69 protein-coding genes and 1 pseudogene (1 of these 70 only partly in view) are annotated in these 53,784 nt (G+C 43.8%); 25 read left to right on the top strand and 45 right to left on the bottom strand.

The window, feature by feature from the left end:
• The 6 genes from Q0218_RS05575 to Q0218_RS05550 form a co-directional block, all read right to left on the bottom strand.
• Positions 1-990: the 5' portion of a glucosyltransferase domain-containing protein gene (locus Q0218_RS05575; protein ID WP_297967269.1), read on the bottom strand. Its footprint begins 366 nt before the window's first position; 990 of the gene's 1,356 nt are visible here — the first part of the coding sequence; it begins with the start codon at positions 988-990; the stop codon falls past the left edge of the window.
• Between the two features lie 463 nt (positions 991-1,453).
• On the bottom strand, positions 1,454-2,065 hold the full coding sequence (locus Q0218_RS05570) for a TRIC cation channel family protein (RefSeq protein ID WP_297967267.1): 612 nt from the start codon (positions 2,063-2,065) through the stop codon (positions 1,454-1,456).
• 492 nt (positions 2,066-2,557) lie between these two features.
• Positions 2,558-3,727: a HAMP domain-containing sensor histidine kinase gene (locus Q0218_RS05565; RefSeq protein ID WP_297967264.1), complete on the bottom strand. Its 1,170-nt coding sequence runs from the start codon at positions 3,725-3,727 to the stop codon at positions 2,558-2,560.
• A gap of 186 nt (positions 3,728-3,913) precedes the next feature.
• The gene (locus Q0218_RS05560; protein WP_297967261.1) at positions 3,914-4,576 is read right to left on the bottom strand and encodes a response regulator transcription factor; all 663 of its coding nucleotides are present in this window, start codon (positions 4,574-4,576) and stop codon (positions 3,914-3,916) included.
• A gap of 250 nt (positions 4,577-4,826) precedes the next feature.
• Positions 4,827-5,321, bottom strand: a complete 495-nt coding sequence (locus Q0218_RS05555) for a DUF1104 domain-containing protein (RefSeq protein ID WP_297967259.1) — start codon at positions 5,319-5,321, stop codon at positions 4,827-4,829.
• Between the two features lie 54 nt (positions 5,322-5,375).
• On the bottom strand, positions 5,376-6,215 hold the full coding sequence (locus Q0218_RS05550) for a M23 family metallopeptidase (RefSeq protein WP_297967256.1): 840 nt from the start codon (positions 6,213-6,215) through the stop codon (positions 5,376-5,378).
• A gap of 94 nt (positions 6,216-6,309) precedes the next feature.
• Here Q0218_RS05550 and Q0218_RS05545 point away from each other — a divergent pair, with 94 nt between their 5' ends.
• Positions 6,310-6,984, top strand: coding sequence for a lipid-binding SYLF domain-containing protein (locus Q0218_RS05545; RefSeq protein ID WP_297967254.1), 675 nt, complete (start codon positions 6,310-6,312; stop codon positions 6,982-6,984).
• Between the two features lie 24 nt (positions 6,985-7,008).
• On the opposite strand, the gene Q0218_RS05540 is transcribed toward Q0218_RS05545, so the two are convergent.
• Positions 7,009-7,218 carry a hypothetical protein gene (locus Q0218_RS05540; protein ID WP_002945385.1) on the bottom strand — a complete coding sequence of 70 codons (210 nt, stop codon included), beginning with the start codon at positions 7,216-7,218 and terminating at the stop codon, positions 7,009-7,011.
• Between the two features lie 158 nt (positions 7,219-7,376).
• On the opposite strand from Q0218_RS05540, the gene Q0218_RS05535 reads away from it, so the two are divergent.
• The 10 genes from Q0218_RS05535 to modD all read left to right on the top strand — a co-directional run bounded on the left by Q0218_RS05535 (position 7,377) and on the right by modD (position 14,682).
• Positions 7,377-7,814 (top strand): transcriptional repressor, encoded by a 438-nt coding sequence (locus Q0218_RS05535; protein WP_297967251.1) that lies wholly within the window; start codon positions 7,377-7,379, stop codon positions 7,812-7,814.
• Between the two features lie 107 nt (positions 7,815-7,921).
• A complete protein-coding gene (locus Q0218_RS05530; protein WP_297940988.1) occupies positions 7,922-8,263 on the top strand; it encodes an HMA2 domain-containing protein in 342 nt (113 codons plus the stop codon).
• Positions 8,260-8,907, top strand: coding sequence for an aminotransferase (locus Q0218_RS05525; protein WP_297967249.1), 648 nt, complete (start codon positions 8,260-8,262; stop codon positions 8,905-8,907). Before Q0218_RS05530 ends, Q0218_RS05525 begins: the two co-directional genes overlap by 4 nt.
• A 22-nt stretch (positions 8,908-8,929) precedes the next feature.
• A complete protein-coding gene (locus Q0218_RS05520) occupies positions 8,930-9,379 on the top strand; it encodes a hypothetical protein (protein WP_297967246.1) in 450 nt (149 codons plus the stop codon).
• Positions 9,380-9,391: 12 nt separating this feature from the next.
• Positions 9,392-9,697, top strand: coding sequence for a Cys/Met metabolism pyridoxal-phosphate-dependent enzyme (locus Q0218_RS05515; protein WP_297967243.1), 306 nt, complete (start codon positions 9,392-9,394; stop codon positions 9,695-9,697).
• Entirely contained in the window at positions 9,694-10,038 is a 345-nt protein-coding gene (locus Q0218_RS05510) for a YtxH domain-containing protein (protein WP_297967240.1), read from the top strand. Before Q0218_RS05515 ends, Q0218_RS05510 begins: the two co-directional genes overlap by 4 nt.
• Positions 10,022-12,097, top strand: a complete 2,076-nt coding sequence (locus Q0218_RS05505; protein ID WP_297967237.1) for a heavy metal translocating P-type ATPase — start codon at positions 10,022-10,024, stop codon at positions 12,095-12,097. The genes Q0218_RS05510 and Q0218_RS05505 overlap by 17 nt, the downstream gene beginning before the upstream one ends.
• A gap of 41 nt (positions 12,098-12,138) precedes the next feature.
• Complete coding sequence (locus Q0218_RS05500) at positions 12,139-13,575, top strand: alanine/glycine:cation symporter family protein (RefSeq protein WP_297967297.1); 1,437 nt, start codon at positions 12,139-12,141, stop codon at positions 13,573-13,575.
• Entirely contained in the window at positions 13,572-13,853 is a 282-nt protein-coding gene (locus Q0218_RS05495; protein ID WP_297967234.1) for a helicase, read from the top strand. Before Q0218_RS05500 ends, Q0218_RS05495 begins: the two co-directional genes overlap by 4 nt.
• Positions 13,840-14,682, top strand: a complete 843-nt coding sequence (gene modD / locus Q0218_RS05490; RefSeq protein ID WP_297967231.1) for a ModD protein — start codon at positions 13,840-13,842, stop codon at positions 14,680-14,682. Before Q0218_RS05495 ends, modD begins: the two co-directional genes overlap by 14 nt.
• A 446-nt stretch (positions 14,683-15,128) precedes the next feature.
• On the opposite strand, the gene Q0218_RS05485 is transcribed toward modD, so the two are convergent.
• Positions 15,129-15,782, bottom strand: coding sequence for a S24 family peptidase (locus Q0218_RS05485; protein WP_297967228.1), 654 nt, complete (start codon positions 15,780-15,782; stop codon positions 15,129-15,131).
• A gap of 153 nt (positions 15,783-15,935) precedes the next feature.
• Here Q0218_RS05485 and Q0218_RS05480 point away from each other — a divergent pair, with 153 nt between their 5' ends.
• Entirely contained in the window at positions 15,936-16,202 is a 267-nt protein-coding gene (locus Q0218_RS05480; RefSeq protein WP_297967225.1) for a hypothetical protein, read from the top strand.
• 11 nt (positions 16,203-16,213) lie between these two features.
• Here Q0218_RS05480 and Q0218_RS05475 read toward each other — a convergent pair whose 3' ends face one another.
• The 6 genes from Q0218_RS05475 to Q0218_RS05450 all read right to left on the bottom strand — a co-directional run bounded on the left by Q0218_RS05475 (position 16,214) and on the right by Q0218_RS05450 (position 21,483).
• Complete coding sequence (locus Q0218_RS05475) at positions 16,214-16,978, bottom strand: DNA adenine methylase (RefSeq protein ID WP_297967222.1); 765 nt, start codon at positions 16,976-16,978, stop codon at positions 16,214-16,216.
• Positions 16,979-17,091: 113 nt separating this feature from the next.
• Positions 17,092-18,135: a phage tail protein gene (locus Q0218_RS05470; protein WP_297967219.1), complete on the bottom strand. Its 1,044-nt coding sequence runs from the start codon at positions 18,133-18,135 to the stop codon at positions 17,092-17,094.
• Positions 18,136-18,152: 17 nt separating this feature from the next.
• Positions 18,153-18,281, bottom strand: coding sequence for a hypothetical protein (locus tag Q0218_RS05465; protein ID WP_297967216.1), 129 nt, complete (start codon positions 18,279-18,281; stop codon positions 18,153-18,155).
• Positions 18,275-18,466 carry a tail protein X gene (locus Q0218_RS05460; RefSeq protein WP_297967213.1) on the bottom strand — a complete coding sequence of 64 codons (192 nt, stop codon included), beginning with the start codon at positions 18,464-18,466 and terminating at the stop codon, positions 18,275-18,277. The genes Q0218_RS05465 and Q0218_RS05460 overlap by 7 nt, the downstream gene beginning before the upstream one ends.
• Entirely contained in the window at positions 18,459-18,833 is a 375-nt protein-coding gene (locus Q0218_RS05455; RefSeq protein ID WP_297967210.1) for a phage tail protein, read from the bottom strand. Before Q0218_RS05455 ends, Q0218_RS05460 begins: the two co-directional genes overlap by 8 nt.
• A gap of 4 nt (positions 18,834-18,837) precedes the next feature.
• A complete protein-coding gene (locus Q0218_RS05450; protein ID WP_297967207.1) occupies positions 18,838-21,483 on the bottom strand; it encodes a phage tail tape measure protein in 2,646 nt (881 codons plus the stop codon).
• A 44-nt stretch (positions 21,484-21,527) separates the two neighbouring features.
• On the opposite strand from Q0218_RS05450, the gene Q0218_RS05445 reads away from it, so the two are divergent.
• Positions 21,528-21,689, top strand: coding sequence for a hypothetical protein (locus Q0218_RS05445; protein ID WP_297967205.1), 162 nt, complete (start codon positions 21,528-21,530; stop codon positions 21,687-21,689).
• Between the two features lie 144 nt (positions 21,690-21,833).
• On the opposite strand, the gene Q0218_RS05440 is transcribed toward Q0218_RS05445, so the two are convergent.
• From Q0218_RS05440 to Q0218_RS05380, 13 genes are all read right to left on the bottom strand, one after another.
• Entirely contained in the window at positions 21,834-22,094 is a 261-nt protein-coding gene (locus tag Q0218_RS05440; protein ID WP_297967204.1) for a phage tail assembly protein, read from the bottom strand.
• Positions 22,095-22,180: 86 nt separating this feature from the next.
• Positions 22,181-22,696 carry a phage major tail tube protein gene (locus tag Q0218_RS05435; protein ID WP_297967200.1) on the bottom strand — a complete coding sequence of 172 codons (516 nt, stop codon included), beginning with the start codon at positions 22,694-22,696 and terminating at the stop codon, positions 22,181-22,183.
• Positions 22,697-22,804: 108 nt separating this feature from the next.
• Positions 22,805-23,968 (bottom strand): phage tail protein, encoded by a 1,164-nt coding sequence (locus Q0218_RS05430; RefSeq protein ID WP_297967196.1) that lies wholly within the window; start codon positions 23,966-23,968, stop codon positions 22,805-22,807.
• 11 nt (positions 23,969-23,979) lie between these two features.
• Positions 23,980-24,393, bottom strand: coding sequence for a DUF5675 family protein (locus Q0218_RS05425; protein WP_297967193.1), 414 nt, complete (start codon positions 24,391-24,393; stop codon positions 23,980-23,982).
• 87 nt (positions 24,394-24,480) lie between these two features.
• On the bottom strand, positions 24,481-25,110 hold the full coding sequence (locus Q0218_RS05420) for a hypothetical protein (protein ID WP_297967190.1): 630 nt from the start codon (positions 25,108-25,110) through the stop codon (positions 24,481-24,483).
• On the bottom strand, positions 25,107-26,789 hold the full coding sequence (locus tag Q0218_RS05415) for a phage tail protein (RefSeq protein WP_297967188.1): 1,683 nt from the start codon (positions 26,787-26,789) through the stop codon (positions 25,107-25,109). The genes Q0218_RS05420 and Q0218_RS05415 overlap by 4 nt, the downstream gene beginning before the upstream one ends.
• Before the next feature lie 14 nt (positions 26,790-26,803).
• A complete protein-coding gene (locus Q0218_RS05410; protein ID WP_297967186.1) occupies positions 26,804-27,568 on the bottom strand; it encodes a phage tail protein I in 765 nt (254 codons plus the stop codon).
• Positions 27,565-28,650: a baseplate J/gp47 family protein gene (locus Q0218_RS05405; RefSeq protein WP_297967184.1), complete on the bottom strand. Its 1,086-nt coding sequence runs from the start codon at positions 28,648-28,650 to the stop codon at positions 27,565-27,567. Before Q0218_RS05405 ends, Q0218_RS05410 begins: the two co-directional genes overlap by 4 nt.
• On the bottom strand, positions 28,647-28,931 hold the full coding sequence (locus tag Q0218_RS05400; protein ID WP_297967181.1) for a GPW/gp25 family protein: 285 nt from the start codon (positions 28,929-28,931) through the stop codon (positions 28,647-28,649). Before Q0218_RS05400 ends, Q0218_RS05405 begins: the two co-directional genes overlap by 4 nt.
• A 9-nt stretch (positions 28,932-28,940) precedes the next feature.
• Positions 28,941-29,396: a phage baseplate assembly protein V gene (locus tag Q0218_RS05395; RefSeq protein ID WP_297967178.1), complete on the bottom strand. Its 456-nt coding sequence runs from the start codon at positions 29,394-29,396 to the stop codon at positions 28,941-28,943.
• The gene (locus tag Q0218_RS05390; protein WP_297967176.1) at positions 29,389-29,772 is read right to left on the bottom strand and encodes a hypothetical protein; all 384 of its coding nucleotides are present in this window, start codon (positions 29,770-29,772) and stop codon (positions 29,389-29,391) included. Before Q0218_RS05390 ends, Q0218_RS05395 begins: the two co-directional genes overlap by 8 nt.
• 230 nt (positions 29,773-30,002) lie before the next feature.
• Positions 30,003-30,365: a hypothetical protein gene (locus Q0218_RS05385; RefSeq protein WP_297967173.1), complete on the bottom strand. Its 363-nt coding sequence runs from the start codon at positions 30,363-30,365 to the stop codon at positions 30,003-30,005.
• Entirely contained in the window at positions 30,346-30,786 is a 441-nt protein-coding gene (locus Q0218_RS05380; protein WP_297967169.1) for a lysozyme, read from the bottom strand. Before Q0218_RS05380 ends, Q0218_RS05385 begins: the two co-directional genes overlap by 20 nt.
• Positions 30,787-30,935: 149 nt before the next feature.
• Between Q0218_RS05380 and Q0218_RS05375 the strand changes: the two genes are divergently transcribed.
• From Q0218_RS05375 to Q0218_RS05330, 10 genes are all read left to right on the top strand, one after another.
• Positions 30,936-31,388, top strand: coding sequence for a hypothetical protein (locus Q0218_RS05375; protein ID WP_297967166.1), 453 nt, complete (start codon positions 30,936-30,938; stop codon positions 31,386-31,388).
• Complete coding sequence (locus Q0218_RS05370; RefSeq protein ID WP_297967163.1) at positions 31,379-32,227, top strand: phage protease; 849 nt, start codon at positions 31,379-31,381, stop codon at positions 32,225-32,227. The genes Q0218_RS05375 and Q0218_RS05370 overlap by 10 nt, the downstream gene beginning before the upstream one ends.
• Before the next feature lies 1 nt (position 32,228).
• Entirely contained in the window at positions 32,229-32,555 is a 327-nt protein-coding gene (locus tag Q0218_RS05365) for a hypothetical protein (RefSeq protein WP_297967160.1), read from the top strand.
• Between the two features lie 10 nt (positions 32,556-32,565).
• Positions 32,566-33,534, top strand: coding sequence for a major capsid protein (locus tag Q0218_RS05360; protein WP_297967157.1), 969 nt, complete (start codon positions 32,566-32,568; stop codon positions 33,532-33,534).
• Positions 33,535-33,768: 234 nt separating this feature from the next.
• Positions 33,769-34,167 (top strand): phage protein Gp36 family protein, encoded by a 399-nt coding sequence (locus Q0218_RS05355; protein WP_122862019.1) that lies wholly within the window; start codon positions 33,769-33,771, stop codon positions 34,165-34,167.
• The gene (locus Q0218_RS05350; RefSeq protein WP_021088424.1) at positions 34,160-34,645 is read left to right on the top strand and encodes a DUF1804 family protein; all 486 of its coding nucleotides are present in this window, start codon (positions 34,160-34,162) and stop codon (positions 34,643-34,645) included. Before Q0218_RS05355 ends, Q0218_RS05350 begins: the two co-directional genes overlap by 8 nt.
• A 9-nt stretch (positions 34,646-34,654) precedes the next feature.
• Positions 34,655-36,298, top strand: a complete 1,644-nt coding sequence (terL, locus tag Q0218_RS05345; protein ID WP_297967149.1) for a phage terminase large subunit — start codon at positions 34,655-34,657, stop codon at positions 36,296-36,298.
• On the top strand, positions 36,295-37,737 hold the full coding sequence (locus Q0218_RS05340) for a DUF935 family protein (protein ID WP_297967146.1): 1,443 nt from the start codon (positions 36,295-36,297) through the stop codon (positions 37,735-37,737). Before terL ends, Q0218_RS05340 begins: the two co-directional genes overlap by 4 nt.
• Positions 37,727-38,965 (top strand): phage minor head protein, encoded by a 1,239-nt coding sequence (locus Q0218_RS05335; RefSeq protein WP_297967145.1) that lies wholly within the window; start codon positions 37,727-37,729, stop codon positions 38,963-38,965. Before Q0218_RS05340 ends, Q0218_RS05335 begins: the two co-directional genes overlap by 11 nt.
• A 123-nt stretch (positions 38,966-39,088) precedes the next feature.
• Complete coding sequence (locus tag Q0218_RS05330) at positions 39,089-39,574, top strand: phage virion morphogenesis protein (protein WP_297967143.1); 486 nt, start codon at positions 39,089-39,091, stop codon at positions 39,572-39,574.
• A gap of 43 nt (positions 39,575-39,617) precedes the next feature.
• On the opposite strand, the gene Q0218_RS05325 is transcribed toward Q0218_RS05330, so the two are convergent.
• The 13 genes from Q0218_RS05325 to Q0218_RS05265 form a co-directional block, all read right to left on the bottom strand.
• Positions 39,618-39,896, bottom strand: coding sequence for a hypothetical protein (locus Q0218_RS05325; RefSeq protein WP_297967141.1), 279 nt, complete (start codon positions 39,894-39,896; stop codon positions 39,618-39,620).
• A gap of 44 nt (positions 39,897-39,940) precedes the next feature.
• A complete protein-coding gene (locus Q0218_RS05320) occupies positions 39,941-40,195 on the bottom strand; it encodes a hypothetical protein (RefSeq protein WP_297967138.1) in 255 nt (84 codons plus the stop codon).
• A 15-nt stretch (positions 40,196-40,210) separates the two neighbouring features.
• Positions 40,211-40,504 (bottom strand): hypothetical protein, encoded by a 294-nt coding sequence (locus Q0218_RS05315; RefSeq protein WP_297967137.1) that lies wholly within the window; start codon positions 40,502-40,504, stop codon positions 40,211-40,213.
• A complete protein-coding gene (locus tag Q0218_RS05310; protein ID WP_297967135.1) occupies positions 40,501-40,986 on the bottom strand; it encodes a phage protein GemA/Gp16 family protein in 486 nt (161 codons plus the stop codon). Before Q0218_RS05310 ends, Q0218_RS05315 begins: the two co-directional genes overlap by 4 nt.
• A gap of 1 nt (position 40,987) precedes the next feature.
• Positions 40,988-41,950, bottom strand: coding sequence for an AAA family ATPase (locus Q0218_RS05305; RefSeq protein WP_297967132.1), 963 nt, complete (start codon positions 41,948-41,950; stop codon positions 40,988-40,990).
• Positions 41,947-42,402 (bottom strand): hypothetical protein, encoded by a 456-nt coding sequence (locus tag Q0218_RS05300; RefSeq protein ID WP_297967130.1) that lies wholly within the window; start codon positions 42,400-42,402, stop codon positions 41,947-41,949. Before Q0218_RS05300 ends, Q0218_RS05305 begins: the two co-directional genes overlap by 4 nt.
• On the bottom strand, positions 42,399-42,944 hold the full coding sequence (locus Q0218_RS05295) for a hypothetical protein (protein WP_297967127.1): 546 nt from the start codon (positions 42,942-42,944) through the stop codon (positions 42,399-42,401). Before Q0218_RS05295 ends, Q0218_RS05300 begins: the two co-directional genes overlap by 4 nt.
• A 186-nt stretch (positions 42,945-43,130) precedes the next feature.
• The gene (locus Q0218_RS05290) at positions 43,131-43,619 is read right to left on the bottom strand and encodes a host-nuclease inhibitor Gam family protein (RefSeq protein WP_297967125.1); all 489 of its coding nucleotides are present in this window, start codon (positions 43,617-43,619) and stop codon (positions 43,131-43,133) included.
• 117 nt (positions 43,620-43,736) lie between these two features.
• Positions 43,737-44,078 carry a hypothetical protein gene (locus Q0218_RS05285; RefSeq protein WP_297967122.1) on the bottom strand — a complete coding sequence of 114 codons (342 nt, stop codon included), beginning with the start codon at positions 44,076-44,078 and terminating at the stop codon, positions 43,737-43,739.
• A 63-nt stretch (positions 44,079-44,141) separates the two neighbouring features.
• Entirely contained in the window at positions 44,142-44,294 is a 153-nt protein-coding gene (locus Q0218_RS05280) for a hypothetical protein (RefSeq protein ID WP_297967119.1), read from the bottom strand.
• A gap of 140 nt (positions 44,295-44,434) precedes the next feature.
• Complete coding sequence (locus tag Q0218_RS05275; RefSeq protein WP_297967116.1) at positions 44,435-45,364, bottom strand: AAA family ATPase; 930 nt, start codon at positions 45,362-45,364, stop codon at positions 44,435-44,437.
• A 76-nt stretch (positions 45,365-45,440) separates the two neighbouring features.
• Complete coding sequence (locus tag Q0218_RS05270) at positions 45,441-47,489, bottom strand: DDE-type integrase/transposase/recombinase (RefSeq protein ID WP_297967113.1); 2,049 nt, start codon at positions 47,487-47,489, stop codon at positions 45,441-45,443.
• Positions 47,490-47,714 (bottom strand): hypothetical protein, encoded by a 225-nt coding sequence (locus Q0218_RS05265; RefSeq protein ID WP_297967111.1) that lies wholly within the window; start codon positions 47,712-47,714, stop codon positions 47,490-47,492.
• A 69-nt stretch (positions 47,715-47,783) separates the two neighbouring features.
• Between Q0218_RS05265 and Q0218_RS05260 the strand changes: the two genes are divergently transcribed.
• Positions 47,784-48,077 (top strand): hypothetical protein, encoded by a 294-nt coding sequence (locus Q0218_RS05260; RefSeq protein WP_021084062.1) that lies wholly within the window; start codon positions 47,784-47,786, stop codon positions 48,075-48,077.
• Between the two features lie 245 nt (positions 48,078-48,322).
• Positions 48,323-48,946, top strand: a complete 624-nt coding sequence (locus Q0218_RS05255; RefSeq protein ID WP_297967105.1) for a S24 family peptidase — start codon at positions 48,323-48,325, stop codon at positions 48,944-48,946.
• Between the two features lie 492 nt (positions 48,947-49,438).
• Here Q0218_RS05255 and Q0218_RS05250 read toward each other — a convergent pair whose 3' ends face one another.
• The 5 genes and pseudogenes from Q0218_RS05250 to Q0218_RS05230 form a co-directional block, all read right to left on the bottom strand.
• Positions 49,439-49,909, bottom strand: a complete 471-nt coding sequence (locus Q0218_RS05250) for a hypothetical protein (protein WP_297967103.1) — start codon at positions 49,907-49,909, stop codon at positions 49,439-49,441.
• A gap of 170 nt (positions 49,910-50,079) precedes the next feature.
• On the bottom strand, positions 50,080-50,448 hold the full coding sequence (locus Q0218_RS05245; protein WP_297967295.1) for a hypothetical protein: 369 nt from the start codon (positions 50,446-50,448) through the stop codon (positions 50,080-50,082).
• A 322-nt stretch (positions 50,449-50,770) separates the two neighbouring features.
• Positions 50,771-52,804, bottom strand: a complete 2,034-nt coding sequence (gene glyS, locus Q0218_RS05240) for a glycine--tRNA ligase subunit beta (RefSeq protein WP_297967100.1) — start codon at positions 52,802-52,804, stop codon at positions 50,771-50,773.
• A complete protein-coding gene (locus Q0218_RS05235) occupies positions 52,801-52,929 on the bottom strand; it encodes a hypothetical protein (protein WP_002948095.1) in 129 nt (42 codons plus the stop codon). Before Q0218_RS05235 ends, glyS begins: the two co-directional genes overlap by 4 nt.
• Positions 52,916-53,784 (bottom strand): annotated as a pseudogene (locus Q0218_RS05230) (hypothetical protein); the annotation flags it as partial. The pseudogene Q0218_RS05230 and the gene Q0218_RS05235, both read right to left, overlap by 14 nt.

Below are 53,784 nucleotides of genomic sequence, written 5' to 3'. Positions count from 1 at the left end.
ATAGGACTGGACTATTAGCGAATAGGTCAAAATACAAGCGACGAATTTGGGTAAAAAGGATAAAAATTTAACCTCTAATTTTAGAGAAAAAATAAAAATTATCGCTAAAAATACGCCAGCACCCATAAACATCCTAGAAAAAAACAACTGTTTAACTAAAATCAAATATGCGCCGTAAGATAAAAGCAAACCTAAGACGATAAAACAAATCGTAAAAATTGCCGCTAGTATTTTGTTTATCTTCGCGGTTTTAACGGCCGCCAAGAAGAACATAAAAACGCCGGCGATAAATATAGAAACAAACACGGTTTTTCTAAACGTAAATCTGTAATATTCGTAAACGCGTTCTAAATTTCCTTTTATGCCCTCATACGCTTGGCCTAAAGAGAAAATTTCGTTTGACGTGTAGTTATCTACCGTTTGCATAACGAAAAATCTATAAATCAAAAATGCGCAAACATAAGAAAAAATCAAAACTCCGATTAGTTTAAGCGTCTGAGAGGGCTTGCGTCCGGCTAAAATCCCATCCAAAACCGCAAACAAAGATAGCATCAAAAAAGCGGAATTTCCAGCCTGATAGGTCGTAAGCGTAAGTTGCATGCAAAGTATGGAAACAAAGATAAAAGCGAGTTTACGCCTCAAAAACAAAAAAGAAAATATCGGAGCAACTAGGGCTATCGTCATAAAGATACTGTCGAATTTATAGCTCATATTTTCTAAAAAATAGGGGCTTAGACCTAAAATAACGCTGGCGATTAAGCCTAGTTTGGAGTATTTTTTTAAAATAACCTTAACCAAAACCATGGAGCCGATAGATAAAAGCCCTATAGATAAAAGGTGCGTTAGAGGCGAAGCTAGAACATTTCTGTGCTCGCTAAGATATATAAATTTCGATAAATACTCGGACATATACCTACTAAAAAGGAAAAAATCAAACTGCCCTGTCACCGACCTGTAGTAATCATCAGAGTAGTTTATGTTATTTATCATCAAGGCAAAATATCCCAGGAAATAAACCATATAAATAAAAATGAAATATTTTAGAAAATCTTTCTGTTTAAAAAAATGTAAAAAAATAAATTTAATAAAAATGATATTTTTTAAAATTAGATTCATACTCTTTCCCCAAGATAGATTAAAAACAACCGTAAAAAGCCTTTTTGCGGTACTAAAATGAATTTGGATTATATTTTTTTATTCATTAAAGTATATTGAATGCATATTTCAAAAATCATCACTCTTGCAAGCTTTTGGTTCATAATAATGCAAAGGTTCGCAAAATTTAGCCTAAATTTGGCATCCTTTGGCAAAGCCGTTGCAACCGGCTAAATTCCGTAAAACCATAACATAAATTTAAACAAAAAGCATTTAGAAATCAAATTTTAAAATTTCAGCGCGATTTACGCCGCAAAACCAAAATCGATTTTAGCCTTAATACAAAATAAAGTAAATTTTACTTTTGGAGTCTAGGCAAATGCCAGCCAAGGTAATACGCCGCAAGCCTAAACGCGATACCAAACGCCAAAAGCCCCATCACCCAAAAAACGCTAGTAAGTCCGGCGTAATCCATCGCAAAATAAAGCAGCCCCACTACGATACTAACCGTCGCGTAAAGCCCGGTTTTTAGGCACCACGGCACTTCGTTAAACAGCACGTCGCGCATCATGCCTCCGCCCACGCCGTTGCAAAGCGCGAGCAGCACGACGCCAAAGACGTTGTAGCCAAACTGCAGCGCCACGATCGCTCCAACGATAGAAAAGCTCACCAGATCTACGGCGTCGGTGGTGACGAAGAGAAATTTTTTCTCGATATCGCTTCGCTTGTGAATGCGCAAAAACGCCGATAAAAAGAGCATCGCCATCACGATAATGCACGGAGCGTAGTGCGTAAACGAATACGGCGGGCGCGAGACGATGGCGTCACGCATAAATCCGCCTCCAAGCGCAGTCAGAAGCGCGGCGATAAAGATGCCCAGCCAGTCGCAGTCGCGCTTAACCGCAAAGATAAATCCGCTCGTGGCGGCCGAGGCGATGCCGATATATTCGGCTACCAGAAGTGCTGTCATTTAGTGCCTTAAGTTTTAAACGAGATTTTACATTTTTAAAATAAAAAAGCAGTTAAATTTAAACAAAACTACGGTGGCGGGCGCAAACGAGCGGCAAAAGTGCCAGCACGCACGGACGGAGCGATTTGACGAATACGGCAAAACAGCTGTCCTCATAGCTACGGCGCATCGGAAATTTGGGCGCGTCTACGCTGCGACGGCAGCGATAAATATAACGTCAACTTCCGCAAAATCAAGCCCGTCTCGTGTCAAAATCCAAAGCCGTTAAAATTTAAGCGAAATTTAACGCAAGAGAGCAAAACTAAGCGCATCTTACGCAAAGAGCAGGACGGCAGAAATTTGGCAAATGGGTAAATTTATACCCAGACGTCCGCGAGAGCATTTTGACTAAGATAAGATACTCGCGATTTTACCGTTCAATTTGCTTTGCACTCCCGCTCGTATATCAAGTTTAGCCGAATTTGATGGCAACCGCACCGCCGTTGAACGGGACTAAATTTGCGCGCTGCCGCCAAAACCGACGCGAAACTCCGTTAGCTCCTCGCCGCTTTTACACGAGATTTTAAACCCTAGCTCTTTACAAAAAGTTTTAACGATATGAAGCCCGATGCCAAAGCCGCCGTTTCGCTCGTCAAACCGCGTGTAAAGATCAAAAATCCGCGGCAAATTTTCTTTCGCGATACCTGCGCCGCTGTTTGAAATCGCGAGCGCTAAGGGAGTTAAATTTACGCTTACCGAGCCGTTTTCGTCGCAGTATTTTATGGCGTTACTTAGTAGATTGTCGATGATTTTTCGCGTTTTTTTATAGGATGAGCGTAGCTGCACCTCGGCGATTTGCGTGCTTAAATTTATATTTTTTTGCTCCAAATTTAGTCCAAAATACCCGATCCTCTCGCGCACCAACTCGCTCAGGCTAAAGCTCGTCGCCGCTACGTCCTCTTTGCCGCTAAGTTTTACCAGCGTGAGGTCCTCGTAAAGCGTCGAAATCGTTTTAGAGGCGGTTTTTATGTTATTTAGGTATTTTTTAGGATTGGTTTCAAACATCTCGATACTCATCAAAATAACGCTAAGAGGCGTGTTTATCTCGTGCGTCGTGTCCCTGATAAAGCCGTTTAAAAAGTCGATACGGCGGTAAAGCGGACGCAGCGAAAGACGGATGATAAAATAAGCTATGACTAAAATAGCAAGCAGTATCATAAACGAGAAAAATATTATCTTTAGTTTTAGCGTGAGAATCGCAAACTCGGGATCTGCGACCTTGACCGCGACGTAGTACTCCTCCTCGCCGAGGCGATTTTTGAGGTAAAACTGCACTACCGAGTTCGCCCCATCCTTGTATCTTTGCGGCATGCCCTCGCGCGGCTCAAAATCATCCTCGATCTCCTCGCCCGTTTTTAAATTTACGGCAAAAGCCTCGACGTCGTCGAAATCATCGTCGTCTATCTCGCCGTTTTTTTGTAGTTTATTTTGCAGGTGATGCTGCAAATCTCGCACGATAAATACGTCGCGATCGAGTATGAAATGCTTCTCGCGCTCGTAAAACATCTGCGCGAAAAAGACCAAAAATGCGGCACTCGTGATGAAATAAAGCAAAAATATAGGTAAAATTTGACGGTCCAAAAGTGCTGCAAAGGCTTTTTTAAGAGGTTTTAGCAAGGACATTTGCCGCCTTTTGGATTAAATTTAATGGTGCCTCGCGGACGTAAAATTTGAAGCTTAAAACTGCAAAAGATTCGCGTAAATTTGGATAAAATTTTAGACCGACAGCCTACTCTTTGCCGCGCGGTAGTTGCAAAATTAGCGCCATTTTCGGCCCAAAACCCAAACCGCCAAGCAACCGCGAAAAGCTTAAACATATTTATAACCTAGCTTTGAGGCGCTCACGATACGCTCTTTGCCTAAAATTTTACGCAGCTCCGCGATATAAACGCGCAGGCTAAGCTCGCTAGGACTCTCGTCGTAGTCCCAAATTTGAGAATAGATCTCGTCTCTGCTTAAAAATTTATCCTGATTTTTTAACAAAAGCGCGAGCAGCCTGGACTGCTTTTTAGGCATCGAGACAGCCTTGCCGTCACGAAATAGCAAGCCCTGATTCATATCAAAGCCCAAATTTTCGCCCAGATTTATCAGCTCGTTTTTATTGTGCACGAAGGTACGTTTTAGCAAATTTTGCACGCGCAGATGAAGCTCTTTTAGCTCAAACGGCTTTTTGATATAGTCGTCGCAGCCGCTAGTAAAACCGCTTTGCACGTCATCAAGCGTATTTAGCGAGGTTGTGAATATGCAAGGCGTGTTTTTGCCCGCGTTTCGCAGCTCCCGAAGTAGCGCAAAGCCGCTGCCGCCGATGATCTTGACGTCGAATATCCAAAGATCAAAGTTGCTTTCATAAGCCAAATTTAACGCATCGTCGTAGCTTTTTGCGCCCGCGGTCTCGTAACCCTGGGCCTCCAGATACGCGCGCATCATCTCAAGCAGCATATTTTCGTCCTCGACGATCAAAATTTTACTCATTTTTGCTCCGTTTTCGTTTGTTTTTGTCGTTTTACGGCGTTTTATCCGCTTGATTTTTGTTTCATCTATCGGCGTAGCTTTGTGCTAAATTTTTCGCCCAACGTCTCAAATTTACTTTAAATTTGCCAGCTTGCGCTCAAATTTAGCCACAAACAGATCCTGTGTAAATTTATCAAATTTCATCTAAATTTGAAGGTAAAATTTCATAAATTTATAAGTTCGAGCCTCCAAAAAGGAAGCTCGAATTTTATTATTTCATCGGCTGTTTTAGGCCTTTGTAGCCGCCGGTTTGATTACAATCTCCAGCATTTGCACAGTCCTGCGCCATCATACCTTTACCGCCATGCTTAAATCCACCCTTAAAATCGCGCTTAAATTTCTTGTGAAAATTATCGTCGTCATCGTGATCTTTTAGCTCGATATCAAGCCTTTTTGCTTCCGCCACGCTTAGCGCGCCAACCTTGTCATTGTAGCTTTTGCGAAAATCCTGCATGAAATTTTGCCTATCGGCGACGCTCATAGCATCCATTTTCTTTACCATCTCGGCTTTTAGCCCGCGTTTGGCCTCTTTGGCTTCAAATTTTAGCTTGCCCGCGCGCTTATCTATCTCAAAAGCCACCTCGCTAAGCGTCTTTGCGTCGGCGTTTGCGACCATTTTATAAAGCTCGTCGTTCGTGCTATTTTCAAGCGACGCGGCAAAAAGTCCGCCCGCAACCAGCATACTAATCAAAACTACTTTTTTCATTTTCTCTCCTTTAAAAAGATGAGCGAAGTTTAAAGAAAAGTCGTGAAAAAAATGTTAATTTAAAATTTCGTTGATTTTTTTGACGAAATTTAGCGGATTTACCTGCACGCCGCCCGCGATCACGCCAAAGTGTAGGTGTGGCCCGCTCACTCGCCCGCTAGCGCCGCTAAGTGCGATGATATCGCCTTTTTTGACGCTTTGTCCGACTTTGACGTTTAGCGCGCTTAGATGATAGTACTGCGTGTAAATACCCTCGCCATGGTCTATAACCACAGATCCACCAGCGTAGTAGCGATCTTTTGCGATGGCGACTACGCCGTCGTTTGCCGCGATCACCGACGTGCCGACCGCGGCCCTAAAATCCGTGCCGCCGTGGTAGCTTTTTAAAGTGCCATTAAATACGCGCGCAGTGCCGAACGGACTCGTAACCGCCGAGCTCATCGGCAGGATAAATTTGGAGTTAAATTTTAGCCCGACGTTGGCCGTGGCGTAGATTTTATTCGCCTCCTCGCGCTCCTCCTCGATGCGCTTTAGTACATCTTTTGGCGGCGTCACCTTGCTGCCCTCGACAGTTATTTTTTCTTTTTTGTATTCGCCCTCTACGATCTTAAAAATTATCGTCTCATCGCCACTTTTAAGCCCATTTATTAGCTTTATTTCGCCCTTTTGACGGTAGCTAGCGGCGACGATGGCAAATTTTAAATTTTCATCCCCGGGCACGCTAAGCCAGCGCTTTTTCTTGCCGTCAATGCTTAAATTTCCGGCAAATTTAGCCTCCACCTGCACTATCTCGACGTCGCCGTTTACGATCGTCTGAGTTTGGCTAGGCGCGCCGCCCTGCCCTTTTGCGCTCAAATTTAAACAAATCAAAACGGCTAAAATAATTTTTTTCATTTAACTCCTTTCTGCATAAGGTTAACGAACATTTTTTAAATTTAATAAAAAAATACTATAATAGCGGGTAAATTTTACAAAAAAGGAAACAAAAATGAAAAGATTTTTAAAGCTTGCAACTTGCGCACTGCTATTTACGCAGCTTGCTTATGCTGATTTTACGCAAAATCAAAAGGTTAGGACGTCGCTTGATATCCTAAACGACTTAGGCACTCAAAAACTGCTAAATACAAAGGATACGAGCGAAGTTAAGGGTATAATCATTATCCCTGAGATGGTAAGCGGAGGCCTGATAGCTACTACGCATTCAGGCGACGGTATCTTTATCGGTAGAAACGACGATAATGAATGGAGTAGCCCGATATTCGTTAGCTTTAAAGGCGGCGGCATCGGTTTGCAGGCGGGATATAAATCAACCGACCTAATTATTTTAATCAAATCAAGAAGATCGTACGCAGGACTACTAAACGGAAAAGGACAAATCGATCTAAGCGCCGATGCAGTGATACTCGGTGCAGGCGAAAAAGCGGGAGTTATGACTGATTTGCCCGAAATTTCGGCTTGGGCTACGGAAAGAGGCAAAAGCAGAGGGCTTTTTGTCGGAGTTAGCATAAATACCTCTTTGATAGTCGTCGATAAGCAAGCTACGTTTGATTATTACGATAGAATGTATGATATGGAAGATATTTATAACAACTCGCCTAAAGAGTCTAGGTACACAAAAAAGCTTCAAGAAATAGCGAATAAATTTTTTCAGTATAAAAAATAAGAAAAACTCGGTTTAGCCGTTTGGCTAAACCGTATAAAGAGAAACGAACCTTTTTTTGTTGATCGGCGAAAACTGAGTCATATATTCAAACGCTTCTTCATAATCGCCGTCGGTGTATTTCGCAACCTCTTCTATAAGCTCGAAAAGCTCCTCGTCGTCAAGCGATTCAAAATTGCCTCGATTTTCCAAAACCTCCAGCAAAACAGCCTCAAGCTCTAGCTCGTCGTACGTCATAGTCGCCCTTTTAAAAAATTTGCGGAATTATGCCAAAATAACCTTTATAATCGCTTAGCCAAAATCTTGATTTTTTGAGAATTAGTCTTAAATTTATCGCATTATCAGCTTATTTTACTATAATTAGAACCTATTTTTATAAGGCAAAGCGGCTATAAATGCACAATTTTGATAATTTTTATATGAAATTTTTAGAGTTTTTACGAGATTGCGGATATAAAAATTCCGCCGCTAAAGAGCAAATTTTAAAAATTTTATTTTCTAGCGACGAGCATCTTAGCGCAAGCCAGATAAAAACGAGGATCAAAAGCGAATTTAGACGAAATTTGAGCCTAACGGCGATATATCAGTTTTTAAATTTTTTACAAAAATTCGGTTTAGTTCTTGCTTTTGAAGAGGACGGAACGAATAAATTCGAGCTGAACTTAAGGTTGCACCACGATCATCTCGTCTGCACGAAGTGCGGCGCGGTGGAGAGTTTTTTCGATAAATACATAGAAGAAAAACAAGAACAAATTTGTAAAAACTCAGGCTTTAAACTCGAAGGTCATGCGATGATTTTATACGGTTTTTGCCCAAAATGCCAAAACAAATAGCCTATTTTGCGCCTTTTTATCAAAAATGATTTGATAACGATATGCAAAAAACTTTTAGTTAAATTTAAGCGTAGCAAAACGATAATACGCAAAAACAAAGGAGAAACATGAGTGCAGCGCCACATATACCATCAGAACTAGTCTTACGCATAGCTTCGTATTTCACGCCGATCCACCATGTCGCAGGCCGCTTAAGGGTTCGCGTCAGCAGCGATATCAAAAAGGAAGCAGACAGCTTGCCGTTAGAAAAAATAGATCAGACGATAAAGCAAATAGACGGCATAAAAAACGTCAAATTTAACAAACTAATCGGCTCGGCTACCATAGAGTACGACCACGAAATTTTCCCGAAAAAGATGTGGGACGATCTGCTAAAAGGCGAAAATTTACACGAGATCTCGGCTCTAATCAATAACCTAGCGCAAAAAGCTACCGGCGGCGCAAGATGAACGAAGAGCTAAAACAAGCCGCAAATGCGGTTTTTTTACTAGAGTCGCAGGGGGTAAAATTTTACGATAGCGTAAAAGAAAAAGATGAGATTTTCGCTCAAATTTTAGCCGTTAGGCAAAGCGGACTGGAGCTTTTAAAGCCTTATGCAGATCAGGCCGATCCGCAAGTTTTTTACGCTTTAGCGTGCGAGGATCTTGACGCTTGCTTTATAAAAGCCCTAAACTACGAGCTTGAGCTAAACGCATTTTATGAAAATTTGACCGACGGCCTTGGCGACGAAAACTTTAAAGACGTCTGCTTTAGGCTCTGGGCGACGTCAAATAACGAATACATCCCGGCTCTAAAAGCAAAGCTAGCTCAAATTTTAGCCGCGCAGTTTCAAGCTGCGGATAACGCAAGCCAAGAGGAGCAGGCGCAAACGGCTCAAAATCAAAGCGAAAATATCTTAAACGCTTTTGATTCAAGCAGCTTTAATCAAATCAGCCAAACGCTAGAGCGCATAAGCTCCGGGCAGGGCGGCAAAGACGACGTCATCGCGCTTTTAAATAACCCGAATTTTTCATTTTTCGGCGGACTGGCGCTGGGCGGACTAGCCAGCATGATGCTAAGTAAAAATTTAGACAAAAACAAAGATAAAGAATAAAATTTAACACAAAGGATAAAAAATGGCATTACCGTTTATCGCAGGCGCGATTTTGGGTGGTTTAGCCGTCGCGGCTTTCGGCAATAAAGAAAAGATCAAATCGGCTCTTGAAACCGGACTAGATAAGGGCAAAGAGTTTGCCCAAAACGCAAAAGACTATGCGCAAAAAAAAGCTAGCGAAGTAAAAGAGTATGCAGAGGAAAAATTTGCTAAAGCGTCCGAAGAGGTCAAAAGCGAAATAAAAAATCGCAAAAGGCGTACTAGCGAGGAAGTAGCGGCAGAAAAAACATCTACTATAAAACAAGGCAGAAAGAAACCGGGTCCAAAAGCTAAAAAACCGGTAGCAAAAGCCGAACAAGAACAAGTAAAACCTCAAGAACTAAAGCCAGAAGCCAACGTGACCGAGGAAACTAAAGCGATGGCAGACAGTATCGCAAACGCGCTTGAAGCAAATTTGGGCAGAAATCACTAAAAAAGGTAAAATATGGCGCTAACTTCAACCACTAGACTTCCGGCAGACCACTTAATAAGCGGCGCGCTAATCGGCGCGATGGCAGCCGGCGGCGTAGAAATACTAAACTATAAAAAAGGCAAGGTCAGCAAGACGCAGGCCGTAGCTAAAACGACTAAAATAGCTATCCAAGGCGGTATCGTCACGGCGTGCGCTATCAGCGCATCAAACAAACTAGTCTCGGCGCGCTATCTCGCGGCTGCGGCAACCGTTGCCGTCGGTATCGCCGGCGTAATCGCTACGGAAAAAATAATCAAAATTTTAGAGGAAGATAAATGAAAAACCCTTACATAAACGAAACGCAAACTATAAATCAACTAAACGAAGACGGTAGCACGACTACGACTACTACGACGGTAAAGACTACCGGTGCCCCAAGCGCGCTGGATAATAGTATAAATAATGCGCTAAAAGACTTTATCCCCGCAAATTTTAATGCCGCTGGCTTCATAAAAGGCGCGCTAATAGGCGGCGTCGCAGCCTACTTGCTAACCAATGAAAATGCCCAAAAGGCGATATTTTCCGCTATCGTAAAGGGGTCAAATTTGCTTCAAGCCGGATTTGAGGAGTTAAAAGAACGCTTTGAAGACGTAAAGGCTGAAATTGACTCCCAAAAATAACGTTCGCATCGCGCATCTAACCAAAAACCGCGCTAGGTTTATCTGCGAACGCATCGGCGAAAACTGCGACGAAAGCCATCTGGAGGCGCAAATTTCCGAATTTAAATACGTAAAAAGCGTCAGAGTAAATAAAAAAGCCAAGAGCATCGTGGTCGGCTTTGAGTCAAATTTAGACGAGATTAAAGATTTTATCGAGAATTTACCGATTAAAAATTTAAGCAAGCGTAAAGAAGTGCCGAGCAAGGCTGAAATTTACAAAGCCGCAGCCGCTTTAGCTCTCACTCCGCTGATCAGCAGCAATGGCGTAAAGGCCGCGGTTAGCCTCGTCGCCGCAGCTCCTTTGCTAAAAGAGGGCGCAAGCGAAGCCGTAAACGAGGGCGTAACCTCAAAGGCTCTTGAAGCCGCGGCTGTCGGCGTGAGCTTAGCTAGACGCGACTTTTTAGCCGCAAATAGCACGAATCTCATGCTAACGATCGGCGAATATATGGAAGAAAGCGCCGTACATCGCAGCGACGATCTTATCAAAGAACTAGCCCGTCCAAACATCGAAGAGGTCTGGATCGAGATAAATAATAGCGGCGAAAAATCTCTCAAAAAGATCTCGACCGCCGACGTCAAAGTAGGCGACATCGTGGTCGTCGGCGCAGGCGAGAGTATCGGTATAGACGGCTATATCGTAGAAGGCACCGCAAGCGTAAATCAAGTCTCGATGACGGGCGAAGCAGAACCGGTCAAAAAAGAGCGCGGCGACCGCGTGATGAGCGGAACGGTCGTAGAAGACGGACGCATAAAAATTTGGGCCGAGAGCATAGCTGCCGAGAGCGCGACTGCGAGGATAAAATCATACATCCAAAGCTCGCTAAACGAAAAATCCTCCGTCGGGCTAAAAGCCACGAGGCTAGCCGACAAGCTAGTGCCAGTTACGCTAAGCCTAGCCGGCGTTTCGTATCTGCTTAGCCGCGATATGACGCGCGTTGCTAGCGTCTTGCAGGCGGATTATTCCTGCGCGCTAAAGCTAGCTACGCCCGTCGCCTTTAAATCAAGCATCTCAAAAGCAGGCCGCAATGGCGTGCTGATAAAGGGCGCTAAATCTATCGAAGCGCTAGCGAGCGCCGATACTTTCGTCTTTGATAAAACGGGTACGCTAACGCACGGCAGCCTAAGCGTCGTGAAAGTTCACTCGTTTAAAAAAGAATTTAGCGAAGCGCAGCTACTAAATTTGACCGCAAGCGCAGAAGAGCACTACTTCCACCCCGTAGCCGAGGCTATCGTAAAGGCCGCGCGCGAGATAGGTTTTCATCACATTCATCACGACGAGGTCGAGTTTATCGTTGCTCACGGCGTGAAAACCTACGTAGGCGGCAAAGAGGTCGTGATCGGCTCGCGGCATTTTTTAGAGGACGACGAGCAAATTTCGTTTAGCAAGCACGAAGAGATCATAAAAAACGAGGTAAATAGCGGACTTACTCTACTATACGTAGGCTACGACAAAGAGCTTTTAGGCATAATCGCTATGCGCGACACTATGCGAGAAAACGCCGCGCAGACGCTAGCAAGACTGCGACAACTGGGCGTAAAAGAGCTCATCATGCTAACAGGCGACGTGCAGTCTAAAGCCGATCAGGTAGCAAGCGAACTAGGTATCGATAGAGTCTATGCAAACTGCCTGCCTACCGATAAAGCAGGCATCATCGAGCAGTTAAAAGCCGAGGGTAAAAAAGTAGCCTTTATCGGAGACGGCATCAACGACGCGCCAAGCCTCACCAAGGCTCACGTAGGCATCAGCATGCAAAAGGGCGCCGATATAGCAAAAGCTACCGCCGACATAAGCCTGCTAAAAGACGACATCAGCTCCGTCGCCGCCGCAAAAGACATCGCAAATAAAACCATGAGGCTGATAAATACGAATTTTAACGCCACCGTCGGCATAAACTCGCTAATCCTAGCGGGCGCGACGTTTGGGCTATTTAACCCTATCGCCACGGCCGTTTTACACAACGGTACGACGATCGGACTACTGGCAAATTCGATGAAAGGCGTCAAAATAGGCGCAAAATAAATTTAAAGGGATGACGGTTGATAGATAAAATTTTAAAATTTATGAACGACGAGATGTCGCTAGTCAACGACTTTTTATACGGCTATTTTTTGGTTATAGTGCTTGTTGTTGCAGGTATTTATTTTAGCTATATCACGAGATTCGTGCAGTTTAGGATGTTTTTTGAGGCCTGCAAGGTTTTAGTCGAGAAAAAAGACAAATACAACAAGCACCACCTCACGCCCTTTCAAGCGCTTATGATTTCCACCGCTTCGCGCGTGGGTATCGGAAATATCGCAGGCATCTCCGCCGCTATTGTCGCAGGCGGTCCAGGCGCGCTATTTTGGATGTGTTTGATGGCTTTTTTGGGTGCGGCTTCGGCATTTGCCGAGAGTACGCTAGCTCAAATTTACAAGACCAAAGACGTATTCGGATTTAAAGGCGGCCCGGCATACTACATCAAAAACGGCCTAGGGATTAAATGGCTAGCTACGCTTTTTGCCGTTATCCTCGTCATCACCTACGCATACGGATTTAACGGCCTACAAAGCTACACTATGACCTCCGCCTTTCAAATTTACTACGACCAAAGTGCGGGCGCTACGAGCTTTAGCGATAGCGGCTTGCCCGTGGGTATCGGCCTTATACTTACCGCATTTGCGGCGGTGATGTTTTTTAGCAAGAGCCACGTCATCGGCAAGGTTAGCTCCTATATCGTACCTTTTATGGCGCTTGCTTATATCTTGCTAGCATTTATCGCGATATGCTTAAATTTAGACAAGCTCCCGTCTGTCTTTGATATGATTATAAAAAGCGCGTTTGATTTTAAGGCGATATTTGGCGGATTTGCGGGTAGCGTGATAGTCTACGGTATCAAGCGCGGACTGTTTTCAAACGAAGCAGGCATGGGTTCTGCGCCAAACGCGGCGGCCGCTGCTCACACGAGCCACCCGGTTAAGCAAGGACTCGTGCAGGCGATGGCGGTTTTTATAGATATGACGATCTGCGTGGCTTCTGGTATGATAGTGCTTTTCTCGCAGGCTTATATCACAAAGCAAACCGGCGTTAGCGGCGAGCCGCTCACCGCTCTTCCTTTAGTGCAGGCCGCGATGCGCGAGTACTTCGGCGAGATAGGGCTGCACTTTACGACGCTTGCGGTGGTGCTTTTTGCTATCACGTCGCTGATCGGCAACTACTACTACGCGCAGGCAAATATCAAATACCTTACCAAAAATCACAAAATCGCCACGGCATTTAAGGTTACAGCAGTCGCGATGATATTCGTCGGGGCGCAGATGAATCTAACTATCGCGTGGAATATCGCCGACATTACGATGGCTGCGATGGCTACGATAAATATCGCTGCGATCTTTATGCTCTCAAAAGTCATGATAAAAGCCCTAAAAGACTACGAATCGCAAAGAAAAGCGGGTCTAAATCCGGAATTTGACCCCGAGAGTATCGGCATAAAAAATACCTCTTGCTGGAGCAAAAAATGAAAATAGGCGGGGAACTTTTAAATTTACAAACCCATAGAAAAGTCGCCAAGGTCGGCATGAGCGTCACTTTAGCGGCTGTTTGCGTTACGGCTTTGGGGATGCTCGGACGTAACAAAGGCGGCTTTAAAAAGTGGCACGTAGCCTCAGGCGTCGCGTTTATAGGTTTTTCGCTCTATCACGCGGGCCTCTACGATAACGGTTTTTTTAGAAACATGATCGTAAACGCAAATAAGAAAAACGCCGAAGCTAAGAGGCTAGCAAGCGATGATAAAGCTTAGCGACGCCGAAATTTTAGCCTATATCGGCGAGGATCTGCCCTACTTTGACCTCACGACCTCGCTTCAAGGCATCCGTAAAAGCGCCGTTTTAACCATACTGCCTCGCGAGGACGTGACGGTTAGCTGCGTAGACGTCGCCGCTCGCATCGCGCAGTTGCTTGACTGCCAGGCGCAAATTTGCGTCCCAAACTCAGCCGTCGCAGCCGCAAAAGAGCCGATCGTAAAAATAAGCGGCAGCTACGATAATGTGCATAAAGCCTGGAAACTGGCGCAAATTTGCCTAGAGTACGCCTGTAAAATCGCCACCTACGCAAGAGCGATGAAGGATGCGGCAAAAAGCGTAAATCCAAAATGCGAAATTCTAGCCACGCGCAAGAGTTTCCCGTTTGCTAAGAAATTTTGCCTAAAAGCCGTGCTTGAGGGCGGCTGCGGCATACATAGGCTAAATTTGAGCGAAAGCGTGCTGTTTTTTAAAAATCACATCAAGGCTTACGATTCGTACGAGGAGTTTTTGGCTCAAATTCCAACTTTTAAAGCAAAAGCTCCCGAGCGCAAAATAGCCATCGAATGCGAAAATTTAGATGATTGCGAAGCACTTTTAAAGGCGGGCGCCGACGTCGTGCAGTGCGATAAATTTACGCCGGAAGCCGTAAAGCAAGCGGTAGGTCTACGAGATAAAATCGCCCCAAACGCGACCATAGTCGCAAGCGGCGGAATAAATCTAAAAAATGTCAGAGAATTTGCCGGCACAGGCGCGGACGCGCTCGTTACGTCAGCTATGTACGCGCAAGGTATGGCAGATATCACGGCGATTTTAGAGATAGCATAATTTGCAAATTTGGCGAGCAAACAAGGCGCCAAATCTAAACCGATATTTTGCAAAGCATGAGTTTAAATAAAATTTAAGTAAATTTGCATTGCCTCCTATACTCGCCGGGTAAAGGCTAGACCAATACGAATCTACTTTCGGCGATTATCTTTCAAATTTTCAAAAAAACCATCGCCAAAAGAGCTAAAATTTAACGATAAATTTAAAGCCGCCCTATCATAATTTAAAACAAATGCGCCGAGTTTGAATCATAAATTTATGAGCTTAACCTTTGTCTGCATTGCCAGAAACCCTTCTGGATTTATATCGGCGCGCATTTAAAATAAGAGTATCTTGCATATAAAATGAGAGCGAGGCAGAAATCCATGTTCTTTCACTCTCATTTTATATGCCGATTTTGTCCTTTTAAACGCCCTTTAAAATGTCTTTAAAACTCTTGTTCTCTTTTAATCTATATGCTTCATGTCTCTAAGTAGACCTACAAATCTACCTACTATTTGACATTCACATTGATAAAATCTCATAGGTGTATAAATAGGATTGTAAGATACCAACATTAATTCTTCTCCTTGTTTATAGCACTCTTTGATGACTAGCCCGTCCGGAGTGTTTACCGCATATACGTTTCCGTCTTTATATGGTACGCCTCTTGCTATCATGCATAAATCCCCGTTACACAGATGGGGCTCCATACTATCGCCTTGAGCAGGTATAATATCAACAGGATAAGGCCCGCTGCAGTTACTAAATTTATTTAATATTTTATTATCCATTACTACCTCGTCGAAATCTTCGTCTTCATTCCAACCTCCGCCGCCGAGGCTTGCTCTAACGTTAAACAGCCTTAGAGTTTTATATCTCTTTTCGGACTCGTCCAAACTTTCGCCCTCTTGATTGTAAAAGAATAAATTGATAGAAATTTTGCGTTTTACTAAAAAATCCATTATTTGCTTATACGGTACGGCGTTTCTAAATTTCATTTGAGCGTAGGCGTTGGGGTTTATTCCCAGTTCTCTAGCTACATCGCCGTCTTTAATGTTTTTCTTGCCTTCGGTAGCCAATATGTCCTTTAATCTTTCCGTAACTTCGTTCATATTCATACACTCTCCTTTTGGTTTTATTTTGTAATAAATTTATCTAATTTTAGTCCAAATGTTAAAATTTATTATATTTTATAAGGAATATGCCCAAACCACAGCCCATACACAGCTGTGTAGAGTTATAGTCTACTATAAAGAAATAAAGGAGATAATATGGTAAGAGCCGAGCTTAAAAGGTTGATCATAGAAGCCCGGGATTTTGATTTTAGGAGTAGAACAATGTTTTGTATATGGAGCCCGAGCTGGAATGCCAAGATAACGATAGAGGGTAGGTATGAATATAAAATAGCCGATATCAAAAGCGAGATTATAAGATGTGAAAAGGCCATAAACTGTGGTGAGTTAGCCTGTAATGTTAAAAATCAAAAATACATGGCTGCTCTTTACAAAGAATTAAAAAGACTAGGTGGGACGGCATAAACCTCCGCCTCTTAAAAATTCATAATCAATAGCTCGCCGCTAGTTTTTCTTTCCACTGCGTTGTTTAGGCTATAACTTACCTCAAGCTCTTTGATATTAAGGCCCGCGTAAAGATCGCGCACCATTTCGCAGTCGTTATAGCTAAGCATAAATTTGGCCTTGATGCTCTTTAAAATTTGAGCTAAATTTTGATGATCAGACGTCGTAAATCCATCTGCCGTCTTGTAATAATTTTCCGTTCCTACGTAAGGCGGATCTATGTAAAACAGAGTATCGGCACCGTCATATTGTCCTATCAACTTTTCATAGCTCAAATTTTCTATAGAAGCGCGCCTTAGACGCCTTGAATATATAGAAAAGTCCTTGTATATATTTTTAGCACTCCTGTTTTTGGGCATGGCAAAATTATCCCCTTTTGCGCCAAAACTTAGGCTTATTTGATAGTAGTAAAACGCCGCAGCCTCTATCTTGTTTTTAGGTTTTATCTTGCCCTCTTTTATGGCGTAGAATATCTCACGGCTTTTTAGCATAGCGTCCACATAGGCACTTAGGCTTTGCGGTCTAGTCCCAATAATGCGGTGTAAATTTATGAGGTTGCCGTTGATATCGTTAATTATCTCGATTTTACTTGGTTCTTTTTGATAAAACACCGATAGCGCACCGCCGAAAACTTCAACATATTTAATATGCGGCGGCATAAGAGGGATTATCTTGCTTGCCAACTTTGATTTACCGCCTACCCAAGCAAACGGAGCCTTTAGTTTAGTAGTCTTCATGATTTTCCTTACAAATTTAAATTTTTCGCTACCTTGTAAGAAAATTTAGTAATATTACCTTGCTACTTTGTATTTACGAGGTGGGGTTGCCGGCGGCTTTGCTTCGTAATTTTTTACCCCTCAAATTCAATCTCTATTTCGTAATTATCCGTACTCAATCTATGGCTTACGCTTTTGATACTGAATTCGTTTGCTTCTAGCCCCGCTATACCGCTAAATTTAAGCTTTCCGCCCGCCACTATATTTGCTCCGGGCAAAGAACACCTGCCGTTTATGCCGCCTTTTTGCAGTTCGTTTAGCTTGGCTTCGCCTTGCCTAAAAGCCTCGTTATCTGATTTTGGTTGGGCTATTTGCATCTTGTAGGTTTGCTCTCCCGAGCCTACCTTGATACTCTTTGTTTTTCCCGCTTCTATATCTTGCCACTCTACTATAACCGCCCCATATGAGTTTCTGTTGGCTTCGGTTATCTCTAATGAGTAAAGCTCGCCTAAATTTAGGGTAAATTTAGGCAAACTCTCGTTTTTAGGCGTGTTTGAAGTTTGCGTTTCGTCCCCTTTGGCGTCTTTGGAAGCTATGACGATGGTGGCGTTTTTTACGGCCATAATAAAGCCGTAATCAAAGCATAACCCATACAAGAAATCTAGATCTCCCGCGTCGTTTTGCAAGACGGATGCGATGTTTTGATCCTGCCCGGACGTTTTTACGGCAAGCTTATTTTCGCCGGCTATTTTCCTTGCTATTTCAAATACGGTGGTATTCTCCCAGCTTCTGCGCTTTTTTATCTTTTGGGGGCTTGCGAAATTTACGGCAGTGGCTCTTACTTCGGTGGTTTGGTTTTTATAATCCCTGCTAGCCGTTTGCACGCTAAACGAGCCGCAAAGATATAAATCATTACTCGATGCGCGCGTAGTCGCGCCGCCCGCTTGCGTAAAGCCGCCGCTAAGCGGGCTTTGCTCGCTAGCGGCGTCGGCATACCCGAGCCAAAGCTTTAGATTATCGCCGAACACGGGCTTGGCGTATATGCCGCTAACGCTAAAGCTTATCTCGTCGCTTTTGCTGCCTTCCTTGTCGTCGAAATTTAGGCTGATTAAATTTGCCCTGATTATCTCCGTAATATCTTTGCCGTTTGCTTCGAGCTTAAAATTCGGGTGTTTCATCGCTTGCCTTTTTCTACTTATACTTCGTTGCCGTCTCGCTCGACTTCGGTTACATATAACGCATACGCTCCCTTGTCTCGCTCGCCGCCGCCTTGCCTAAGCGAAAAATGCTGCGCGGTAATTTTATTGCCTTGAATTTTTACCATAGCTTATTTTGCTCCTTGGCTTTCTCTTTTATCTCGGGCAAAAATACCTTGTCGCCCGCTTTAAGCGTAGCGGCTAGTTTTGGATTTAGAGCTAATACTTGCTCGAAAAATCTTAAATGTCCGTAATGGTTATAGACGATAGTATCGAGCCTATCGCCGTCTTTAGCTATGTAAATTTTATCCATCGTAATCCCTTTTTAGCTCCAAACTAAAGCTCTGCGTAAAAAACGCTCCGTTTGGGGTAAATACGGCTTGTTTTTCGCTGATTTTTATAACCGCGAACCTGCCGAAATATTTGCCGTTTCCGTTGGTTAGCGCATAGCTTTGTCTACCGCGCGCCAGCTCGTAAAGCCTTTTTAATGCCGTCTGTTTGTCGCCGTTATAGGGTAAGGTTTGACCTTCTATACTGATAGTTTGGTTTCCTAAATTTGCCGCAAATAAAACGGGGTGATTTTGGATACGGTCCTGCGAGCTTATACCAAACTCGGTCTCGAGCGATATACCGCCCACCTGTTTCCATGTAAATTTAAAGCCTCCTAAATTTAAGACCATATCGCTACCTTTGCTCTCTTATTTCAGTGTTGGCACTGTTAAATTCATCTCTTTTAAGCGCCTCTTTGACGCCTCTTGTTATTTGAGCCTTGAAATTTTCTAAATCAAATTTGCCGCTTTCCCCAAATAGCCTAAAATCCCCCGTGAAGGTAACGTTAATAGCCCCGGGGGCGCCGCCTACTTTTTCTTTGTATCCGGGCGATGCCCCAAGAATGCCGCCGACTCCGCTCGGTTTTTTGGCATCAATGCTTGGCGCCGCTTCGTTTGCCTTTAAAATTTGGTTTATGGAAGCGTTGTGGTTTTTGTCTTGGAGCGTATCCGAGCTAAACTGCGGCAAGCCTGTATACGCAGGCAGCTTGACGTCTTTTATCGGGTCTTTTGCCTTAGCGATCTTGACTTCCTGCGGTGCGTCATCGTTGAACCAAGAAAAAGGGTTGTACCAATTTGCCTCTTTTCCGTCTCCTATACCAAGGGCGTCTTTCGTCCAATCAGTAGCCGCCCCGAGTGCATCGCCGATAGAGCTAACCGTATCTACGATCCATTGAAATTTGCTTGCCACCCAATCAAAAAAGCCCCCGAATAGCTTGCTCCAAAAATCTATCGAGGCGTTGAATATAGGCTTTAAAAAATCGGCTATAGGCATGAATATATCTTTGAAGAAATTTGCCACAGGGGTAAAGATAGAGACTATACTGTCGTATGCCCATCTAAATACCTCCATGATAGCGTCTATAAAGCCGCCCGCCATCTCGTATATCTTTTGCCAGATAGAGCTAAGAAAGCCGGCTATCCCTTGCCAAATACCGCTAAAAAAGTTTGCGACGCTTTGCCAAATTTCTTTAAAAAACTCCGCTACGCTACCCCATAGGTTGTTAAACCAGTCGGCTACGCTTTGACATACATTTTTGATCCAAACTATCGCGTTATCCCAAACCGTCTTTATCTTTTCCCAAAAATTTAGGAAAAATTCTTTGACCTCGTCCCAGTGTTCTACGATATAGGCTCCCGCTGCCCCTATGGCTACGACGAGGGCTCCGATACCGGTAGATATAAGAGCTAGGCGCATAATCTTTGCGCCGATGGCCGCAGCCGTGAAGCCCGCGCGTAAAATAACTAGACCTCTGCCGAAGGCCAAAGAAAGCGCGGTAGATATCCTTACTACCGTATTCCATGCTGCGGCTAGTATCAGAGCGGCTCTGAGCCTAGCTCCTACGAGCCACGTGGCTGCCGCTTGTATCTTAAGAGCTGCGGCATGAGCCAGGGTTCTAGCTCTAGCTATCATCGTAACGGGGTTTAAAAACCTAAGCACCCTGACCAAGGTTATAAACGCATCCGTTGCGCTAAGGGCGGCTATCCTTACTATCAAAAATACGGGCTTAAATAGCATAAGCCCCGCTACCGCGCTTATCATTACTGCCGTAAGCGTTGGAAATTTAGCGCTTAAGTCGCTTAAGAATTTAGCTAAAGAGCTCAACATCGACGCTAAAGAGTTGGTAAGCGGTAAAAAGGTTTCTCCTAAACTAGAGCCTAAATTTCTCCAGGCTTGCATAAGCCTTTGGATGCCCGACTTTGCAGTATTTAGTTTAACTTGTAATTCTTTTTGCATGCTTCCTGCGGCTTCGTCCGAAAAGGCCATTTTCATATTGGCTTTAAAAGCATCCATATTGGTGATGAGTCCTGCGATCTCGTCGCTAAAATTTCCGCCCATAAGATCATAAAGTAGTCCGGCTTGGAGTTCTTTGGGCGCAGCGGCAATACGATCTAAAAATAGCGTTACGGCTCCCGCGGCATCTTTGCCGATAGCTGTTTTTAGATGTTTAGCATCTAGGCCTATCGTAGCTAGCGCCTCGTGAAATTTCTTGCCTTGGTTGTCTATATTGGCTAGCCTAGTATAAAGGGAATTTAGCGAAGTGCCTACGACCGACGGGGCTTTGCCTGTACTTAGCATGCTTGCCGCTATCGCACTGGCGGCTTTTTCGTTTAATCCGAGCAAATTTGCATTTCCCGCCGTTAAAGAGGTGGCCGTAAGTATGTCGGCTGCTCCTGCGTTAGTGACTTTATTGTCAAGCAAATTCACGACGTCGAAAAACTCTTTGAGCTCATCGACCTTATCTAGCTTAAAGCCCACTTTCATATTATTAGCTGCAGTAGCCACTTGCTCGGCGCTCATTTCAAACGCCGTAGAACCCGTAGCCAACAGTCTCGTATACTTTACGAGATCTTCGCCAGCTAAATTTATCTTGCCTCCGCCGCTTGCGATATTTGCGATATTTTCAAAGCTTTCTCCAAGCTCGCTTGAAAGCCCTCTCATCTCGTTTTTTAGCTTTAGTAAGTTTTCTTCGCTATCGTCTACGTATTTTTTGACGTTAGCAAAGGCTGCTTCGTCGTCTATGGCTAGTTTTATAGGCACTGCTATGACACTGGTTTTTAAAGCGTTTGGTATTTGGGCCAGCTCGCTCGTTAGATTCGACCTCATGCTCCTTAAATTTTCTTGTAAGTTATTTAATCTGGCGTTATCAAGAGAACCCAGAGCCTGCCTAGCCTCATTTATCGTCCTGGTCATATTCCTTAGACTATCTCTTAGTGTATTTATCTGGCTTAGGCCTCTAACGGCTAGGCCGATACCGATACCTACCGACGTCTCTTGCATTTGCGCTCCTTTTTGTGATACAATTCCTATAAAAAGGATTAAATATGAAAGTGTTTTTACTTATCGCCTTATTTGCGGCTTTGTTTTATATTTATCCCGGCCTTTTTGATAATGTCATAGCCGTACTATTTGGTCTTGGCTTGCTAGGCGGCTTTATAGGCATCGTCGGCTACGTTTTAAAAGAGGCTCAAAAAGCGGTTTCATAAAAGTAAACCGCTAAAATTTACTCTTTAATATCTCCTCTGCGATCCCTAAAAATTTTACGTATTCGTCTATGCTAAACTCCATAATTTCATCAAACGAAAAATGAAGCGTATGACCTATTATCGCTACGCCCTCAAAGGTATGGCCTAGGACAAAAAACCCGCCACCGCGCTAAGAATAAGCGAACAGTCTTTAGCTTCTAGCTCCTCAAGCTCGGCTTCGCTCATACAAGTAAGGTTGCTAGCTAGCCTAAAAGTCAAATCGGCCTCGCTGCCTTTTGCGCCGCTCATAGCAAAGCGAAGATCTTTGCCCTTTGGGTGCCTGATTTTAACTTCGTTACCGCCTGATAGCGTAATGACGGTGTATTTGATACCGTCTTGTTCGATGATTTCATTTTTCTTGCTCATTTTTATTCCTTTGACTTAAAATTTAAAGGCCTTTAAAAGCCGTTTAATCTATCGGCGCAGCTCTCGTCGCCGATAGAAAATATTTATTATTCGCCCAAATTTGAACGCACTTGCGCCAAATAATCCACCCCACCTATCAGGCATATCATGTTTTCTACGTCAAATAGCGCCACGGGGATTTTGCCTATATTTATATCTAAAAAATGTACGGCTAGTTTGACGCTCACTTCCATCTCTTTTCCGCTTTCAAAGCTTCCCGGGTCTATCTCGGTAATATCGCCGGTTACGGCCATAGAAAAAGGCTCGGGAGCGCCTTTGCCCGCTTGAAATACGCTAGCTTTAAATAAAAAAGGAATTCTGTTATTCCAAGTATTTAGCCCGTATCCAAGATAGGTGTTTTTATCGAGTACGCTTAGCTTAAACTCCATTTCTACGGGTTTTATCGTCCCGCTTGCGAAATTGCCGCCAAGCGCGCCTTTGACTTCGATCATCTCTTGTTCTATCTTTGGGATAGTTAGAGATTTAACGACGCCTAAATATCCTTGGCCGTTTATAAAAACATTGGCCTCCTGAACGACCTGAGGTATCTGTCTTTTTACCATTTTTTATCTCCTTTTAACGCCAAGCAAAGCTTGACTAAAGGAGCAAATACTAAAGTCCCCGCAAGCTGGGCGCCCCTGATTTGCTCCAAAAACCTTTTCTTAAGGCGCCTATTTATTTAAATCGTTCATCAGCGTTTCGCCGTATTTATCGACATAGATAAAATCAAGCGTTAGCTGTTTTACGATAGGGGTGTTTTGCATTCTGACGTCTAGGTAAAATTTACCGTCCGTGATGTTTGCTAGCGTATTTTTCTCGCTCCAAGATAGCTCGTATCCGAGCAATACCTTTGCTCCTACAAGCCCCCTAAGCAGCTCGCTAACGCTTCTTTTGGCGTGATAGAGCTGGTCGGCCTTTTTGTCGATAGCAAATAGCACGCCTTTTTGGCAAGCCTGCGAAATACGGTCAAATACTCTAACGCGCGCTAAATCCTTCCATATAGTATCCTGGTCGCTAGTCTCTCCGCCCCAAGCCCTAAAGCCGCTTTCTCTGATGACGGTCGAAATTTTAGCCGCCCTTAGCTCATCAGCCGTGCACGTCTCGCCAAGCTCGAAATCTACGTCTACTTCCGTGCCCGAAACCCCTATCATCACTCTGTTTGAGTAGCTGTCGCTATATCCGAACTCGCTTGCACCGTCCGTATGAGCTATCATTCCGGCTATTCTAGCGCTTTGCCCTTCATAGACGTAAGCGTTCGTTTCATCGTCCCAAACCTTGACGTTAGGATACGCTGCAACGAGCCTTCTAGTGCCGAAGTCCCCCATCTTTACTATCGCCGCGGCCGCGTCCTGGGCTTTTAGATCTACGATGCCGGTTGCTTTTAGCCTGGTAGCTACTTTTTCTATCTCGCCTTTTACAGCGTCTTCGTGGCTAAACTCGGGCGATATAATTAAATTAGGGTTATATCCGAAGCGAGATTTTGCTTTGGTTAGCTCTGATATAGCCTTTTTGCACTCGGTGATCTCGTCATTCGTGTCGCTATCGTCGTCTTTGGTAAATACGCTTAATATTATTTGCGTATTTACCGCCTGATCTTCGATGCCTTTTAGAGCCCTATAAATCGAGCCTTTTTTAAAGGCTTGGCTCGCGTCCTTTTTGGCTTTGTATTTTGCCTCTAACGCTTCAAGCGCCTTTGCCGTCGTCATGAAAAAATGCAGGCCGTTTTCTAGGACCTCCTCGTATCCGGCGATTCCTATGGGCGTAACGCTTTCTACGCTGATAGGTCTTGCGGCCTCGGCGCTTATGGTTACGTTTACTCCGAACTTTGCTGCCATACTATCTCCTTTTAAAATTTATTGATGATTTCCACTTGAAATTCTTTTTTGAACGTCAGCCCTATAAAAGCTTCCAGCGCTCTTTTGCTGTCGCCGACTCCGTATTCGTCCGCCTTATTTCCAAGCAAGATGCACCCCTGCGTATCTTTTGCAATATTGCCGCTATGGATGAGTATGCATCTATCTTTCGGCACTTTTTCATTAAAAAGTAATGGCAAAAGCCTTTGAAATTTGTCGCTTTCATGCCAGGTCGTTTGGTAAACTCCGGCCGGTATCCGCTTATCGCGGCCTCGCTCTACGGTATCCGGACCCGCGGGCTCAAGCGTAAAGCCCTCTAGCAGCACGCGCCTATCTTCCGAAACTAGGCGAAATCTGCCTATCGTGCCGTCGTAAATCTCTTTAATCCTCTCGACTATCAGCTTCATTTTTGCTCCTTTATTTGATTAAATTTATCACTGTGACTGCGATCAATATGGCCGCCGCAATAATCATAAAAGTCTTAGTTGATGTTTTCATTGTTTTACTCTTTTTAGCGGATGAAACGCCCAAACGGTCTTTAGCACCTTTTTATCGCCGTCTTCGATAAATTCGTGCCAATTTTCGGAATTTGCGCCGGCTATATCCATGAGTTTCCATCCGACGTAAATGCGGCAATAAAAGCCGCTTAAAAAGCCCGTATATCTTATCTCGCGGTAGTAGCAAAACCGCTCGCGACCGTCTTTAAGACGACACTCTACCTTGCAAAAACCGCTTTTGCGCCCTTTGTTTTGAGTGATAAGCACGTCGCCTTGAGTGACGACGCTAGCAGGCTGGACATCTAAGACTTTGACGCCCAGATATTTGACGCTAAAATAGCCTATTCTATTGCGCAAAAGCCAGCAAAGGCGCGCGAAATACGTACGGTTTTTAGGGGGCGGGAAGTGATCCCGTCTCCATCCGCCGTCGCCGTTGATCGCAGCGCTTTGCCCGTCGTAGTAGTCGTCCGCATCCTCAAACCAGCGAAAGCAGCCCGGCAGATGGTCGTCGCTCTCTTTTAAAAAAAGCAGCACGATCGGCACGACGAAAAAGGCAAGTATCTCAAGCGGAAGCTCGATGATGAAATTTTTGGCTACTTGTAGCCATTGTTTTAGGGTAGGTTTCATTTTAGCCCCCTTAGCTCTTCGTAAGGGATGATTGTTTCGTAGAAACAATTACCAATAAAATCTCTAGGTTTTGCCAAAAATGCTATTTTTAGCCCCTTTTCGGTTTCTTCCCCGCTTAAAATTAGCACCGGCAATCTAATAGGTTTTTTACCGTCTACAATATCAAATAAGTCGGTGTAAATGCTGTCTTCACTCATGTTTTTAATAAGATCATCTAGGCTATACATGCCGGATCTTTGTTTTGAAAAATCAGTTAGTGGCTTATTGCGTCGCAAAATATATCTCGTTCCTCTTAGTAAACATATATCCTCTTGAATCGCCTCTACCGGCTGAATAGGAATATCTACTTGAGTCTTATTTTTAACTAGAACTCCAAAATTTCGCTCGCTAGTACCGTCGTCTTTATACCTAAAAGCGTAAATATCGCTACCGTTTTTATAATAGTTGCCTCTCATTGAAACAGTATTGGCAATATTAATTTTAATCGCTTTTATGTCGCCTTCTTTTAAAGGCAGATCATTTACAGATGCCTCGGTTATCGCAAATTCATCGCTAACCTTATAGACTTTTGATATGCTGGCGCCATTCTTGACGACTATAAAGTCCTCGATAAACAATAGATCATTGAAGTTGGCCTGCGTTTTGATAGTTTTGCTAGTTCCGACTACCGCAATCGTATTGTTGCTACTGTCGGCTCGTATAAGCGGATATTTTGGGGATATGTATATATCGCTAGTTACTTGTATTTCATAATTCGATATATAAGTCCATTCATTTTTTGGGATATTGTATTTCCAGAGTTTTTGATTTGCAGATTGGCAAAAATAAACATCATCTCCTATTGTAAAAAGCATCCTAAACGTTCCGCCGGTCTGATTTTCGTCAAGTTTACTAATTTGCTTATACGGTTTTGTATAGGCCGTAACGCCGGCCGACACCGGCTTATTGCTACTACCGCCCTCATTTACTACGAGATATTTGTCTTTTATGCTTACAAGCCCGCCTTTTGTAATGGGATATGTATAAGGATCTTCTAGGCAGAAAAATTTATATGAAATTTTATCGCTCGTCGGATCTTTGATAAATTTATTTAAAAATTCTCCCCCCTCGGCGCTTTTTTGATTTTTGTATTTTTCAAAATCCTCTATTTTTAGATAAACCTCATCGTGATTGTGCGTCTTTGGCGCATAAAGCTCGTTTGCCTTAGTCTCCACCAAAGCGGCGTCAAATTTAGTATCGACATATCGACGGGAAGCAAATTTAGAGCTCTCCTCGACGGTCAAATTTATAACGCCGGTATCGCTTAAGGCGATATAAAAGTTTATCGTTAGGTCTTTCGCCGCACCCTCGCTTAAACGCGGCTTGATCGTCTCAGGCACGTTTGCGACGGCAAAAAGCTTATCGTCCGCTCCGTAAATGCCTACCTGCCTGATAACAAATCCGCCCACGCTAGCCTCAAGTATGCCCTGAACTATGACTATATTTGTATCATCCTCTTTGACTCTAATATCGCTAATACTAAATTTTTGCGCCTCCTCGGGCAATGTCTGCCACTCGTCGCTTATGACGTCTTTGCTTTGACCTACGCCCATTTTCGTGAGGCTGATTTGCTCTCTATCGGCGATAGCCTTTGAGATCGCCGCTTTGCCTAGTTTCGTGATTATTGTTGCGTATGACACTTTTTCTCCTTTGTTTAAATTTTGATTGTCTCATCTATCGTTACCGCGCCGCCGCTAAATCTTGCGGCGGTTGATCGCGCGTTTAAGATCTCGCTTTGCATCGGCGGCAAATTTACGTCCTCGATAAATTCGCAAATTACAGCGCCGAAACGCTCTAAATTTAAGCTAATATCTCTAACTTTATATGGATAAATGTTAATTTGCTCGCTTTGAGCATAAGCCGCGCTCGTATTAACCGGCGCGCTTGACGCCATTCCCGGCGATTGGATCGGGAAAATCTCCATTTTTTCCGTATCTGCGGCATTTGCCCCAAGATAAACTTCGCTTCTTGCGTTCCTAATAAGGTTAAATCCTTTAAAAACGCTGCGGACGTTTTTATAGCGTTGCACGACGGTATCGAGCTTTTTGTATCTCGTCTCGTCCGTGCCGTCATCTTTGAGATCTATTTCGACCTTAAAACAGTAAGGCTCGCCGTCGTAGCTAAACCACTCAAGAATCCTAATATCAGCATAAAACGAGCGCAATGCTTTGTTTAGGCTATAAAGGGTGCCCGAGTAATAATGTATCTCAAAGGCATTTTTAATGAGTTTTCTAGCTGAATCTTCGCCAAGCCCGTCTATATCCACATCAAAGCTATCGGCTAAGATAGGTAAAAGAGGCGTCGGACAAGAAGTAGCCAAGATGTTTATTGAGCCAAGGTCGAGCTCATTAAGCCTGACATCAAAAAACTCGTCAAATTTCTTATCAAATTTGCTTTTGTGTCCGGGAAGCATCGTCATAGTTCTGCCTTTGCATACGATAGGTTAAAGCTTATTCTGACAAAGCTATCCTCGTCTACTTTGGTATCTGCAGTCGGAGCGGCTAAATTTACGCGGTACACTCCATTTTTATGTAACATAGAGTAGATATAGCTCAAATTTAGGTCTTCGCCTAGTTTTAGACTTTTTCTAGATGCTTTTATTTCTTTGTCTATAATATCTTGCAAAAACATGTCGGTAAGCTCCAGCGTCGCTTTGATTTCTATGTCTTTGATTCGGGCGTTTTTGACTACTACCTTGTCGGTAAATGGCCTCACTTTCTCGCCGCTTAAATACTCCGCTACGCTAGCGCGCGTATCCTCGCTCATATCTAAACTTTTTAGATAAATTTGAACTACTCCCGGCCCGCCGTTATTAACGCTGCACTCTATTACCTTTGAATTTGCGCTTAAAACGTGATAGACGTAGGCCTTTGCGCTTCCTGCAGTGCTAAATCTTTCAAGAGAAAGTACCGCTCTTTCCCTTAGTCTTTCGTCGCTTTCTACCTCTGCGCCACCGCTAAAATCGCTTAGTTGCTTTGCTTTTAATACGAACGGGAAAGGCGTTTGGATATATTCACACTTTAGCGGGCTTGATTTTATAAATTTATCAAGCACCGATACGGCCGTAGTTTTTAGTTCTCCTTTTTTGACGATCGCCGTTTCTTTGACGTAGGCGACGTCGCCATTGTCGCTAACTAAAACGCTTCCGGCCGGAATTATCGTATCCGCATCCCTAGGGGTTGAAAGCGAAAGCTCGATACCGGCCGTCGGCTTTTCTCCCTTTAGCCGCTCTATGCCGTATATCGCTACGATATTATCAAGATCGCTTCCGCTTGAAAAAGGCAGCAGCATGGCTTTTACGCTGCTATTGATTCTGGCTCGCAAAAGCAGCTCGCGGTAAGCCAGCGTTTCAAGCAGGGCCGAATAGTTATCGCTCTCCAAAAGCGAAATTTCTTTGTCCGTCAAATAGCTTTTAAAAAGCTCTTTAACGCCCTTTAAAAGCTCGTCGTAGTTAAGCTCTTCGATCACGTCCGGATACGGTAAATTTTTTAAAAAGCTCATAGCTCTATCCCTATCTCGTCGCCGCTAATTAGAACGATATTAAAATTTAGCTTATGGTCTTTTAGGCTTATTAGCTTTACTTCATCTATCTTCACTCTTTTTTCCCATCTTTCTACGGCCTCTATGACGTAGCAGGCCAGATCGGCTCTAAACTCGTCGTCTACCCTTCGGTCTATTAGCTCGAACAAGCGACTACCGTACTCCGGCAACATAACCCGCGAACCAAGGGGCGTAAGCAAGATGTCTTTTATACTCTCTTCTATAGTCGTAAGATATCCCATACTCATCTCCTAGTGCGAGTGGTGCGGAGTATTGCCGCCCTCGTCTATGATGCGCCCCGTAGCGTGGATGCTGCCGCCTATTTCCAAGTCGCCTTTTAAATTCAGCTGGCCGCAAGTTATGTTTATTTGCTTCGGCGCCGAAATTTCAAGAGTCGAGCTAGCCGTATCGTAGCTCATGCTTACGCCGTCTTCAAAGCTTACGCGCACCTTTTTATCCGTCGGCTCCTCTTTATGCGCGCTTTGGTAGAGTCCGCGAAGTATGACGCCGCTGTTTAGGTTGCCTCTTACGGGCAAGACCAGCACCTGCTCGCCTACCCTGATAGGAGAGAAGCTCACGGCAAAGGAGTTTGAGAAGCTTTGAAATACCGGCAAAAAATCGGTAACCATTGAGCCTACGGCCACTCTTGCCTTGTCACCGCGAACTTCGCTAATCGTTGCGATTTCTATAAAATATTCCCTACTCATCACCGATATGCTCGCTAAATTTATTATTTTTAATAGGTCGCCTTCGTCTAACGTTTTGTTTTATCTCTTTTACGTCGTCGTGAATTTCGTTTAGTTTTTGGCGGTTCGCGCCGTTTTCGGTGCGTAGCGTCTCTACCAGTTCTCTGGTGGCGGCCGTGTTGTTATTTATAGCTTCGTTGCTTCTTACGGAAATATCCACCAAAATTTCGGAGTTTTTGTTCGCGGTTTTGTTTAGTAGCCAAAAGATCACCACAAATACTATAAAGCCGAAAATTACCATAAAGACCAAAAACTCATTCGCTCCCCAAGCTCCGGCGGAGTTTATAAGTCCCGTAGCTTCTTTGATCTCGTCGCTAAAATTTAGGCTATTTTCCATTTTATTCCTTTATCCCCAGGCATTGTTTGAGAAATCTTTCGCAATCGCGGTAGTAAATAGCAATCCTCTTATCCGTCTCGAACGTACCGTCGTTTTTAGGTTTTACGGGCATCTTGGCATTGCACTTTACGGGTACGTATTTTTCTTGATAAATGATATGCGGCTCGCTCGCTTGAGGTTTGGCCGCGCAGCCCGCAAATATTAAAGCAAATAGGCAAAAAAGCGAAATCCTAATCACGAAACAGCTCCTTATATGCCGCCAGTTCGGCCTCGCAGCTTTTATCTTTGACGTAGATCTTCTTTATCCGTTCGGCCTCTTTTGACGGAGTATCGTCGATCTCTACCGCGGCGGCCTTTATAGCTTCGTTTTGCAAAGAAAGAGATACGTTGCAGGCGTTTAGATTATTTTTTACCGTAGCGTAGTCCTTGGTCAGTCGCTCGTTTTTCTCTTTTACGCTTTCAAGGTCTTTAAGCAAGACGGAATTTACGCCTTCTAGCCTTGAATTTTCGAGGAACAAATTTACGCAAGCAAGACCCAAAAGCGCGGCCAATGCAAAGCCTACGATCGGAAGCTTAGTTATCAAATAGCCCATTTAGCACCTTCTTTGCCCGGTTCGGCGTTTGTTTTGCCCAAAGAGAGCTCATACCGCTTTGATAGGCGGCTCTATATTCGCCCGCTCTTATATGGTGCATCGTGGTTACGAATTTTTTAACCTTTGAAACGCCTAGCTGATAGGCCATTTCTATCACCACTTCTTGGACGTTTTTTGGTTTTTCCTTTAGCCAATCAAACGTCGCAAAGACTGCAGCAGTTAGTTTTTCAAGCTTGAGCTCTAAAATTTTATCGGCCGTCGCTTTGCTCATGGGTTCGTATTTGCCGCCGTTTAGCGCTAACTCGTCGGCCGTAAGCGCGGCAAGCAAAAAGCCGTAGCCCACGGTTAGTCTTCCTAAGCTATCCTCGTACCTATGATCTTTAAGACCCTCGTTTTCTTTGATTTTTTCTATTAAGGTCATGGCGTCCTCCAAACTTTTGCCGCAATATTACGCCATACCCGTCTCAAAATCTATCACGATTTTTTGTTAAAAAACTTTGTCAAAGTCCCGTAATAGATTTTCGGCACAAAACAGCTCATAATTCGCACAAAAATAATCAAAGGCGCTAAATGCTAGAAGAATTTGAAAAAGAACTGATAAACACGATTAAAGAAGCGGCCGAACCCAAAAACTCGGTAACTAAAGCGTACCTGGGCGAGTTTAACAGTAAAGAAGAGATGGAGCTGCTGATAAAAGGCGGCGAGAGCTTCGTATTCGTAGAGTTCGTGGATGAAAAATACGAAAACGTAGTAGAACGAAGCGCGACGTATAATATCCATATACTAGCCTGCACTTCAAACAAAAATCAAAACTACCGACAAGCCAATAAATTTAAAGCCTACGCTCTATGCGAGGCAATAGATGAAAAGCTAAGAAACTCGAATTTATGTAATGAGTTTAGGATAGAACCCCAAAACGCTAAAGCGTCACTAAACGATATTACCGACTACGGCTACGTCTACGTGCTAACCAGGCAGATACGAACGCAATTTTTAGAAAAGGACGAATTCTTATGCTCATAACCAAAGACTTAATCGCGCTAAAGGACGAGAAAGAAGGAGTTTTAAGCGAAATTTGCCTGGCCGTAACCGGCGTTTGGCAAGGACACGCCGGAGGAACGTTTAGTATAGACGCAGCCGATATCGAAAAGATGAAACTAAATTTCGACAAGCGCAGCCTAGATATAGTGATCGACTACGAGCACCAGACCCTAAGCGGAGAGATAGCGCCTGCCGCTGGCTGGGTAAAAGAGCTTTTTATAAAAGACGGCGCGCTTTACGGGCGCGTAAGTTGGACGACCAAAGCAAAAGAATTCATCAAAAACGGCGAATATAAATATCTTAGCCCGGTTTACGACTTTATGGGCGTAGACGAAAAGACAGGAGCCTGGCAGGGCTGCACGCTGCACTCCGCGGCGCTAACCAATAAGCCGTTTTTAGACGAACTCGGAGAGGTAAGAGCGAATAAAAATTTCACAAAGGAGACGAACATGGATGATGCGAAAAATCCAAAAGGCGAGCCGCAGGCTCAGGCTGCTACGCAAAGCGGCGCGAGCTATGAGGCTCAGATAGTCGAGCTTAAAAATCAGCTTGACGCCTCTAAACAAGAGGTTGCTGCGCTAAAAGAACAACTAGCTCAAAGCGCGGTAGATGCGGCTATTGTCGCAAACAAGCTTCAAGAAAGCCAAAAGCAGTGGGCGCTAAGCTACGCAAAAGCCGATTTAAACGGCTTTAATGAGTTTTTAAAAGGCGTTATGCCGCCGCGACAAAAAACGAGCATACCGAGTAACGATATGTTTGCCAACAAAAGCCAATCGGACGCAGAAATAGACGTCGTTAAATTTGCATTAGGAGGAGAATAAAATGTCTAACGAACAAAAAAAGCCAAAGACCATCGGAGACGTGGTCGTAAACAAGGTGCTAGGCGTTAACGCCAAAGTAGAGACTACAAAGGTTTTAGAGTGCGGAGCCGTGCTGTTTAGTATTAACGGCGGCGAGAGTTTTGCCGCAGTGACCAGCGACAATCAAACTACGACCATCGCAAACGCCCAAGCAGTATTTGGCGTGCTTTGCGACAATGTAGAAGCCACCAAAGAAGCCGACGTGCTGGTGCTTGGCGAGGTAATGCTGGAAGGCGCCGCCGCGGAGCTAAAAACCGCACTGTTCAAACAAAAAATTATAGTGAGATAAGGAGATAAAAATGGATGAACTTTTAAAAAAATTTACGGTCGAGGCGATGACTGAGATCATAATTCAGACTAAGGTCGATCAAAATTTTATAACGGATACGTTTTTCAAAAAATGGACTCCGACGCTTTCCAATACCCATAACATTATCATCGAAAAAGGCGCGGGCGTAATCCTTGAAAGCGTTAGCGAAAACGGAGAGCACTTGGTGACTAAAAATCCCGACCAAACTATCATCTCCGTACCGCTTCCTCGCTTCCCGCAGTACGATACCCTCCCGGCTAGCGAGATGAATTTACTAAGAACGCTCAATACCCAAAGCGAGCAGCTTAAATCATTGTCTGCGGCTATCGGCAAAAAACTAGCTAGTCAAAAGAGCAATATCGCCAACACCGTAGAGTATATGGCCATAGGCGCTATTTTCGGTAAGGTAATGGACGGCAAAGGGAAGGTGCTGTTTGAGCTTAGCGCAAATAGAAAAGAGATAACTATCACGAATGCGACTAAGTTATTGGATTTGCTAAGCGATATCGAGGCCGCTCAAAAAGAGGTATTAGGCGTTGCAAAGCCGTATATCGCGCTAGTAACTAGAGAGCTTTTTGGCGAGCTGCTTAAACTAGCCGAAGCCCAAGAGCTTCTAAAACTAAAATCCTGCGAAGTCGTAGATAGCAACGGCGCTTTAACGCTTAAACTTTTCGGCAAGACCTTTATGCCTTACGATGCCTCGTACAAAAATACGAAAGGCAGAGATACGAGCTACATGAGCGGCAAGAAAGGCATAGTAGTGCCTTTGATGGACGACATCTTTGAGGTAGTTTATACGAGAGCAAACCATACGTCCGCCATCGGAAAGGCTCCGACGAAATTCTTTGCTGCGGCTCCGGAGGTGCTCGATAAAGGTATGGGTTGGGGCATTGTTAGCGAAAGCAGACCGCTTCCGATCTGCAATAGGCTTGACGCGATCATCGAGCTAAAAATGTAACAAAGCTGGGAACCCGCCGTAAGGCAGGGCTTTAGGTGGGTCAAGGGAGTAAAACTCCCTGTCGCAAGGACGGGCTTTGCTCGTCCGCGAAATCAAGACGCCTCACGCCCTTTTAAATCAAAAACGACTAAAACTACGAGAAAAATATTTTAAACGTTTTAACGCGCTTTTAACGCTCGCTAAAAGCTAATAACGAATACGGTCAAAAGGTTTAAAATATTTGGAGACGAAATAATGGTTTTAACAAACGAGGATCTACTAAAAGAAGTTTCTACTAGAGAGCTGCAAGAACTCAGCGACTTTGAAGGAAGCGGCGCCGTTAATCAAAGCGTCATAGACGATAGCGTAAACGATGCCTTGGCTTATATCTCCTCTTTCATCAAACTTCCGCAAAACCCTACGCCGCTATTAAAAGACATCGGCGTAAATTTGACTATTATCGAGCTCAAAAAGCGCAACAACTTTCCCAAAGAGGCGCTGAATGAGCAGATAGAAAAGATGGACGCTCTGCTTTTGAAGATGGCTAGCAAGAAGCTTCCGAGCCAAATAGAAGACGATAGCGCGCCCAGGCTCGGTATAAGAGCGTTTAGACACAGCGAGAAAAAAATGGACTTAAAGGATTTAAATGGCTGAGAAACCAAATATAAAAGAGCTTGCTAAGGAGCTTTATCTAAAAGGCTTCAGCCTTGAGCGCATAGCCGAAATTTTAAACAAAACCGTAAAAACCATAAAAAACTACAAATCTCAAAACGGCGACTGGGACGAACTAAAAGCAGCAAGCTATCTAAATAAAAGCGGCGAAGATAAGCAAAACATCTATCAAAACTTTATCGAAGAGATGCGCCTGGCAGTAAAAGATATAAGAGAGAGCGAACTGCCTGCGGGCAAAAAGGCCGAGGCGCTTTCAAAGATAGGCGATAGCTTCGTTAAGATGACCAAAGTTGCAAGCTACGAAAATCCGGCAGCATACCGCCTAAGCATCGCCAAAAAGGTCATTATGCTAGTAGTCGATAAATTTAAAGACGACGAGAACAAAGAGTGTATTAAAAAACTCGTAGAGCTCATCGAGAGCGAGAAGTTCGTCAAAGCTATCGAAGAGCTCGACGTTTAGGAAGAGTACATGCTTTTTTCAAAAGACGAACTGGATAGCTTTTTAGAGGATAGCCGCGAAAGCCATAGGCAAGCGGGCGCCGTGGAGCCGGAACTTAGCAAGCTCACGCGCAAAGACTTTTACGGCTGGCTAGAGGAGCTTAGCGGCGAGCTAAAAGAGCAGATACATCTAAATAGCCCTCTGTCGCCAAAAGATAGGGCCGCAAGAGTAAAACGCGCCGAGCGCGATTTTATGTTTTTTGCAAGGACTTATTTCCCGCACTATTTTAGCATTAGCAGCTCTTGCGCGCTTCACGAGGATCTAGCGCAGATTTTTGAAGCTATGACGCAAAACGCAAGCGGAGACAAATACGCCCGCGCCGCGCCGCGCGGTCATGCAAAGACCACGTACTGCTCGCAGCTTCTTCCGCTTTGGTGTATTTGTTTTAACAAGAAGCGCTTCATCGTCGAAATTTCAGACGCCGTGGAACTGGTCGAAGGGTGTCTTGAAGCCATCAAAGCCGAGCTTGAGGACAACGCGAATTTAAAAATGGACTTCCCGCACGTTTGTGGCGCAAGTAAAAATTGGAAGATAGGCGAGTTCGTCTCTAAAAACGGAGTCAAGCTTAAGGCGTTTGGCTCGGGTAAAAGACTGCGCGGCGTAAAATTCGGCGTATACCGCCCCGATCTAGTAGTCCTAGACGACCTGGAAAACGACACCAACGTGCGCAGTAAAGAGCAGCGCGACAAGCTCGAGGAGTGGCTAGACGAAGCGGTTTTAAATTTGGGTAGCGTAGACGGTAGCCTCGACGTGCTTTACATCGGCACCGTACTTCACGCCGATAGCGTGCTGGCGCGAAAGTTAAAGCTTAAATTTTGGAATGCCAAGAAATATCAAAGCATCATAAATTTCCCAAAGCGAATGGATCTGTGGGAGAGATGGGCAGAGCTTTACAAAAACGTTTCAAAAGAGGCTAGCGAAACGTTTTATCTAAAAAACAAAGCCCTGATGGATGAGGGTTCTCGGGTGCTTTGGGACGATGCGCTACCGATCCTAAAGCTCATGCAAAAGCGCGCCGAAAACTTGAAATCTTTTAACAAAGAGCAGCAAAACGATCCTAGAAGCGAGGCTCAAATTTTCACCAAAGAGAGTATGCGTTTTTACCGAGAGCTTCCGAGGTGCGATTATTTCGTGATGTATATCGACCCCGCAGGCGAAAAGAAAAAGAGCGATTATACGGCTATAACGGTGCTAGGAGTAAGCAAGGCAGAAACCAAGATCTACGTAGCAGAAAGCATAGTAGAGGTCATGAAGACCAAAAAGACTATCAAAGAGATCATTAGGCTTAATCAGCTCTATAAATGCCGCGTTTGCGCGATAGAGAGCAACGGCGGGCAGGAGTTTTTTAGGGGCTGGATCAGAGAAAAGGCCTTTGAGATAGGCGTTAAACTACCTTTAAAAGGCGTGAATAATACCGCAAGCAAAGGGCAAAGAATAGAGGAGCTTGAAGTACCTATAGAGGACGGCGAAATACTCTTTCATCAAAGCCAAAGCCTGCTTATCGAGCAGCTTACGGAGTATCCCGAAGCCAAGCACGACGACGCGCCCGACAGCTTGGCGGGCGCATACGACCTAACGAAACTAAAAAAGAAAGTAAAAAGGCGCACTAGATGATATTTGACAAATTATTTAAAAATAAATCCGAGCAGCCGCAGCGCAAGAAAGCGGCTCTCATCCCTCAAAACGGTACCCTGATAGATTTGCTGATAAATACGGGAGTTTCCAGTATTGGCGACGACGATATGGATATGATACTAGCCGATCTTACTGTTACGCAGTGCGACGTGAGCCGCAAGTCCGTGACCGAGAAAAAAGAGATCCAAATCGTTTGCGACGATGAAAAAATTAAGGACGAATTTAAAAAGATTTTTAACCCCGACGTCGTCAGCCAAATTTTAGAGACCTATCTTTACGGGTTAAACGTATTCGAGGTCAACTATAAAGAAAAAGAAGGTCTTGTATACCCAAGACTCGTGCAGCGCGATTTTAGACAGTTTAAATTTAACGACGCGAGCGAGTTCGTGTTTAGCGCCGGCGGAAGCGAGCAGAGTATCCCGCCTTTAAAAGTTATATATGCATTAAACAGGGCGAATTTTAGAAAAGTATACGGAGACGGGCTACTTAAAAAGCTGTATTTCCCCGTCAAAATGAAAAACGCCAGCTTGAAGTTTTGGTTTAGGTTTTTAGAAAAATTCGGATCACCCTGGGCGATAGCAAAAACTAGCTACGAGCCCGACGAAATGGCTGCGGAAGTGCAAGCTATGCTTAGCGGAGATAGCGCGGTCATAGACACGGACGAGGAGATCACCCTCGTGCAGCCTACCTCAAACGTAGATTTTACTAGGCTTCCCGCATACCTCGACAATCAAATCAGCAAGGCTATTTTAGGCGCAAATTTGACTAGCGACGTAAAAGAGGGAAGCTATGCCGCAGCGAAGACACATAACGAGATTAGAGAGGATCTGGCCGCAAACGACGGCAAAATTTTAGTCTTCGTCATGAACAAGGCCATAAGCTTTTTTAAGGAGATAAACGGCTATAACGGCGAGCTTTACGCCAAACTATTCGACGAAGACGCTCCTAATACCGAGCGCGCCGCAAGAGACAAGACGCTATACGATATGGGCTTCACGCCTACGAAAAAATACATAACCTCTGCATATAATATCGAGCTGGACGATAACGAGCAAGCACAAGAAAAAGACCGAAATTTAAAGGTAAATAAGCAAATATCGCTCAATGAGTACGTCGAGCCTGGCACGGCTCGGTGTGCTTTAGGTGGGTGCAGGGAGTTGAAAACTCCCGCTCGCAAAGACGGGCTTGGCTCGTCTGCGAAGTCGATAGATAGATTTGATAAAGCCACGGACGAGATGGATATAGAAGATGGCGAGATAGAAGCGGCCTTAAACAAACTAATAGCAAGCAGCGAGACTTATGAAGAGGCTTTCGATAAGCTTTACGAGCTTTACGATCTACCCTTTGAAAAGCTTGAACCCTTGATGTTTAAAGCCGTAGCCAATGCCCAGATGTTGGGATATCTAGATGAAATTTAGCTTTTTCGAGGAGCCTACGGCGGTTTATGAATATTTAAAGAGCGAAAAGCCGGAGATCCATTTCGATTACGACGAGATCATGCATGATGCGCATAAAAAAGCTTTTACCGTCGCAAAGATGATGAATTTGGATCTTCTTAAAGATACGCAGGCTTCGCTCACCAAGGCTTTTAAAGAGGGCGTCGGGTTTGACGAGTGGAAAAAGAGCGTAAAGCCTATGCTTGCAAAGAAAGGCTGGCTAGGAAATATCAAGGTAAAAGACCCAAAGACCAGCGAAGAAAAAGAAATTTACGTAGGCAATAGGCGGCTAAGGACTATATTTAATACCAACATGAGAACGGCTTACGCCAAGGCTAGGTATGAAAGCCAGATGCAAAGCCTAGGCGAATACTTCCGCTATACCGCCGTGCTAGACGGCAGGACCAGAGAAGCCCATAGGAAGCTTCACGGCAAGACCCTGCCCAAGACGGATAAATTTTGGGATACCAATTATCCGCCAAACGGTTGGGGGTGCCGCTGTAAGGTGCAGGTGCTTACGGAGGCCGAATGCGTAGCTAGAGGTATCGTACCGCTTGCGGACGGCTCTTTTTTGCCCCAGGCTGCAGAAAAAGACTTCAAATACAATCCGGGCAAGGTCGACAAAACGGATGAAATTTTAAAAGACAAGCAAGATAAGGTTTTAGATGCCGTTGCGTCAAGTCTTGCAAAGAAAAATTTAAAACAATCCCTAGATAGCTTCGACCATGAGCGAGACATCTACGTTTGGCAAAAAAGTTTGGACGACGCGGTGGACGAGCTTTTGGTGAAGAAAAATTTAAAAGCTCCGATAGTCGCCTTTGCACTCGGAAAACTAGGTAAAGACGTTATAAGAAGGAGCGAAAAACTGCTAGGCGTCAAAATAGAGACTGAGCATATAGCAGGGGACAAGCACGGCATACTTCACGTCAGACCTGAGCGCAAAGGGCAATACGGGCAAGATTTGCGAATAGAAGAGATAAAAAAGATAGTAAAAACTTTAGCCGACGATAAAACTCCCGTAAGCGTAGATACCGTGAATAAAAACATCGTATTTTGGTTTGAGGATGAAAAAGACGCGAGCAAGATAAACAAGATCGTCATAGACCTAAACTACAAACTGAAGAAATTCGGGCTTACCAATTATATGGCGACGGCAAGCAAAGTAGATAAGACAAATGAGAAAGAAGCGCAATTTATTAAAATCAGATGACGGCGGGAGTTGCACCCGCAATACAGGTCCGATCTCGCGAGGCGAGCACCTATCGACTACTACGTTGCGATCATCAATCATCTGATTATCATTCATTATACCACTTTCAAGGAATAAAGGCAAATGATAGAAGTTAAAGGCCTAGAAGAGCTGCAAACTAAGCTAAAATCTCTGCAAAATATCGAGAAAAAAACCAAGCCGCTAATGCAAACGCTAGGCAATATCTTACAAAACGAAATAGAAGCCGGTTTTGAGAACGAGAGCAGTCCGTTCGGACAAAAATGGCAAGCCTTGAAACCTAGTACGATTAGGCAAAAACAAAAACTAGGAAAGTCCTCTAATATTCTAAGATTGGATGGAAATTTGGCGGATAAATGGATAGTTAAAGCAGACGACAAGAGAGCCACGGTATCTAATAATACGAATAAAAACGGCTTTGCTTACGGGCTAGTTCATCAATTCGGCACCAATAAGGCTGGACGAAGTAAAAGCGTAAAGATACCGGCTAGGCCGTTTTTGCCTGTAGATAGAGGCGGTAGGCTACCTAGTAGGACTGAAGAAGTTATAAAAAGAATAGTCATAAATTTCGTAGAGAGCGGCTTTAGATAGCATGCACAAAATTTATGACGCAAGAGACCGAGAAAGTAAAATGCTATTTACCGTACTCTTTAATCGGTTTTGTTAATAGGATTAAGTAGTATAGGGCGGTATCGTTTGGCGCATGTTCGGATATCACTCTAATGCCTAAGCTTTCGATGCTATTTATCAAGATATACGCTTCGGCTTTTAAAAGCTCAAATTCAACGCAATAATACTCGTGTCCGTCAATCTCGCTTTTGGCATAGGCCACCAATCTATCATCTTCTAAATAATGGCTGCCCGAGTATTTATTATTTAGCTCAGTCGCGACTTCTTCTAAGGTTCCTATCATCCAATTAGTACAGTCTGTTCTATGCGGCATGATAAATTCACTTACTACGCTTTCTCTACGCTTACTAGCGCTATTTCAAAATCATCATCTAAATGAAAATTCGTATCAGCAAGAGTCCTTATGTATTTTTGTAAATTTTCTTTTATCTCATATCTGCAAACGGGGCAGTATTTCATCTTGTTTGCATTGCCTATGGCTATATCGCAAGTAGTATTGCAGTTTTTACAGGTTATACTGACAAAGTCTGCATCTTTTACAGCTATTTTACATCGTTTTTCTAGCATTATTTTGCCTTTCATACTTATTTCTCCTTATTATATCATTTCTTTTTCGAACAAACTAGGTTCTCTTATCTCTTTTGTTATGGCGCAAACGCTGTTATAGCTCAGGTTATGTTTTGCGGCGATCTCACGAATGACGACGGGGCTTTGTTTGCCTAGCTTTATGCCTTCTTCGTATTCTTTGAGTATATCGTAGTTTCTAAACGTACCTTTGTAGCTGGGTACGTAAATATTTGCTCCGCCGTATTCTTTGATGATATCGGCCATGCTTTCGCTCTCTTTGACGCGGTTGTAGAACTCGGCGAATAGATCGAAGCTATTTATCATTTGTAGTATTTGTCTTTCATTTGAATAAGGGCTTGCACGACGTCGGCGGCATCGCTCCTTGATAGAAATTTAAGATGTAAGGGCCTGATTTTAACTATCCTAAAGATGAACTCTCTTAAAGCCATACTCGTTTTTACGTTAGCTATCTCTTCCCAGATACCAACGATAGTTTCAAGCTGCTTTTTGGTGGCGTATAGGCTGCCTTTAGCGGGCGTTAGATCTTCACTAGACATAAAGGACGAGCTAGACGTTTTATTTGTTTTGGTTTTACGAGTAGATTTTTTAAAATTTGCGCCTTTACTGGGCTTATATCCCACGACTTCTAGCACGCTTCTAAGCTCTTCAACGCTTAGTTGCGTCAAGCTATCTTTGCCGAATTGCGCTTGTAAATATATCTTTCTGCACTCGTCGTCCACGAAATAGTTGTGCTTCAATGTTTGTATCATTTTTATATAGTATTTTTTTAGCTCGCTCGTATTCATCTCAAACCGCCAAATTTAAGGTGTTTTCCATTATAGTTGTAATAGTTGTATCGGTTGTAGTCTCCGCTTTACAACTATATATCACGCTCTTGCCCGTTTTACGGCTAAACCATAGCTTGCCGTCGAATTTATCGAGGCAATCCCTAGCCGTTCTATCGTCTTTTTCGTAATTCATAGCGTTTAGCAGCTCGGTTTTGTTTAGATCTCCGCCGGCTAGTATTTTTTGCGCTAGGGTAGTAAAATTTAGCTCGTATTCGCTCATTCTAGCTACTTCTACGTCAAGCTCGTTTAGTTCTAAATTTAGCGTTTTTACGCAAAAACCGCTATCTTTTACTCCGGCTCTTTCTTTGGCTACTTCAAGTAAGAAATTTAACTCGTTTTCTTTGCTGGGGCGTTTTAGTAGATGATACATAACGTCGAGAGAATTCCTTATATGGTTACTGCCTTGATAGTTTTTACCGTCTTTGTTGGAGTGATGCAGGATGATCACGGTGGCTCCCGCTTCGCGTAAATTTTTAAGCGCGCCAAATAGTCTATTTATGCGGTTGTCGTTATTGATATCTACGAAATCCCGCAAGCTATCTAGGATAAAAACGCAATCTTTGTAAGCTTTACCTACGGCGTTTTCTTCTAGCTTTAGAACAAGCTCGAATCCGCAAAGCTCTAGCGCGCTGCGCTGGATATAGTTCATGCTCTCGTAGCTTTCTATAAGTAGCCTATCTACGCCGCGCTGTTTGAGTACGCCTACTGGGTTGTCGTAGTCTATGAAAAATACCCTTTGGCCTTCTTTGCAAAGTCTTTTAGCTAGGGCAAAGGCCATATAACTTTTACCCGTGCCTCCGTCTGCATAGATTAGCGTAATAAGCTGCTTTACTAAAAAGCCCTCTATTAAAAACTCGACCTTTTCGTTAAAGCTGTCCTTAGTTAGGCTAGAGCTTTTTAAAAACTCGAAAATTTCGCTCATATATTTCCTTTATATACCGATTTGCCGCTTTCCAGATCGGCTAGTATCGCTTTTCTTATACGCTCAAAGCCTAGCCTTATGGATGGATCTTTGGCTCTGTTTTCAAAGCTGCCGTTTGATGGCTCCTCGTATGGCTTCTTTTCTTCTTGCATGGCTTGCACGTCGCGCGGCAAGCGGTATATGACCTCGCAGCTTATGTCGCGAAACATGATGCCCGCTTCCTTGATCGCGGCAAGGTTATCGGCCCAAAACTCGCGTAGTTTAGCTTTGATATTTTCTTTGTTTAGCTCAAAGGTATGCTTTGCGGCCGGGTGCGAAAAGACGAAATGCAAATTTATACCGTTTATCTTTGCCCATTTTAAAAGCTTAGCATCGACAATCCCCTCTATACCGTATTTGGCCAGCCTTTGGACGAGTTGGTATTTTGCGATACCGGGAGCGGCCTCCATCATTTGCTCTCCAGCAAATTTCTTTGAAGCTGAGCTTCGGGCATTCCCTCGGCCATCTTTTGGATGTTTAGTATCTCTTTTATCTCTTCGGGACTTAGAGGCTTTGCCTCTCCTATGCGTTTGTTGTCTTTGAAGCCTAGTCTGTTTTTCCATACGAAAGCAGCTTGAGCGTTTTCTAAGCACTTTTCCCAGCTTTGAAAATACGCCGATCTTAAAATTTCAAACTCCATAAACTCATATTTGGTTAAAGAAAAGCTTATTTGCCTGCCTTTGCACTGGATATACCTTATACCGTCGCTTATGAATATATCTTTTACTTTGGCGCAAATTCTAAACAAAAGCTCTTTTTCGAATTTGCTCTCATATTTAAAAAAATACTCCTTGGTTTTTTCATCATCCATCAAGGATTCAAGGCTTATTTTATGTTTTTTTAGTAGCCTGTTTAGTATATCTTTAGCATTCTTTGCTTCGCCACCTACGCCTTGCTCTGCTAGAGCTTGGAGCTTTAGAAGTCTGGCTTTTAGTTTTTCGTCGATGTTTTGCATGGTTTTTCCTTAAAATTTAAACCTTTTAAAATACGTTTAACAGCGAATTAAACGCATTTTAAAGGGCTTAACGCCCTTTAGCGCGAATTCTTAGTTTCGCTCGCCTTACAAATCTAGGTAAAAGCCTATTTTTGTCGTCCCTTAAGCCCTTAAAGTTGTGCCACAGGCCTTGAAATATGCTTTCTTTCATTTTCCTACCTCCAAACTCTCTATTTTAGGAACTATGCGGAAGCTATCTTTTACCGTTCTTGTTAGCCCTAGCTTTACGAGATCTTCGTCTTTTAGCTCCGCTAGAGCGTCTTTATTGGGCTTTTCCTCGTATATGATGCACTCTTTGGCTAGCCCGTAACTTTTGATCGCCTTTAACAGGCTTTCCACTTTAGCCTTTATGCGCGGCAGGCTTACGCTTTTTGTGAGGCGGTAGCCGATCTCGCCGAAAGTAAATTCTTTCGAGCGTTTTTCGGCAAATTCGTACTTGTTCTCTTCGCAAAAAAACGTGATTTGCTGCTCGATATAGTTTTTCTCGCTCTCGAGCCTCTCTACTTCGGCCTTTCTACTCTCTTTGATGCGGTTGCACTCAAGCGTTACTTCGCCGTTAATCTTTTCTATGCCTACGCTTAGCTCGCATACCTTTTTTAGCGCATTATCTATATCGCTAAAACTTTTTATTTCCATATTTTCCTCCTAAAATTTTAAATTTCATCGCAAATTTGAGTTTCGTTACGTATCCGTAGATCGTACATATCGCCAAATTCTCTTTAGCTTTTTTGTGGTTTTTAAACTCAAGCGCCATTACTCAAACAAACTAAATTTAAGCTCGCTTAGGCCGTATTCTTTAGCCCACGCCGCCTCTTGCGCCACGCCCTCGCTGTTATCGCTCCATTTGCACGGGTAGCGGTAGTAGTAGCTACACACCCTAAGCAGCTCTTCGCAGTTTTTCATCACTCTTTCGCGCTCAAGCTCGCTATACACGCCCATCCACGCAAGCACGGGCGAGATAGGCTCGTAGCCGTTTTGTCTGACGATAGCGCAAGCTTGCTGCGCTATTTGCCTCGCATAGTAGTTTCTGTCTCGATCTTTGCACTTGATACTAGCGTAGGGCGTAGAAACAAATACTAATCTTGCCGTTTTCATTTATTCTCCTTTCTTAAAATTTAACTTTATGAGGCGTCCCGCAAGACGCCCGAAAAACCAAATTTAAGCCGCCGTATCTATCACTTTGCCGTCGGTGGTTCTTATGATATATTTGCCTACCAGCTTAAACATACTCTTTGAGTAGTCCGCTTTCTGGCCTTTTATCATGCTTCCGCGCCTTATGCCTCTTATTTCGCCTTTTGAGTTCACTCTCACTTTAAATCCTTTCTCTTCAAGATTTCTTACCAACCTAACTAGCCCCGCCGCTCGCGTTTGATTAACTGCGCAATTTTCAAGAGAATCTATCGTTACGTTCATCATTTTTTCACTCCTTACAACTATTACAACCGTTACAACTATAAAAGCAACATCTTCGTAGCCTCTTTGACTACGTCTTCGTTTATAGGGGTCTTTGCATATTCGCTTAGCATCTTTGCCCTTCTTAGCAACTTTTCGGTCTTTCTGAAATTTCCTTTAGCTAGCGCTTCTATTAGATCGATGCACGGTTTTTGCGTTACGCCGAAGTTTTTACAAACGGCTTCTAGGTCGTCTCTTATCTTTTTCTTGTCTTCGTCTACGTAGGAAAGTCCGCCTAGTATCCATTTATTTCCGACTCTTGAGCTTAGCTGTTCTAGCTCGTTTCCGCTCTTTGAAGCGGTTAAATTTATTAGTAGCTTGTTCGTGCCCACGAGCACCAAAGTAGCGCGGCTAAAATCGTGCATCCTGCGCAAGCTTTCAAGCGCGCGGTAAGGCAAATGCTCAGCCTCGTCTATGATAATCGTCCTGCTTACCTTTTTTAGAGCTTCCGCGCTTTGACGTATTAGCTCGTCTATGCTTCCTTTGTCGTTTAGTCCGAGCTCTCTAGCTAAAATTTTAAAAAGGCTCTTTGCGGACGTATTTATGGTGGCCTCGATTAGAATGCTATCGGGATGCGTTCTTACGTATTCGCGCACGGCTCTTGTCTTTCCGCTGCCGGCTACTCCGCTTATCATCGCCATATCTCTATCTTGTACCGCCCAGCCGATCACCGCGTGTATGCTTTTGGCGTCCTTGGTTCTTACAAACGGTAGCTCGTCTTGCAAAACGTCCACTTTTTGGATAAAATTGTCGAGATAGTTTTTAGCTGGCTCTTCTACTTTGTCGGCATACTTGTAGCTAGAGCCTTCTTTTATGTATCCCGAGATATACGCGGGATTTATCCCCAAAGCCGTAGCGAATTTGTTCTGACTCATGCCGCTTGATTTATTAGCTTCGATGAAGTCTTTTATTCTCTCTGCTAACTGCATTTTTCCTCCTTTGATTTTGGTTTTTAAATGTTTTAAACGCCGTTTAATAGGACTTTAAACGACCTTGAAAACATTTTTATTCCCCGCTTGCTATCTCTATGGCGTCGTCTACGGAAAATTTCTTTTTAGTCGTTCTCTCTGCGCTAAATTCGTTTAATTTATCGTAATCAAACCCCGCGTTTATTATGTTATTTACCTCTTTTTGCCTTTTTATGGTCTCTTTTAGTGTCTCTATCTTGTCGTCGTCTTCGTAGTTAAAGTTTTCAGGTTTTAACGCCTCTTTGTGGGCTTCAAGCATTACTTCGAGGTCGTAATTTACGTTTAGTCTCGTAAATTCGCTAAATTCGGCGCGTTTTATGACGGCTCGGATGGCTTTCATATCGTCTTTAAAGACCTTTTTAACGGCCTTGTAGGTTTCCGCGCTCATAGGGCATATCTCTTTATCCTTTGCTTCGCAGATGAAATTTCCTTCCAAATCGAATACGAATATCGAGCTTACGTCGTCTATGTTTTCGCTAACTAACACCTGGGTCTTTACGGCCGGAAGAAACGCCGAGCCGAATTCTCTTGCATCGTAACTAATTCCCTTTTTGCCTACCGTTCTAGGCTCTAACCCTCCCGCATGTAGCATAAATTCCTCTTTTCTTACGCCGCGAAGCGGAGTCGTATCGCTATTCCAACGATCTATCGGGCTTGATTTTTTGCGTCCTACGCTCATTATGTCCCATTTAAGCACCTCGGCTTCAAATTTAACCCTTGCCTGGTCTAGCGTTAGCAGGTATTTAAGGTTGGTCTTTTTAACAAACCCTAGCTCGTCTTTTGCGGATCTATCTTTTTTGGGCGTTCTTTGCTCGATCGCCTCTCTCATGGCTAGGTTAAATCCTATATATCCCGGCGTTTGAGAGATGCCCGCATGCTGCATCACTCCAAAGTGCCTCTCTACAAAGCCTTTTTCGTCGCCGCTATACGCTATGGCTCTATCGTAGTCGATATTTAAGCCGTTTAATAGATGCTGAAACTGATCGCTTAGGTAGTCCTTGCCATTGTCTCCTTTCACGTAATCGGGTTTGCCTAGCGTATTAAGCGCTTTCCACATGAGTCTTACAAGGCCTAGGGCATTTGATTTTCTCTCTATACTGGCTACGCATCTGCCGCTATACACGTCCACGATGCTAAGGATATTGGCTCGTATCGCCTCGCCTTTTTCCCCGTCTCTTACCATCACGTCAAGCGGCGAGCTATCTATCTGCCAGCATTGGTTGCGTCTGGTTATCATCTCGCCTTGATCGCCCAGAGCCGGCTGGAAGTAGCTTTTCGCTTTATCTTCGCCTTTCGTGATCATTATGTATTCAAGCTTGTTAGCGGCGTAATAGCCGTCTAGGTATCTTTTTATTACGCCTGCGTCAAAGAGCGGTTTTATCTTTCCGGTTAGAAATTTCGGATAGTTATGCGCTTCGCCCCTTCGTCTAAAATACTCCTGATGGAGTCTGCGGTAAAGCTCCGTTATATTTAGCCCGCCTGCGCCGTAAGCGCGGAAATTTTCAAGGATAAACTCCTTCATCCACTCTTCGAGCACGCTGGCGTTTTTTCTATGCTTGCCGCGCTTATCTATCAGCGCCGCCGCGCCTTTTTCTTTATAAGCTTTTTGCCATCTAAAAAGGTTTGCCTGGCTTTCGCCGCTGTCTTCGCAAAACTTTTTACATGACACTCCTTGTTTTTTGGCCGCCTCATACTCTTTTAGCAGTCTGATTTTTTCGTTTATCTCCTCTTTTTCGCTACCGTCTAGCACCGCGTATTCCCTGCTTAAATTCTCTTTTTTACCGTCGCTCGCGTCAGCTTTGCCGCCCTTTATTTCGCTAAATTTCATCCGTCTAAATCCGCTTTGCTCCGAGCCGTCCTCTATGTATACGTTTACGTCTTTATCCGCCTTGCCGCCTTTTATCGCTCCGTCTATATCCGCGATCTCTACCGCAAACAGCAGCTTCGCTCCGCCGCGGCTTCTGATACCGGCGTCTTTTATGCGGACGAACGGATATTTTTGGGAGTTGCGTCTAGCAGCTTCTTTAAGAGCACTCAAAGAAACGCCGAAAATTTCAGCTGCCGCGGCGGTTTCGACGTAGATCATTTAGCTGGCCTTACTCTCTTCTTGCTCGCTTCTTAGGGCACTCGGAAGCTCCTTAATTATGCCCTCGCTCAAAAGCGCCTCAAACACCTTTCTTGAAGTAGCGAAATTTTTGTTGCCTACTACTTGGCCGTTTATCACCATATAGGTGGTGCGCTCGCTTAGATCGTGCTTTTTAGCCCACTGCCTTATGCTTATGCAGTTATCGGTAAAGTATTTCTTTATCATTTTACGCTCCTTTCTTTATTTATCATTGTTAAGTCTATGTTTGTTATAATCTTGAAAAAAGGAAATATCTTGGATTTTCTTACAAATGCGAATTTATTTTTGCTAAATAACCACTTCCTGGCGCTAGGATTAGTCGTATTAAGCTTTATTTTAGGCTTTTACGCAGGTTTATATTATGCGAATTTAAAAAGCAAAATAGGCCAAGAATTTAAGTTAAGCTGCAACCACTCTCCAAATAAAAGAGTAGTTTTAAAAACCATAAATTCAAAGCTTATTTTTAACTCGTGCCCTCACGCAAAAGATCTTAAATTTTGCAAAAAGCTAAATGATAAATGCATTTTAAAAGATCATCTTTTACCCTAGAACGAATCCAAGTACAGCACCCACACAAAAAGCAAAAGCGCAAATCACAATAATTTCAACCATAGCAGATCCTTTTATAAACTTAACAATGATAAATAAAAGAACTATTTTTCAAACCTTTGAAAGATTTAATCTCAAATGAGATATAATTTTTTCGTAAGTTTGAAAGTATTATATAGTATTTTAACCTTATTTGTCAAGGTTAAAATACCTTATATTATAATTTTTTAATCAAAGGCGGCAAAATGGACAACCAGAGGGATAAAGTCATATTTGAAAATATGAAAAAGTTTTTCAAGGTAGATAGTCTCGAAGATGTAGCTGAAAAACTCGGCTATTCTAGGAATACAGCCGCCACATGGCGCTCAAAAGGCTTAACCTCGACAGTAAAATTAAAATTTGCCAGCCTAAGCGCTGATAAGGTAAATAAACCTTATAATGACAAGGCCAGTTTAAGGTATTTTGAAAACATAACGGCAAGCGCTGGCTACGGCTCTAATAATGATGAACAAAATTACTCCATAATCCCTGTTGGAAGGGATTTTATGGAGCAGGTTTTAAAAATACCTTTTAAAAACTATGACGTGATTAAAGTTTTTGGCGATAGTATGGAGCCATTTGCACAAGACGGCGATGCTGTAGTAGTGGATCTGGATGCAGAGGTAAAAAACGGCGACGTGGTTATAGCAAATATCGGTGGAGACGTATATATGAAGAAATTTTTGAGAGATGCGATACATAAAGAAGTAAAATTAACGTCACTAAACAGCTTTTATCAAGATATTATTTTAAAAGGTGAGGAAATAAATCAACTAAAAATAGTAGGTAAGGTTAGGTGCAAATTTAATATCAATATGAAAGTATTTTAAAACATAAAATAACCTTAAAATGTGTCTTAATCAAAAATATTGAATTTTTAAGAATAAAGTCTTTGGATTGCGGTGTTTTTTACGATGTGTCTTAATAGATTTTTGAATATATCGTTGTTTGATACATTTAAGACACATTAAGCTTGTTTAAGACACATTTTTCACAATTTTTCGTGTCTTAATGCTCATATTTTTAAAAATTCGCTGTGCTTCCAGCAACAAACCTTAAACGATATACGGCTGTGATGGATAAAATATCGGGGCGAATTTTGGGGGGGCTTTAAAAGGCGTTTAAAGAGCGATTATTTGGGCTTTTATAAGTATTTGCGGTGTTAAATTTTTCCGCTTTTTTGGGACAAAACGGACGATTTGGGATTATAGGGATTTTTCTTTTGGCTGAATTCTTGCGTTACAACTGAGAGTGAAGCTTTTTAAAGTGCCTATTTTACGCGCTTTCAAAAATCTCGCGCTAAAATTTCTCACTCTCATTTTCTATACCCCCTCACAATTTATTTCGCGCGAACCCAAAGATAAAATTTGTTTATTGCCTGAAATTTTATATAAAGCCGACAAAAACTCATCAAATTCTGGCGAGCCGTCGGCATGGCAATTTATAATAAGCTTATTGCCATCGTAAAAATAAAGCGACGGTTTTTTAGCGGCTTTGAGCTTTACGCCAAAAAACCAAACGTTCTCGAGCGCAACTTTTTTACCGTTAAAAGTTATCAAAGATTTATTTGTAACTATGAGCCCTTGCCTGATAAATCCGACGACATCCCTATATAAAGCCAGCATTACGAAAAATATCGCAAGCGCTACAAAGAATTTATAAAGTAGCTCGCTAGATTTTACAAAAGAAACAAGCATCGCCGCCGTAAAAATAATCCAAAACAAAATCATAAATGCAACCAAAAGCCTGTTTACGCACGGATATTCGTAGATTATTTCTTCGCCGCTACCCAACCTTATACGCTTTGAAATTTGATCAAAATACCTTACCTTGTCGCCTTTTTACTATCGCTGCCCAAGCCGTCAAAACAGCGTCGTTAATTAGTTATTCATTTATCTACCGTGCTTAAATTCGGCTTCACAGACATTTTCTTACGCTTGTAAATCCACATCCAAGCCGCCGTTTAGCAAGCAGTTTCAGCCTCCCTCATCACCCGCTCAAACCATTCGTATTTTTTATCGCTTATCCTCGTTACGCAGCCGTCTTGCTTTTTAGCGACTAGAGCCAAATTTGAAAATTTCTGTTCGTCTTCGTTTTTGATAGGAGCGCTGTTGTCGTAGAAATATATCTCGTCGCAAACGCCGATGAGACGGGCTAAATTTATAAAGCTGGCGTCATATCTGCGCTCTAGCACGGCACCGTCTATAGAGTGTCCGTTTTTAGCCGCGCGTATCGCGACTCTGCATTTAGAAAGCTCCACGCTTTCAAGGCCTACGTAAAATAGCGTAACGAAGTAGCCGCGCGCCTTGGCGTCTTTGATAAAATTTACGATAGAATACCCGCTCAGCGTCGTTTCGATATTAAAGCTGACGCCGTTTTTAAGGTAGTTTTGCGAAGGCGCAGAGCCAGCCTAGCCGCGCGCTGTTTAGCTTCGCCTGCGGCTCGCTACCGTCGCTATCGCTTGAGACGATCTTTTGTGTTGCGCCAATCGCCAAATTCCCGCACTAATTCGTCGGAATTTATCCTTAACCCATAAATTATTATCTTCGCTACGCTCGCTACTACGCTTGCGCTAAGAAGATCATCCTCTAGCTGCCTCACGTAAAAAGTCGATTTGCCCGCGCCATTCACGCCCGCAAATACGTAAAGTCGCTTCACAAGCTTATCTCTTTTATATCGGCGATTTTGAGGAATTCCGCGTAAATTTGCCCTACGAGCGCAAGGCGGTTTTTACGCACGAGCTCATCCTCGGCGTTTATCATTACCTTATCGAAAAACTCGTCTATCGCGGCTTTTAGACCGAAAAGATTTTTTAGACGTTCGCTGTATGAGCCGCCTGCTTTTACCGCAGCCTTAAAGGCGTCAAATAGCTTTTTCTCGCTCTCGTTTTCAAATTTCGCCTCATCTACCGCGCCGAAATTTTCATCCTTGATGATATTCGCCAGACGCTTAAACGTACTGAAATTTTGCCTAAAGTCCTCCGCCGCGCAGATCGCGCCTAGAGCCTCTATCGCCTCGCACTGCGCAAGTACGTCGCCTTTTTTGCTAGCTAGGCAGGCTTTTACTACGGACGGGTTTACGTCAAAAAATGTATAAAGTCTATCAAAAATGAAATTTATGAGCGCCTCGACGTCAAATTTAGCATATCCCTCCGCCGTCTCTCGCAAAAACGCCGCGATATCAAAGTTTAGATTTTCGTTTTGGATGATCTTGATGACGCCGTTAGCCGCGCGGCGCAGCGCATACGGATCTTTGTTGCCGCTTGGGATTTTGCCCGCGCTAAAGAGCCCGATTAGCGTCTCGAGCTTGATCGCGAGCGCGACGACGGAGCTAAAGATAGTGCTAGGTAGCGCGCTAGCCTCGCCGCTTGGCAGATATTGCTCCTTGATCGCGGTTACGACGTTTTCGTTTTCGCCCTTTGCCGCCGCATAGTAGCCGCCCATCACGCCCTGAAGCTCGGTAAATTCATACACCATCTGCGTGGTTAGATCGGCCTTGCTCAGCATCACAGCGCGCTCTAGTAGCGCCTCGTAGCCCTCTCCCGCGCACGCTTTTAGCCTATCGGCGAAGATTTTGGCCAGCCGTTTTGCGACGCCTAGCTCGCGCACGCTTTTGTCAAATGTGCTACCGAGTTCCTTTAGATAGGTGATATTTTTTAGCTTTTCTGGGCCGAACTCATGCGCCAGGTCGCTGCGCCAGAAAAACATCGCGTCGCTAAGCCTCGCGCGAAGTACTTTTTCGTTACCCTTTACTATGAGCGCAGGCTCGGGCGAGATAGCGTTGCTGACGACTACGAAGCGATTAGCGAGCTTGCCGCCCTCAAAAACGGGAAAATACCTCTGATTTTCCTTCATCGAAGTGATGATAACCTCGCTAGGCACCTCCAAAAACTCGCGCTCAAAGCCGCCAAGCAGCGCGGTCGGATGCTCGGTGATCGCTACGACTTCGTCTAGCAGCGCCTCGTCCACCTCGACCGTTACGCCGTTTTTGGCTTCGATTTGTTTAAATTCGCTCAAAATTTTCTCTCTGCGCGCATTTTGATCGAGGATTACGCCGATTTTAGGCATCGCGGCGAAATAATCTTTTGCGTTTTTGACGGTAAATTTATCGTAACTTACGCTTCTGTGCATGAAAATCGTATTGCCGCTTTCCACGTCAAATTTGTTAAATTTAACGACCTCGTCTCCAAGCAAGCACAAAAACGAGCGTACCGGGCGGATAAACTCAAATTTACCCTCACTCCAGCGCATAGATTTACCGAAATTTAAGCTCAGCAAAAACTTCTCTATCATATCTCCCAGAAGCTCCGCGCTTGGCTTACCAGCGACGGGCTTTTTATAGTAGAGCACCTCTTTGCCGCCGACGGTTTCAAATTTTAGCTCGGACTCTGCGATACCGCATTTTTTAGCAAAACTTAGCGCGGCAGGCGTCCAGGCGCCGTCTTTTTGCGCGACTTGCCTCGGCGCGCCGATAAACTCGCTGTATCCGTCCTCCTGACGCACCGCAAATTTCGGGTGATAAAACGCGATCCTGCGTGGCGTGTAGTAAAACTCGCACTCGCTATCCAGGCCGTTTTGCGCTAGCGTCTCGCGCCATTTCGCCGCGACGTTGCCGCACTCTTTTAAAAACGGGATCGCCGGCAGCTCCTCGACGCCGATCTCCACAATCAGTTCTTTTGTTTCGCTCATTTTTTATCCTTTTTTAAATTTTGTCTTCTTTTGCTTCTCTCGAGCGTCTGCGTGACGAATCCGCGCATCAAAAATATCATAAAAAGCACGAATGCGCCAAGCATCACCGCGTCAATTATCTTCATTTTCTATCCAAATTTGGGGTTCGTTTTTGTAGCTCACGACGCGAACGGAGGTGAAAATCGCCTCTTTTTCGTTGCGCGGTTTGCCCTTTGCTCCGTAAATTTTAATATCTCCGTACGGCGTGTACAGTCTGCCGTTTCGCACTTCGCCGCCGATACGATCAAATACGTCGCCCGCGCGTGCCTGTTTTAGGTTTTTAGCCTCCAGCATCTGCTCACGGGGATCTTGCGTTTCTTCGTAAATTTTCACCGCATAATGCGAGCTGATCTCAATATTTCCCTTAAACTCGTCTAGGCGGTTTACCGCTACGTCCATGACCTGGCCGGGCTTTGCGTCGTTTTTTGGCTCATAAACATAGATACCACGCTTATCCTGCGCTAGCGTAAAGCCTTTTTTGTCCTTTTGTACGACCGTAGCGCGTTTTAGCAAAACGGGTAAATTTGACTTTTTTGACAGTTCGCCGACCCGCGCTTCGGCTATATGTTGCAGCGTATTTTTAGCGTTTTTATCAAAATTTAACCTAAAAACCAGCGCGAAATGATCCGAAATTTGCGCTCCGTCTCGCTCAACCTTAAAGCTGTTTAAAACGTAATTTTGGCTAAGCGCGTCCTTTGAGAGCAGGACGTGATCAAGCGCATTTAGGCTAGTGTGCGAGTAGCGCTCGTGCTTTGGCAAAAACACCCAAAGATTGGCTAAATTTTTACTAGCCGCAAGATCGCCTAGCAGCTCTTTATCTCCGTAAGGCGTATTAAAATCGCCCAAAACCACGACCTTTTCGGCATCCGCTAAGGCCGATTTTAGCGTGACAAAAGCCGTTTTTCTCTGCTTTAAAGGATTTTTCCTAGCGGGAAAATGCA

The organism is uncultured Campylobacter sp., from assembly GCF_938039245.1.
Lineage (GTDB): Bacteria > Campylobacterota > Campylobacteria > Campylobacterales > Campylobacteraceae > Campylobacter_A.
This window is presented reverse-complemented; position numbering and strand designations above follow the sequence as displayed.

Excerpts from the sequence above, each read along its gene's own strand:
- Q0218_RS05570 (WP_297967267.1), bottom strand. The coding sequence starts at position 2,065 with ATGACAGCACTTCTGGTAGCCGAATATATCGGCATCGCCTCGGCCGCC.
- Q0218_RS05565 (WP_297967264.1), bottom strand. The coding sequence starts at position 3,727 with ATGTCCTTGCTAAAACCTCTTAAAAAAGCCTTTGCAGCACTTTTGGAC.
- Q0218_RS05560 (WP_297967261.1), bottom strand. The coding sequence starts at position 4,576 with ATGAGTAAAATTTTGATCGTCGAGGACGAAAATATGCTGCTTGAGATG.
- Q0218_RS05555 (WP_297967259.1), bottom strand. The coding sequence starts at position 5,321 with ATGAAAAAAGTAGTTTTGATTAGTATGCTGGTTGCGGGCGGACTTTTT.
- Q0218_RS05550 (WP_297967256.1), bottom strand. The coding sequence starts at position 6,215 with ATGAAAAAAATTATTTTAGCCGTTTTGATTTGTTTAAATTTGAGCGCA.
- Q0218_RS05545 (WP_297967254.1), top strand. The coding sequence starts at position 6,310 with ATGAAAAGATTTTTAAAGCTTGCAACTTGCGCACTGCTATTTACGCAG.
- Q0218_RS05540 (WP_002945385.1), bottom strand. The coding sequence starts at position 7,218 with ATGACGTACGACGAGCTAGAGCTTGAGGCTGTTTTGCTGGAGGTTTTG.
- Q0218_RS05535 (WP_297967251.1), top strand. The coding sequence starts at position 7,377 with ATGCACAATTTTGATAATTTTTATATGAAATTTTTAGAGTTTTTACGA.
- Q0218_RS05530 (WP_297940988.1), top strand. The coding sequence starts at position 7,922 with ATGAGTGCAGCGCCACATATACCATCAGAACTAGTCTTACGCATAGCT.
- Q0218_RS05525 (WP_297967249.1), top strand. The coding sequence starts at position 8,260 with ATGAACGAAGAGCTAAAACAAGCCGCAAATGCGGTTTTTTTACTAGAG.
- Q0218_RS05520 (WP_297967246.1), top strand. The coding sequence starts at position 8,930 with ATGGCATTACCGTTTATCGCAGGCGCGATTTTGGGTGGTTTAGCCGTC.
- Q0218_RS05515 (WP_297967243.1), top strand. The coding sequence starts at position 9,392 with ATGGCGCTAACTTCAACCACTAGACTTCCGGCAGACCACTTAATAAGC.
- Q0218_RS05510 (WP_297967240.1), top strand. The coding sequence starts at position 9,694 with ATGAAAAACCCTTACATAAACGAAACGCAAACTATAAATCAACTAAAC.
- Q0218_RS05500 (WP_297967297.1), top strand. The coding sequence starts at position 12,139 with ATGAACGACGAGATGTCGCTAGTCAACGACTTTTTATACGGCTATTTT.
- Q0218_RS05495 (WP_297967234.1), top strand. The coding sequence starts at position 13,572 with ATGAAAATAGGCGGGGAACTTTTAAATTTACAAACCCATAGAAAAGTC.
- modD (WP_297967231.1), top strand. The coding sequence starts at position 13,840 with ATGATAAAGCTTAGCGACGCCGAAATTTTAGCCTATATCGGCGAGGAT.
- Q0218_RS05485 (WP_297967228.1), bottom strand. The coding sequence starts at position 15,782 with ATGAATATGAACGAAGTTACGGAAAGATTAAAGGACATATTGGCTACC.
- Q0218_RS05480 (WP_297967225.1), top strand. The coding sequence starts at position 15,936 with ATGGTAAGAGCCGAGCTTAAAAGGTTGATCATAGAAGCCCGGGATTTT.
- Q0218_RS05475 (WP_297967222.1), bottom strand. The coding sequence starts at position 16,978 with ATGAAGACTACTAAACTAAAGGCTCCGTTTGCTTGGGTAGGCGGTAAA.
- Q0218_RS05470 (WP_297967219.1), bottom strand. The coding sequence starts at position 18,135 with ATGAAACACCCGAATTTTAAGCTCGAAGCAAACGGCAAAGATATTACG.
- Q0218_RS05465 (WP_297967216.1), bottom strand. The coding sequence starts at position 18,281 with ATGGTAAAAATTCAAGGCAATAAAATTACCGCGCAGCATTTTTCGCTT.
- Q0218_RS05460 (WP_297967213.1), bottom strand. The coding sequence starts at position 18,466 with ATGGATAAAATTTACATAGCTAAAGACGGCGATAGGCTCGATACTATC.
- Q0218_RS05455 (WP_297967210.1), bottom strand. The coding sequence starts at position 18,833 with ATGGTCTTAAATTTAGGAGGCTTTAAATTTACATGGAAACAGGTGGGC.
- Q0218_RS05450 (WP_297967207.1), bottom strand. The coding sequence starts at position 21,483 with ATGCAAGAGACGTCGGTAGGTATCGGTATCGGCCTAGCCGTTAGAGGC.
- Q0218_RS05445 (WP_297967205.1), top strand. The coding sequence starts at position 21,528 with ATGAAAGTGTTTTTACTTATCGCCTTATTTGCGGCTTTGTTTTATATT.
- Q0218_RS05440 (WP_297967204.1), bottom strand. The coding sequence starts at position 22,094 with ATGAGCAAGAAAAATGAAATCATCGAACAAGACGGTATCAAATACACC.
- Q0218_RS05435 (WP_297967200.1), bottom strand. The coding sequence starts at position 22,696 with ATGGTAAAAAGACAGATACCTCAGGTCGTTCAGGAGGCCAATGTTTTT.
- Q0218_RS05430 (WP_297967196.1), bottom strand. The coding sequence starts at position 23,968 with ATGGCAGCAAAGTTCGGAGTAAACGTAACCATAAGCGCCGAGGCCGCA.
- Q0218_RS05425 (WP_297967193.1), bottom strand. The coding sequence starts at position 24,393 with ATGAAGCTGATAGTCGAGAGGATTAAAGAGATTTACGACGGCACGATA.
- Q0218_RS05420 (WP_297967190.1), bottom strand. The coding sequence starts at position 25,110 with ATGAAACCTACCCTAAAACAATGGCTACAAGTAGCCAAAAATTTCATC.
- Q0218_RS05410 (WP_297967186.1), bottom strand. The coding sequence starts at position 27,568 with ATGACGATGCTTCCCGGACACAAAAGCAAATTTGATAAGAAATTTGAC.
- Q0218_RS05405 (WP_297967184.1), bottom strand. The coding sequence starts at position 28,650 with ATGAGCTTTTTAAAAAATTTACCGTATCCGGACGTGATCGAAGAGCTT.
- Q0218_RS05400 (WP_297967181.1), bottom strand. The coding sequence starts at position 28,931 with ATGGGATATCTTACGACTATAGAAGAGAGTATAAAAGACATCTTGCTT.
- Q0218_RS05395 (WP_297967178.1), bottom strand. The coding sequence starts at position 29,396 with ATGAGTAGGGAATATTTTATAGAAATCGCAACGATTAGCGAAGTTCGC.
- Q0218_RS05390 (WP_297967176.1), bottom strand. The coding sequence starts at position 29,772 with ATGGAAAATAGCCTAAATTTTAGCGACGAGATCAAAGAAGCTACGGGA.
- Q0218_RS05385 (WP_297967173.1), bottom strand. The coding sequence starts at position 30,365 with ATGGGCTATTTGATAACTAAGCTTCCGATCGTAGGCTTTGCATTGGCC.
- Q0218_RS05380 (WP_297967169.1), bottom strand. The coding sequence starts at position 30,786 with ATGACCTTAATAGAAAAAATCAAAGAAAACGAGGGTCTTAAAGATCAT.
- Q0218_RS05375 (WP_297967166.1), top strand. The coding sequence starts at position 30,936 with ATGCTAGAAGAATTTGAAAAAGAACTGATAAACACGATTAAAGAAGCG.
- Q0218_RS05370 (WP_297967163.1), top strand. The coding sequence starts at position 31,379 with ATGCTCATAACCAAAGACTTAATCGCGCTAAAGGACGAGAAAGAAGGA.
- Q0218_RS05365 (WP_297967160.1), top strand. The coding sequence starts at position 32,229 with ATGTCTAACGAACAAAAAAAGCCAAAGACCATCGGAGACGTGGTCGTA.
- Q0218_RS05360 (WP_297967157.1), top strand. The coding sequence starts at position 32,566 with ATGGATGAACTTTTAAAAAAATTTACGGTCGAGGCGATGACTGAGATC.
- Q0218_RS05355 (WP_122862019.1), top strand. The coding sequence starts at position 33,769 with ATGGTTTTAACAAACGAGGATCTACTAAAAGAAGTTTCTACTAGAGAG.
- Q0218_RS05350 (WP_021088424.1), top strand. The coding sequence starts at position 34,160 with ATGGCTGAGAAACCAAATATAAAAGAGCTTGCTAAGGAGCTTTATCTA.
- terL (WP_297967149.1), top strand. The coding sequence starts at position 34,655 with ATGCTTTTTTCAAAAGACGAACTGGATAGCTTTTTAGAGGATAGCCGC.
- Q0218_RS05340 (WP_297967146.1), top strand. The coding sequence starts at position 36,295 with ATGATATTTGACAAATTATTTAAAAATAAATCCGAGCAGCCGCAGCGC.
- Q0218_RS05335 (WP_297967145.1), top strand. The coding sequence starts at position 37,727 with ATGAAATTTAGCTTTTTCGAGGAGCCTACGGCGGTTTATGAATATTTA.
- Q0218_RS05330 (WP_297967143.1), top strand. The coding sequence starts at position 39,089 with ATGATAGAAGTTAAAGGCCTAGAAGAGCTGCAAACTAAGCTAAAATCT.
- Q0218_RS05325 (WP_297967141.1), bottom strand. The coding sequence starts at position 39,896 with ATGATAGGAACCTTAGAAGAAGTCGCGACTGAGCTAAATAATAAATAC.
- Q0218_RS05320 (WP_297967138.1), bottom strand. The coding sequence starts at position 40,195 with ATGAAAGGCAAAATAATGCTAGAAAAACGATGTAAAATAGCTGTAAAA.
- Q0218_RS05315 (WP_297967137.1), bottom strand. The coding sequence starts at position 40,504 with ATGATAAATAGCTTCGATCTATTCGCCGAGTTCTACAACCGCGTCAAA.
- Q0218_RS05310 (WP_297967135.1), bottom strand. The coding sequence starts at position 40,986 with ATGAATACGAGCGAGCTAAAAAAATACTATATAAAAATGATACAAACA.
- Q0218_RS05305 (WP_297967132.1), bottom strand. The coding sequence starts at position 41,950 with ATGAGCGAAATTTTCGAGTTTTTAAAAAGCTCTAGCCTAACTAAGGAC.
- Q0218_RS05300 (WP_297967130.1), bottom strand. The coding sequence starts at position 42,402 with ATGATGGAGGCCGCTCCCGGTATCGCAAAATACCAACTCGTCCAAAGG.
- Q0218_RS05295 (WP_297967127.1), bottom strand. The coding sequence starts at position 42,944 with ATGCAAAACATCGACGAAAAACTAAAAGCCAGACTTCTAAAGCTCCAA.
- Q0218_RS05290 (WP_297967125.1), bottom strand. The coding sequence starts at position 43,619 with ATGGAAATAAAAAGTTTTAGCGATATAGATAATGCGCTAAAAAAGGTA.
- Q0218_RS05285 (WP_297967122.1), bottom strand. The coding sequence starts at position 44,078 with ATGAAAACGGCAAGATTAGTATTTGTTTCTACGCCCTACGCTAGTATC.
- Q0218_RS05275 (WP_297967116.1), bottom strand. The coding sequence starts at position 45,364 with ATGCAGTTAGCAGAGAGAATAAAAGACTTCATCGAAGCTAATAAATCA.
- Q0218_RS05270 (WP_297967113.1), bottom strand. The coding sequence starts at position 47,489 with ATGATCTACGTCGAAACCGCCGCGGCAGCTGAAATTTTCGGCGTTTCT.
- Q0218_RS05265 (WP_297967111.1), bottom strand. The coding sequence starts at position 47,714 with ATGATAAAGAAATACTTTACCGATAACTGCATAAGCATAAGGCAGTGG.
- Q0218_RS05255 (WP_297967105.1), top strand. The coding sequence starts at position 48,323 with ATGGACAACCAGAGGGATAAAGTCATATTTGAAAATATGAAAAAGTTT.
- glyS (WP_297967100.1), bottom strand. The coding sequence starts at position 52,804 with ATGAGCGAAACAAAAGAACTGATTGTGGAGATCGGCGTCGAGGAGCTG.
- Q0218_RS05235 (WP_002948095.1), bottom strand. The coding sequence starts at position 52,929 with ATGAAGATAATTGACGCGGTGATGCTTGGCGCATTCGTGCTTTTTATG.